The following is a 55,792-nucleotide window of genomic DNA, read 5'->3' on the forward strand; positions in this document are numbered from 1 at the left end:
GACAAGGTCGGCAAGGAAGGCGTCATCACGGTCGAGGAGAGCAACACCTTCGGCCTGGAGCTCGAGCTCACCGAGGGCATGCGCTTCGACAAGGGCATGACGTCGATGTACTTCGTGACGGACCCCGACCGCATGGAGGCCGTCCTCGAGGACCCGTACATCCTCATCGTCAACAGCAAGGTCTCCGCCAACAAGGACCTGCTGCCGCTGCTCGACAAGGTCGTGCAGGCCGGCAAGCCGCTGCTGATCATCGCCGAGGACATCGAGGGCGAGGCCCTGGCCACGCTCGTCGTCAACAAGATCCGCGGCCTGTTCAAGTCCGTCGCCGTCAAGGCTCCGGGCTTCGGTGACCGGCGCAAGGCCATGCTCGGTGACATCGCCACTCTGACCGGTGGCCAGGTCATCGCCGAGGAGGTGGGCCTGAAGCTGGAGTCGGCCACCCTGGACCTGCTGGGCCGGGCCCGTAAGGTCGTGGTGACCAAGGACGAGACCACGATCGTGGACGGCGCCGGTGACGCCGACCAGATCGCCGGCCGGGTCAACGAGATCCGTGCGGAGATCGAGCGGACCGACTCCGACTACGACCGGGAGAAGCTGCAGGAGCGGCTGGCCAAGCTGGCCGGCGGCGTGGCCGTCATCAAGGCCGGCGCGGCGACCGAGGTCGAGCTGAAGGAGCGCAAGCACCGCATCGAGGACGCCGTGCGCAACGCCAAGGCGGCCGTCGAGGAGGGCATCGTGCCCGGCGGCGGCGTGGCCCTGCTGCAGGCCGGCACCAAGGCCTTCGACAAGCTCGAGCTGTCGGGCGACGAGGCCACCGGCGCGGCCATCGTCAAGAAGGCGCTGGAGGAGCCGCTCAAGCAGATCGCGGTCAACGCCGGCCTCGAAGGCGGCGTCGTGGTCGAGCGCGTGCGCAACCTCACCCCCGGCGAGGGCCTCAACGCGGCCACCGGCGAGTACGTCAACATGTTCGAGTCGGGCATCCTCGACCCCGCCAAGGTCACCCGCTCGGCCCTGCAGAACGCCGCCTCCATCGCGGCACTCTTCCTCACCACCGAGGCCGTCATCGCCGAGAAGCCGGAGAAGACCCCGGCTGCCCCGGCTGGTGGCATGCCCGGTGGCGACATGGACTTCTAGAGTCCAGCCATCACGCGTAGAGGGCGTCTCCCAGTTCGGGGGCGCCCTTTTCGCGTACGAGGGGCAAGGCGCTCCGCGCGTTTCTCCGGTCGAGCTGAAGCTCGACCCCTGAAGGTCCTCCGCGCGCTTTCCCTTTCGAGCTCGCGCCCCCGGGGCGGCGGGCAGCCTCGGGTCTCGGATCGCGGCCCGGTCCGGGGACTCAGGTCGCGACCCGGTCCGGGATCTTGGGGCGGGACTGGGTCCGGGGTCGGATCTCGACCATGGGCTCTCACGGCCAGAGGCCAGAGGCCAGAGGCCAGAGGGCCGGGACCCAAGAACCGCGGACTTCCGTAACCCGTGACTCCGGGATGCGAGACCCAGGGACCACCCGTGGGCAGAACGCTCGTGGCCTGGGATCCTGGCGGGGTGAACGAGCCGATCAGCCAGGCACTGGTCGTCTACCTGAGCGCCGGCGCCTCCTGGCCGCGCAAGGACCCGGCCGCCCTGGCGAAGGCGCTGGGCCCGGAGCAGGCGGCCAAGCTGCTTCCCACCCTGGACGCCCTGGCCGACGAGATGCTCGACATCCCGGTGAACTGGACGGACCACACCCTCCGGTCAGGCACCGCCGAAGCGGTGGCCGAGATGCGGGTCCGCCACCCCGGCCTCACCGGCGAGGCCCTCAGGCAACTGGGCAGGTACTTCAGCTACACCTGGAAATAGGCGTCAAAGGTGCTTGACCCAGCGCCCCCACTCAGCCTGGTGGGTGTATCCGGAGGCGGTCCAGGTGTGGTGGGCGAGGATGTTGTCGTGCAGGACCATGGCGTCGGCGCGGAAGGCGCCGAAGGTGGCGAAGCGGGTCTCGGCGGCGGCGAGCAGCATGCTGCCGATGCCCCTGCGGCGGTACGACGGGTGCACGGCCAGGCGGTACAGGTGGGCGCGCCAGCCGTCCCAACCGGCGATGAGGGTGCCGACCAGCTTTCCGTCCTGTTCGGCCAGGAGCAAGGCTTCGGGGTCGCGGGTGATCAGGGCTTCGACCTTGGCGGCGGAGTCGTGGCGGTCGGTGCCTTCCGCGGCCTCCAGCCAGAAGTCCAGGACCGCCTGGACGTCGGAGAGGGTGCTGTTTCTGATTTCTGTCCTGGAATCGGGCATGGTTCAGGCGCTCAGTCCGGACAGCAGCGTGGCCGCGATGTCGTCGGCCTCCGCGCGGGCCGTGGCGGGGTCGTCGGATTGGGCTATGGCCAGGGCCAGTTCGGTGATGGCGCCGAACAGGGCGCGGCTCAGCATGTCCACCGGGCGGCGGGTCAGGTGGCCCTCGTCCATGAGCGAGGTGAGCGTGTCGCGGAGCAGGCCGCCGAAGTGGCGGACGTCGAGCTCCTGCCAGCGTTCGTGGCCCAGGGCGATCGGGGCCTGCTTGAGGACGATCTCGCGGAACTCCGGCCGCGCACAGGCGTCCAGGTACGCGGCCAGACCGGCTCGCGCGCGGGCGGCGGGGTCGTCGGCCACGGCGGTCATCGCGGTGGTGACGGCCTGGGCGGCGGCGTCCTGCAGCTCCTCGAAGACGGCCTCGAACAGGCCCTGTTTGCCGTCGAAGTGGTGGTACAGGGCGCCTCGGGTCAGGCCCGCCTGGCGTACCAGCTCCTCGGCGGAGACGGCGGTGTAGCCGCGGTCGGCGAAGAGGGGGCGGGCGGCTTCGATGAGCGCCTGGCGGGTGGTCTCCGCGTAGAGCTCGCGCCGGGTCTTGACGGCTGTCATGCATCATGGATATCACATACAACATGAATGTCAGATACAGCGTGGATGTGGCTGTCGTCGGCGCGGGCCTGGCGGGGCTGGTGGCCGCGCGGGATCTGGTGGCCGCCGGGCACGACGTGGTGGTGCTGGAGGCGCGTGAGCGGGTCGGCGGGCGTACGTTCAACGGCGAACTGCCGGGTGGCGCGCCGATCGAGCTGGGCGGGCAGTGGGTCGGGCCTGGTCAGGATCGGATGCTCGCGCTCATGGGGGAGCTTGGGCTGGGGACGTTCCCCACGTTCCAGGAAGGCCGGAGGGTGGCCGAGGTGGCAGGCCGGTGGCTGGAGTACACGGGCCGCGTTCCGCGGATCGGGACACTGGCCCTTGCCGACCTCGGGCGGTTGCGGCTGGCGCTGGATCGGGCGGCCCGCCGTATCCCGCTGGAGGCGCCCTGGACGGCGCCGGACGCCCACGAGCTGGACGGCCGGACGTTCGCGGACTGGACGCGCGCCCACACCCGCACCAGGAGCGCGCGGGCGATGGTCAGGCTGGTCACCGAGGCGATCTTCTCCGCGGAGCCGGAGGAGCTGTCGGCCCTGTGGGCGCTGTACTACTTCGGCGCGGGCGGCGGCTTCGACTCCCTGACCGAGGTCAGGGGCGGGGCGCAGCAGGACCGCGTCGAGGGCGGCTCGCAGCGCGTCGCGCTCGCCGTCGCCGCGGAACTCGGTGACCGGGTACGGCAGGCGCACCCGGTCACCGACATCACCTGGGAGGCGGACCAGGTCGTGCTCCGGACCCCGGCCGCCGAGTTCCGGGCCAGGCGGGCGGTCGTCGCGGTGCCGCCGCCGCTGGCCGCCAGGATCAGGTACAGCCCCGGCCTGCCCGGCGACCGCGACCAGCTCACGCAGCGCATGCCGATGGGCCGGGTGATCAAGGTCCACCTGGTGTACGGCGAGCCGTTCTGGCGCGCGGACGGCTACACCGGAGAGGCCAACAGCGACGTCCGCCCGCTCGGCACCGTCCTGGACAGCACCCCGGGCGACGGCGGCCCCGGCGTGCTCACGGGCTTCTTCGAGGGCGCGCACGCCGACGCGATGGCCCGCCTGAGCGTGGCCGAGCGCCGCGGCCGGGCCGTGGACGACCTGACCGCCTACTTCGGCCCCATCGCCCGCTACGCGATCGACTATCTGGAGCTCGACTGGGCCGCCGAGGAGTGGAGCCGGGGCTGCTACGGCGCCTTCGCCGCGCCGGGCACGCTGACCAGGTTCGGCCCCGCCCTGCGCACGCCCGTGGGGCCGTTGCACTGGGCGGGGACCGAGACCGCCGTGCGCTGGGCGGGCTACATGGACGGCGCCGTCGAGTCGGGCCACCGGGCCGCGGCAGAGGTCGCCAAAGCCCTGAACGGCGGCGGGACCGAGGGGTGAATCCCCAGAGGGGGCTAGATCGCCAGAGCGGCGGGCAGCGGCTTGTCGTGCAGGACGGTCAGCGAGGTGACCGCGCGGGTGAGCACGACGTAGAGGCGGGCCAGGCCCCTGGGCTCGGCGGAGACGATGTCGGCGGGCTCGACCACGATCACGTGGTCGTACTCCAGGCCCTTGGCCAGCGTGGCGGGGATGACGAGCAGCCGGTGCCCCTGGTCGGCCGCGTCGGGGTCGAGGACGGCGTGGGCCAGGCCCTCCAGCGAGGCGGACACCTGTGCCACGAGCGCGTCCGGCACGATCACGCCGATCGAGCCCTCCCTGGCCAGGGCGTCGCGGACGGCTTCGGTGAGGGCGGCGCCGGGCCGTACCGACAGGGAGCCGAGACCGGGGCGCAGCGAGCGCGGCGGGGCCAGGCCGGGGGCGACGGACGGCAGCAGGCGCGCGGCGTAGTCGAGGACCTCGCGCGGCACGCGGAAGCCCAGGGTCAGCTCGGTGACCTGGCCGGAGTCCTGGCCGAGGTGGCGGAGCACGGCCTCCCACGAGGTGGTGGACCAGGGCGTGGTGCCCTGGGCGAGATCGCCGAGCACGGTCGCGGACCCGTTGCGGCAGCGGCGGCCGAGCGCGCGTAGCTGCATCTCCGACAGGTCCTGCGCCTCGTCCACGACGAGGTGGCCGAGCGAGGGCGTGCGCTCGATGAGGTCGCCGAGCTCGTCCAGCAGCGCCGCGTCGGCCGCCGACCACTTCGCGGACTTCCATCCACGGTACGGCTTCCGCCAAAGCAGCATTTCCCGCTCGTCAGGCGAGATATCGGACTTGGCGCATGCCGTGGCCAGGAACTCCGCGTCCGACAGCAGCCGGAACAACACCTGGGCGGGCGTCACCTTGGGCCAGACGGCGTCCACGAGCTGCTTGACCGGCTTGGACCGCGCGACCGCGTCCTGCACCCGGTCGTCGGGGGAGTCGCCACGCTGCTCCATGCGTACCAGCACCTGGTGGGCCAGCCGCTGCGCGAGCGCCGCGCGGCCGGGGCCGTAGCGGGTCGTGCCGCGCAGGGAGGCGACGATCTCGCGCACCTCGTAGTCGGCCACGCGGAAGCGGTGGACGCCGCGCGTGTAGACCAGGCCCTCCTCGGGCTTGCTGATGTGCAGCCAGAGCGCGCGCTCCAGCACCGCGGCCATCCTGGCGTCGCCCTTGAGCGCTGCGACCCGCGGCTCCTCGGGGGTGTCCGCGGCGGCCAGCAGGTCGGCGACGGTGGTCTGGTCGACCTTGACCTCGCCGAGCGCGGGCAGGACGGAGGAGATGTAGGACAGGAACGCGCGGTTCGGCCCGACGATCATGACGCCCGAGCGGGCCAGCCGCTCGCGGTGGGTGAACAGCAGGTACGCGGCGCGGTGCAGGCCGACGGCGGTCTTCCCGGTGCCCGGTGCCCCCTGCACGCACACGGTCTGGGTCAGCGCGGCGCGGACGATCTCGTCCTGGTCGGGCTGGATGGTGGCCACGATGTCGCGCATGGGGCCGGTGCGCGGGCGCTCGATCTCCTCGGTGAGGATCTTCGAGGGGCCGATCTCGCCGCCCTGGTCGAGCGGTTCGTCCTCGTAGGCGGTCAGCGCGCCGCCGTGGTAGCCGAAGCGGCGGCGCCGTACGACGCCCATGGGTTGTGCGGGGCTGGCCTGGTAGAACGGGCGCGAGACCGGGGCGCGCCAGTCGATCACCAGGGCGCGGCTGGCGCCGTCGTGGACGTGCCGGCGGCCGACGTAGATGGTGCCGGGCAGGTCGTCGCCGCCCGCGCGGTCGAGGCGGCCGAAGAACAGCGGCGTGTCCGGGTGGTCGGCCAGGGCCGCGACGCGCTGGTCGAGCAGCGACTGGAGGATCTGCTGCGAGACCCAGTCTCCGGCCGCGTCGGCCGACAGCGACTGCGCGTGCTCGCGCATCGCCTGCAGGGCCTTGCGGGATTCGGCCAGGTGGGACTGCTCGGCGGACAGTACGTGCTCTGGGTCGTCGGATATGTCCGGTGCCAGCTTGTGTGCGGGCATGCGAAAGGGCCCCCTGTCGGAGTGGTAACCGGTAGCGAATCGGCCAGTCTAATCGGGGAAACGGGAGGCATCCAAAGCATTTACGCGGGGTAGGGAGAGACCGTGGCACGTGTGCGGTTCGGCGTCTCCCCGATCGTCCCCACCATCGCGAGCTTCCTGCTCGCCGCTCTGTGGGGGCTGTCCGTCTTCGCGGGCTGGGGCACGGCCGCCTTCTGCGCGAACGGCGAGCCCGCCCACTGCGGCCAGCGCCTTGACGCCGTCGCGGGCCTTTCCGGACTGTTCGCGATGCTCGCGGCCATCTGTACGGCTGCCGCCTGGATCCTGCCCGCGGCCAGAAGGGACCAGCGCACCTTCAACCTCTACATGGGTTCGGCCGTCGCCGCCTGGGTGGTCGCCGAGGGCGTGCTCTTCCTGGGTGGCCTGCTCGTTGGCTAACTAAATCGCCAAAAAATCGGGCATTTCAGGTGGGAATGGGGGATCATCGGGTATGTCGCAGCTGGCGTGAAGTAGGCGACAGCGCGCAGGTGAGGGGGGTGGTTCGATTGTCGACGGCCCGCGGAGTTTCGTGGACCTGAGGTTCTTGGCAAGGCCCGGCCGCTCGGGGCGGCCGGGCCTTCACACTTCCAGGACGTCGTCGGCGTCGATGATCTGGTACGCGTAGCCCTGCTCGGCCAGGAACCGCTGCCGGTGCGCGGCGAACTCCTGGTCGACGGTGTCCCGGCTGACCACGGTGTAGAAGCGGGCGCCGCCCCCGTCGGCCTTGGGACGCAGCACGCGGCCGAGCCGCTGCGCCTCCTCCTGCCGCGAGCCGAACGTGCCCGACACCTGGATGGCGATCGCCGCCTCCGGCAGGTCGATGGAGAAGTTGGCCACCTTCGAGACCACCAGGACCTGGATCTCCTTGTCGCGGAAGGCCTGGTAGAGCCGCTCGCGCTCCTTCACCCGCGTCTCGCCCTTGATGACCGGCGCGTTGAGGTGCTCGCCCAGCTCGTCGAGCTGGTCGATGTACTGGCCGATGACCAGCACCTGCTCGCCCAGGTGCTTCCTGACCAGCGCCTCGGTGACGGTCGTCTTGGACGGCGTGGTGGCGGCGAAGCGGTACTTCTCGTCGGACTCGGCCATCGCGTAGGCCAGCCGTTCCTCGTCGGAGAGCGTGACCCGGACCTCGACGCAGTCGGCGGGCGCGATCCAGCCCTGGTTCTCCATCTCCTTCCAGGGCGCGTCGTAGCGCTTGGGGCCGATCAGGGAGAACACGTCGCCCTCGCGGCCGTCCTCGCGCACCAGCGTCGCGGTCAGCCCCACGCGGCGGCGGGCCTGGAGGTCGGCGGTCATGCGGAAGATGGGCGCGGGCAGCAGATGGACCTCGTCGTAGACGATCAGGCCCCAGTCGCGCGCGTCGAACAGCTCCAGGTGGGCGTAGACGCCCTTCCGCTTGGTCGTCATCACCTGGTAGGTGGCGATGGTGACCGGGCGGATCTCCTTCTTGGTGCCTGAGTACTCGCCGATCTCGTTCTCGGTCAGCGACGTCCGCTTGATCAGCTCGGTCTTCCACTGGTGGGCGCTGACCGTGTTGGTGACCAGGATCAGCGTGGTCGCCTGGGCCTGGGCCATCGCGGCGGCGCCGACGATCGTCTTGCCCGCGCCGCAGGGCAGCACGACCACCCCGGAGCCGCCGTGCCAGAACGCCTCCGCCGCGTCCTTCTGGTAGGTGCGCAGCGACCAGCCGTCCTCCAGCAGCGAGATCGGGTGGGCCTCGCCGTCCACGTAGCCCGCGAGGTCCTCGGCGGGCCAGCCCAGCTTGAGCAGCGCCTGCTTGACGTTGCCGCGGTCGCTCGGGTGGACCACCACGGAGTCGGCGCCCAGGCGCTCGCCCAGCATCGGCTGGATCTTCTTGGAGCGCAGCACCTCTTCGAGCACGGCCCGGTCGTTCGAGGTCAGGACCAGGCCGTTGACCGGGTCCTTCTCCAGCCTGAGCCGGCCGTAGCGCGCCATGGTCTCGGCGATGTCGACCAGCAGGGCGTGGGGGACCGGGTAGCGGCTGTGGCTGATGAGCGCGTCGATGACCTGCTCGGCGTCGTGACCGGCGGCCCGCGCGTTCCACAGCGCCAGCGGCGTGACGCGGTAGGTGTGGACGTGCTCGGGCGCGCGCTCCAGCTCGGCGAACGGCGCGATCGCCTTGCGACAGGCGTCCGCGGCGGCGTGGTCGACCTCCAGCAGCAGCGTTTTGTCGGATTGGACGATGAGCGGGCCGTCGTTCACTGGTCCCCCTTCGATGGCTACCGCCTATCCAACACAAAGAAGCGGCGGAACAGTCCCCGAACTGGGAATCAGTCGGTGTCGTCCAGGTATCCGGCGAAGCCCAGGAACAGGAATCCGCCGATCGTCACCAGGAATCCGGTGCCGAACAGGACCCACGCCCACACCAGCTTGCTCTTGGCGTTCTCCGGCTCGGTGTCCACCTTGCTCAGGCCCATGCCGGCCATGATGGCGCCGGCGATGGCCAGGAAGTTGCAGCAGGAGACGATGGCGATGAGGTTGAGGACGAGGGCGACGATGGCGTTGGTGCGCAGGCCGTCGTTGCGTGGCGGGCGGGGCGGCGGCGGATATCCGTATCCGTAGCCGGGAGGAGGCTGCTCGCCGTACGGAGCGCCGTACGGCTGATGGGAATCGCTCATAACACCTCCAGATTTATCACGATGTCGCCATAGATCTGGGGCCTTGGCCGCATCTTGAGGGGGGAGAGATGAGGAGGGCAGGTGCATCCGGATGACCGCCGAGGCTTCACCGAGTTCGTCGCAGCACGCTCCGACAGCCTGATCCGGCTGGCCTACGTGCTCACCGGCGACCAGCACTCCGCCGAGGACCTCCTGCAGACGGCGCTGATCAAGACGGCCGGACGCTGGAAGGGCATCCGCGGCGACCCCGAGGCGTACGTCCGCCGGGTGATGTACCGCGAGCAGGCGGGCCTGTGGCGCAGCGCGCGCTGGGGGCGCGAGCGGGTGGTCGAGAGCCCGCCGGAACGCGCGAGCGGCGACGCCACCGCCGAGGTGGACGAACGGCTCGCGCTGGAGCGCGCCCTACGGCAACTGCCGCCGCGCAAGCGCATGGTCCTGGTGCTGCGCTACTTCGAGGACCTGCCCGAGTCGGAGGTCGCACGGATCATGGGCTGCTCGGTCGGCACCGTGCGCAGCCAGGCCCACCAGGCCGTCAGGCGCCTGCGGGCGCTCGTCGGCGACCGTGTCAACCAGGAGGCGTGAACGATGGCGGTGGACGAGCGCACGATCGGCGAGGGGCTGCGCCGGCTGGCGGGGCGGGCCGAGCCGGTGGACGGGGAGACGATGGCGGCCCTGGTGGTGCGGTCGGCGCGACGGCGGCGCCGTACCGGATGGGTCTTGGGGGTGGCGGGGACGGCGGCGGCGGTGGCCTTCGGCGCGGTGGCGGTGACGAACCTCCCCGGCCGGGCGGACCGGACGGTGTGGGCCGATCCGGCCTTCAGCGGCCTGACCGTGGCGCCGACGCCGCCCCTGGCCACGGCGCCGCCGATCGAGGGGCTGCCGGCCAACACGCCCGAGCAGTACCGCCAGGTGCGCGACTGCATGCCGCGCGGCGGGCCCGTGCACCCCATGGACGGCGGGCTGCGCATCCCGCGCCACGGGGTGGCCGAGGAGTTCAGGCTGCTGGCGGAGTCGCGCGACGAGCAGGGCGTGACCCGGTTGATGGGCAGCAGGAAGGGGCTGGTGCTGTGCACGCCGGGCGTGCTCGACGTCAGCTACCCCGAGCGGCCGATCTTCACCTACTGGGGACGCGAGGAGCAGAGCGGTCTGGCCTTGGACGGGCCGTTGTCGGTGGACGTGTACGACACGCAGACGCAGTCGCAGGTGAGCCCGGGCAAGGACGGCGATCCGGCGTTCATGGTGGTGGCGGGGCGGGCCGACCCGCGGGTGCGCAGGGTCGAGGTCGTCTGGGCGGGCGGGCGGGCGGACGCGAGCCTGGCCAATGGCTTCTACATCGCCAGGGCGCCACGCGGGAAGGGGCGCACCCTGCCGAAGGTGGACGTCACGGCCTACGGCGCCGACGGAAAGGCGCTCGGTGAGCGGAAGGGCCTGGAGCACCTGCCCATGGGCGCGCGGGACGCCGACGACTAGAGCCTGGTCCGCAGCTCCTTCCTGTCGATCTTGAGCACGCTGGTGACCGGGATCGAGTCGACGAAGCGCACCTCACGCGGGTACTTCACCCGGCCGACCCGGTCGCGCGCCCACGCGATGAGCTCCTCCTCGGCGAGTTCGGCCCCGGCCCGGAGCTGGACGAACGCCACGACCTCCTCGCCGTGGCGCGGGTCGGGCCGGCCGACCACGCCGGACATCACCACGTCGGGGTGCTGGTTGAGGGTGTCCTCTACGTCGCGCGGGAAGACGTTGAAGCCGCCGCGGATGATGAGGTCCTTCTTGCGGTCCACGACGTAGAGGTAGCCGTCGTCGTCGACGCAGCCGATGTCCCCGGTACGCAGCTCGCCGTCCACGATCGGGGAGCTGAGGCCGCCCCAGTAGCCGAGCATCAGGGAGCGGCCGCGGATGCAGATCTCCCCGACGTCGCCGGGCTCCACGGCCTCGCCGTCGTTGTCCCGGACGGTGATCGTGTAGCCGGGCAGCGGCAGGCCCACGCTGCCGATCCGGCGCCGGCCCGGCGGGTTGAAGGTGGTGACCGCGCTGGTCTCGGTCATGCCGTAGCCCTCCAGGATCTGCGTGCCCGGCATCCGCCGCTCGAACTCCAGCAGCGTCTCGCGGCCGAGCGGGGCCGCGCCGCAGGTGAGGAAGGCCAGGTCGGGCAGCGGGTGCTCCTCCAGGGGTTCGGCGAGCAGCATCTGGATCATCGAGGGCACGACGGTGCCGAACCGCACGCGCTGCTCGGCCGCCAGCGATAGGAAGGGCTTGGGCTCGAACCAGCGCATGAGCACGGCCTGCTGGGGTTCGTCGGCGTGCATCTCGGCCACGGTGATGATCAGGCCGTAGGCGTGGGAGAGGGGGACGGGCACGATCGCCCGGTTGAGCCCCTCCTGGTGGGACATGGCGAAGGCGTCCTTGGCGACCTGCCACAGGCCGCGGTGGCTGAGCTTGACGCCCTTGGCCCGCCCGGTGGTGCCGCCGGTGTACATGAGCGCCGCGAGATCCTCGGGGTCCACGGTGACGGGGCCGTGCTCGGGGGCCTGCTCAAGCTCGCCCGTGTCCAGAAATATCCGCACATCCTTGGGTATGGCCTGCCGTACCGTCTCCACGAGCTCGGGCGAGGTCACGACCGCCACGGCGCCGCTGTCGGCCAGGATGTGGCGCAGCTCCTCCGCGCCCACCAGGAACACCACCGGCGTCACCACCGCCCCGGCCGCCCACAGGGCCTGGTAGACGATGGCCACGTCGGGGCTGGTCGCCATCATCACGGCCACGCGGTCGCCGGGCCGTACCCCCGCGGCCACGAACCCGCCGCAGACCCGCCTGGCCCGCTCGGCGAGCGTGTGCCGCCGGTGCCACGCACCGTCGTAGAACACCGCGTCGTAGTCGCCGAAGCGCGCCCACGACTCCTCCGCCAACCTGCCCAGCGTTTGCTCGGTCACAGGATCAACCTGAATCGGTTGACGCCCGGACGTCAAGCCTTCTTCACAGGCCGGCGACTCCGGTGATGCGATGGAGGGCGAAGCGATGGACGGCGGCGCGGGTCTCGTCGTAGGCGGTCAGGTAGCCGCCCTCCATCCTGGCCGGTTCGAGGATGCGGGAGGTGGCGTTGCCCTGGGAGTCCAGGTAGCCGATCCACACGCGCACGCCCTGGCGGATGGCGTCCTGGAGCGCGGCGATCGTGGCGGTGGCGGGTCCGCGCGGCACCTGGCCGTCGGGCGCCTCCACGGGGTCGCGGCGGGCCAGGTGCGCGGCGTCTCCGGCCCGCAGCGCGCGTACGGCCGCCGCCGCCACGCCGGAGTCGAGCCCGGCGGCCGAGGACACCGAGCGGACCGGGGCGATGCCCTCGGTGCGGCGGCTGTCGAGCTGGCTGATGATCACGTCGCCGTCCAGCGACTCGGCCACCGGCGCGTACCCCATGGCGCGCAGCGAGTCGACCAGCGCCGCCCGCGACGAGCGGGAGGCGATCACGGTGGGCGCCAGCCTGCGCAGCCTGAGCTGCGCGGCCCGCCGGTCGGCGGTGATCTGGTCGAGCAAGGCCGGGTCGTCGCACCGGATGTACGCGCCCGCGGTGCCGACCCGGATGCGGCCGTGGCGCCTGGCGACGTCGGCGACCAGATAGGACAGAGCCTGCGGCACCGGCGTGGCCGAGTGGCGGGCCAGCATGGCCAGCAGTTCCTCGGCGCCGTGGCCCGCGTCGAGCGCGCGGCGGATGGAGGGCTCGCTGAAGCGGTAGACGGTGGCGCCGCCCTTGGACTCGATGTCGGCGGTCAGCGTCATCCAGCGGTTGAGCTCGCTGGTCAGCGGCCCGGGGGCGACGGCGGTCAGGTCGGCCTGCAGCAGCACGTGGTCGACGGGTTCGGGCAGCAGCGGCTCCAGCACGGCGGCGGCGTCCCGGCCGTCGAGCAGCGCCCTGGCGTGCCCGGACAGCACGCCGAGCCCGGTGACGCCGACCTGCTCGGCCTCGCGTAGCGCGAACTCCATGAGCTGCTCGCGCAGCGGGCCCCTGCGCCTCGGCTGCTCCCAGGCCAGCCGTTCCGCGACGGACTCGCGCGTCGGCGCCAGCCCCGAGGCGGCGGCCAGGACGCCCAGCGTCGCCGACCGGACCCCGGGGGCGGCCGAGCGGCGCAGGTCGGTGTGCAGCGCGTTGAGCGGCCGGTCACGCTCGTCGCGCTCGCCCACGAGCCCGGGAACCCGGTCCATCTGCAGCCAGGTCACCGCCAGCGTCACCCAGCGGTCGGCGGTCGGCTTCACCCGCCACAGGTCGTAGCCGGTGGTGGGCAGCCACTCGCCGTCCACCGCGCCGCCCGCGGCGACCAGACCGGCCGCGTGCGCCACCTCGACGACCAGCGCCGCCGCCCATTCGGGCAGGTCGAGGTCGGTGGCGGCGCGTTTGAGGTCGCGCACGCCCAGGCCGCCGGTGCGCAGCACGCCGGGCGGCTCGATGCTCCACCGCTCGCACAGCTCCTCCACCGACCGCACGAACGCGAACGCCTGCCCGGCGGCGGTCCTGTCGGCCAGCTTCTGGTCGCGCCGCGATCCCTCCAGCGCGGGCGCGCTCGCCCGAAGGTCACGGTGTACGCGGCCGTCGCGCAGGTACAGGCCGACCTCACGCGGCAGCGTCACACTCTCCTCGCCGGTGGCCGCCAGCAGGGCGCGGGCCAGCAACTGCTCGATGGGCGAGCGGGCCGACTCCAGGCGTACCTCCCGCCTGGCGTTGGGCAGCCGCCCGGTGGGCGGGCCCCAGGCGAGCTGCTCCAGCGCCGCCCGCGCCTCCTCGGAGACGTCCTCGATGAGCTTGCCCGGCTCGGCGAGGGCGGCGGCCAGGCGCTCCTTGCCGCTGCCCGCGGTGCCGGGCGCGATCTCGTCGGCCATGTCCGCCAGTTGCTCGGGCGGATGGTGACGGAACGCCTCGGCCGCGGGAGGCCCGAGGCCCGCCGGGTCGTCGAGCACCTTGCGCACGCCGGGAGCCAGGTCGAGCGCGCTGTCGGGGCCGTAGACGAGGGCGAGCTCGCGCAGCCGTTCGAGCGCCGCCGTCAGCTCGGGCTCCGGCTTGCCCTCCGCCAGCGCGCGCCCGACCACGGCGCGCAGGCGCGCCTTCGAGATCGCCTTCTCCTGTACGGCCAGCGTCTCGACGACCGCCAGCGTGAACCGGTCGAGCCGGTCGAGAACCCTGCCGATCGCCGAAGGACTGCCCGCCCGGGAGGCGAGACCCTCTAGATGGGCGGGCACCGGGGTGATCAGCTCGGGACGCGCGGAGACGAGCGCCCTGAGCTGTTCGTCGGTGCGCCCCCTGATCCACTCCGTGAACTCCATCGATGCCATGGTATGTCGCACGTGATTGAGGCAGCATGACTCCCGTGACAGAGCGGGCAGATCAGCTGATTCTCAACTACGTGAGCAAAGCGGCGGATGCCGCTCACGGCGTGCTCAGAGCGGATCAGCGGCTCGACTTCTCCCGGCGGCTGCGCGCCAGGATCGAGCAGGAGCGCCACGGCAGCCAGAGCGCCCGCGAGGTGGCGAAGGTGCTGGCCCGCTTCGGCGACCCGCGGGCGCTCGTGGACCGTGAGGCCCGCAGACTGGCCGAGGCCCGCAAGGAGCAGGAGGAGCCGGAGAGCACCGCCCGGTTCCCGCAGATCCGCGACGACCCGGGACTGCCTCCCGGCGCCGCCAGAAGCATCAGGCTCGCGCAGGACCGGCTGGCCAGGCGGCCGGGGCGGGGCATGCCGCTGGCCGGGCTGCGCAGGGCGGCGATGTCCAGCGCCAACCCCATGAGCACCGAGGGCCGCGACGCCGGGACCATCGTCAAGGAGAACCCGCGCGAGACCATCGCCATGCTCCTGCTGCTGGTGGCGGCGCTGCTGGTGCCGTTCAACCTGCCGCCGGTGGCCATCTTCGCGGTCCCGGTCGTCGTCTGGGCGATCGGCACGGTGATCGTGCTGATCAGCGAGAGCTGGACGTGGCGCGACCGGCTGCTCGGGACCAGCGCGCCCATCCTCGGCTACACGGTCGGCGGCGTGCTCGTCGGCGGCCTGCGGGTGGGGGCCTCGGCCGGGTTCGACCGGTTCTTCACCGAGTTCTTCAACGTCAGCGGGATCATGTTCATGATCGGGACGGGGCTCGGCGTGATCCTGCTGGCCTACCGGCTGTTCAACGTGAGCTGACTGGGCAGGAGGCCCACGGCCAGGCGTACCCAGGCGGCCACGAACTGCTCCTTCTCCGCGTGCCCCGGCGTCTCGCCCACCGTCTCCTGGAAGAGGCGGTAGTGGACCACCGCGCCGCCGAGCACCGCGGCGATCGCCGGCCAGTCGACCTTGGCGTCGGCATACTCGGGCTGGCTGGTGAACCAGGTGGTGATCGCGTCGAACATGGGCTGCAGCAGGCCCTCCCTGACCACCGCGACCAGCTCGGGGAACTGGCTCAGGTCGCGGAAGAAGACCCGGGTCAGCTCGCTCTCCTCGCGTACCTTGGCCAGGCCGGCGCGGCACACGTGCGACAGCCGCAGCTCCAGGTCGGCCGCCTCCATGCCGCCGAGCTCCGCCAGGCTCTCCGCCACCTGGGCCTTGGTGCGGTTGGCGTGCTCGTTGATCGCCGCGGCCAGCACCTCGTACTTCGACTTGAAGTGGCGGTAGAGGCCGCCGGCGCCCGGGGAGAGCCCGGAGGCGGCCTCGATCTCGGCCACGGACGTGGCGGAGTAGCCCCGCTCGGCGAATAGCCGAAGGGACTCGTCGATGATCCGCTCACGCGTGCTGGTGCTCGGCGATCTTGTCATGTCTTACCCGTTACCTCCGCTTACCTGCGCAAGGAGCGTAGCCGTCATGGAGCCAAGCGGCGGACAAGGCCCGCGGCCACCGAGCCGAGGACGAGCCACACCACGGCGGCCAGACCGTAGTTGACCAGGGTTTCCCAGCGGGCGTCCGCCATCGTGAAGAGGTTGGACAGGCCGAGGGACAGCCAGGAGGCGAGCGACTCGACCAGTTGGTACCACGTGTTGGCCGGGTTGGCGCGGAAGACGGTGAAGACGGCGTAAAGGACGACCACGAGCGCGGCGAGGCGCGCGGCGACCCTGATCACCCACACGGCGAACGTCACCGCCCGCTGCCACACACCGGGTCTTCTGCCTGCCGGAGGTCTGGCGGGGCGGTGGGGGCGGGTCTGCTCCAGCGGGGCCGCCACCAGCTTGTCACCCGGCTCCGGCGGCTTGGGGGTCTCCGGCATGGCCACTCCCTCGATAAGTAATTCCTTTCTGCCCACTCCACGGTCCCACAATTACCCTCGTTACGCTTCCTTTGGCATGCTGCTGGCGTGACCACTTCTGTTGGCCTCGATGTGGGCTTCGACCTGGATATGACACTTGCCGATACCCGATCGGGCATTGCCGCCGTCTATGACGAGCTGGCCAGGCGGCTTGACATCGTGATCGACAGCCAGGCCATCATCGCCAGGCTCGGGCCGCCGCTGGAGCTGGAGATGGCCAACTGGGTCCCCGCCGAGCGGGTTCCCGCGGCGGTGACGCTGTTCCGCAGCATCTATCCCGACCTCGCCGTACCCGCCACCACCGCCATGGCGGGCGCGCACGAGGCCGTGGACGCCGTCAGGACCGCGGGCGGCCGCGTCATCGTGGTCACCGGGAAGAACGTCCACGACGCCCGGCGGACCGTGAGCTGGCTCGGGCTGAAGGTCGACGAGGTGGTCGGATCGGTGTTCGGGGCGGCCAAGGGGACGGCGCTGACCTCGTTCGGCGCCGCCGCGTACGTCGGGGACCACGTGGCCGACATCGAGGCCGCCAGAGCGGGCGGCGCCTTCAGCGTGACGGTCGCGACCGGCCCCTACACCGTGGGCGAGCTGCGTGATCACGGGGCGGACGTCGCGCTGGGCGACCTGACGGAATTCGCCACATGGTTTGGCGATTGGCGACAGGTGTAATTCGGGGCCAAATACCCGGTCGCTACCGGCCTCTGCGGGGCATAACCTACATCCATCCTTTTTTCCAACGTTCGAACGAGGTCCCTCCTGTGCCGAGTGGCAAGGTCAAGTGGTACGACGCCGACAAGGGTTTCGGCTTCCTCACCCGCGACGACGGCGGTGAGGTATTCGTGCATTCCTCCGCGCTTCCCACTGGTGCGGCCCCGCTGAAGCCCGGCCAGAAGGTCGAGTTCGGCGTGGCGGAGGGCAGGCGGGGCCAGCAGGCGCTGTCGGTGCGGATCCTCGATCAGCCGCCGACGCTGGCCAAGGCCAAACCCAAGGGCAGGCGGAAGAAGCCCGACGAGATGGTCGTCATCGTCGAAGACCTGATCAAGTTGCTTGACGACCTGTCCACGTCCTACCAGCGGGGCAAGCATCCCGACGCGGCCAACGCCAAGAAGATCGCGGCGGTGCTCCGGGCCGTCGCCGACGATCTGGACGCCTAGCCGTAGGGGTTGGTGAGCGGCTTGGTCCGGTCGACCTGACCAGGCTGCTCGTCCGGTGTGGGCGGCTCCTCGTGCGCCCACGCCTGCTCCGCCGCAGGCCGCGGGACCGGCTCCGTCGGCGGCTGCCGCTGTTCGTCGATCCTGGCGTTGACCGCCTTGATGCGCCGCCTGCGCCGGATCAGCAGCCAGACCAGCCAGGCGAACAGCACCACCGACAGCGTGATGAAGCCGGGCGGGCCGTTCTCCGTCAGGGACAGCAGCAGGCCGACCAGCCCGCCGAACACCCAGGCCATCTGCAGCAGCGCCTCGACCACGCCGAACGTGGACGAGCGCACCTCCTCGCCGATCTCGCGCTGCACGATCGCGTCGAGCGCCAGCTTGCCGAGCTCCTGCGAGAAGGCGGTGACGATCGAGATCGCGATCGCCGTCCACAGGTTGAAGAAGATCGCGGTGGCGACCGTGGTGGCGACCGTCAGCCCCAGCGTGAGCAGCACGATGAGCTGCGGCGAGTGGTTACGCGCCCAGTTGGCCACGGCCGCGCCGACCAGGCCGCCCAGCCCGGCGGCCAGCGCGAGCAGGCCGATCGTCTTCGGCACGTCGAAGAAGGTGTCCTTCACCAGCAGCCACGGCGCGCCCAGGTCCTGGACCAGGAACAGCAGGAAGAACAGCAGGAAACCGGAGAACAGCCGGACGCCCACGTTGGCCAGCATCGCCTCGGTCACCGCCGGGCCCACGTTGAGCAGGCTGCGCCAGCGCTCCGCCCTGCCGCCCTCCTCCGGCGCCTCCTCCTCCAGGTCGGGGGAGTCGACGTGGCGCGGCAGCCGTACCGCGAAGACGCCGATCAGGAGGAAGGCCACCATCGCGACGCGCAGCATCACGGCGCTGCCCAGCCACGCGGTCAGCCCCGCGCCGATCGGCACCGCGATGCCCGCCGTCACCAGCGAGAACAGCGCGACCCGCGCGTTTGCCGAGACGAGCGTGATGTCGGCGGGCAGCACGCTCGGCATGATCGCCGCCCGCGAGACCGTGAACGCCTTCGACAGCACCAGCACGCCCAGCGCGCCCGCGAACAACGTCGGCAGGTCGCCCGGCCCCACCGCCGCGGCCATCGCGAAGCACAACAGCCCCCGGCCGAACAGGGTCCCGGCGATCACGTAGCGGCGGCCCGAGCGGAACTTGTCCAGGATCGGCCCGACGAACGGCGCCACCAGCGCGAACGGGATCATGGTGATCACGAGGTAGAGCGCCACGGAACCGCGCGCCTCACCGACGGGCACCCCGAAGAAGACCGTGCTGGCCAGCGCCACCGTGACGAACGCGTCGGCCGCGCTGTTGCCGATCGACAGCTCGATCAGCCGCCCGAGTCCGGTACGCCCCGCTCCGTTGGCATGAGTAAGGCGGCGCGTGGCCTGCCCCATCTTGTGCGCTCCGCGCGCGGTGGCGGCACCGGCGCGCTTGGTGCCCGTGGCGGTGGCACGCCCCGCGCGCCAGGAAGCACGGCCCGCCTGGGCCGCGCCCTTCCCGACACGCCGCGAGATCTCTCGCGCCTTGTTCCAGCCTTCCGCCACGCTTACCAGTCTTACCCGATTCGCGGTCGGTCTCGGACCCGGATTCCCCGTGAGTGCGCTGTCAGGTCCGGCCATGGGTGAGAATGAAGTGTGAGCGAACAGCACCTTTCGGCGGAGGCGGTCCGATGACCCGCACCAGGACACGCGTGGCCCCGCCTGACCAGGCCTGTGCCGCCGCGGTCGACCTGGCCCGCGAGGCCGCGCTGGAGCTCGCCCGGCCCGGTGAGCCCGGCGAGCACCTGGGCGTCGAGAGCGAGGGCGACCGGGTCGTCACCCACTACTTCGCCTGCCAGGACCGCGCGTACCGCGGCTGGCGCTGGGCCGTCACCGTCACCCGCGCCTCGCGCGCGAAGATCGTGACGGTCAGCGAGGTCGTGCTGCTGCCCGGCTCCGGCGCGCTGCTCGCCCCCGAGTGGCTGCCGTGGAGCGAGCGGCTGCGCCCCGGCGACCTCGGCGTCGGCGACCTGCTGCCCACGGCCGACGACGACGACCGCCTAGAACCCGGATTCGCCGAGACCGGCGAAGACGGCGACACCCAGATGATTTTCGAATACGGCCTGGGCCGGGCCCGTGTGCTCTCGGCCGCCGGAAGGGACCGGGCCGCCAGACGCTGGCACTCCGGCGAGCACGGGCCGCACACGCCGATCGCACACGCCGCGCCCGCTCAGTGCTCCACCTGCGGCTTCTTCTTGCCCCTGGCGGGGGTGATGCGGCTGGAGTTCGGGGTCTGCGCGAATGAGTACGCGCCGGACGACGGCAAGGTCGTCTCCGCCGACCACGGCTGCGGCGCCCACTCCGAGGCCGCGGTCATGCCGCCCCCGGTCGAGCAGGCCTCGCCCATCCTCGACGACATGGGCTTCGACCTGATCGACGACGAGGCGGGCTCGGTCGACGAGTCGGCCTCCGAGGAGCTCGGCCACTCCTGACTTCACTGTCGGTCGGGGCCGCTAATCTTCGGTGACCCCCTACCCGCATTGGAGGATCGTGGACAGCTTCGGCACCGACCGGATGCGCGCAGCGGTCCTCACGGCCTGGACGGCCTCGCCCGCCCGTTTCCGTGAGGACGCCAACGCCGAGGAAGACTTCGCCCTCGGCGGCTATCGCGATCGGCTCATCGTCGAGCTCGCGCAGAACGCGGCCGACGCCGCCCTGCGCGCCGGAGCGCCGGGAGTGCTGCGGCTCAGACTCGACGGCGACGTGCTCACCGCCGCCAACACCGGCGCGGCGCTCGACGCGACCGGCGTCGAGGGACTGTCCACGCTGCGCGTTTCCGGCAAGCGCGACGAGGCGGGCGCGGCCGGGCGGTTCGGCGTCGGGTTCGCCGCCGTCGTCTCGGTGACCGACGAGCCGTCCATCGGCTCGCGCGGGTCCGGCGCGGTGCGCTGGTCACGCGAGCAGACCGCCGCGCTGGTCGCCGACACCCCCGCCCTCGCGGGGGAGCTGTCCGGGCGTTCCGGGCACGTCCCGCTGCTGCGCCTGCCGTTCGCGGCCGAGCCGCTCGCGGTCCCCGACGGCTTCGACACTCTCGTACGGCTGCCGCTGCGCGACAAGACCGCGGTCGAGGCGGTACGCCGCATGCTGGCCGAGACCAGCCCCGCGCTCCTGCTCGGCCTGCCCGCGCTCGAAGCCATCGAGATCGACCTCGACGGCTCGACGCGCCGGGTGGACGCCGGCGGGTGGAAGCTGGTGGCCGAGTCGGGCGAGTTCACCGCCGAGCAGGTGAGCGAGCTGTTCGCCGACCGGCCCACCGAGGAGCGGGCCCGGCCGTTCTGGTCGGTGCGCTGGGCCGTACCGGTGGACGGGGGGTCCGGAGAGCCGCGGCGGCTGCCGGCGGGCGTGCCCGCGGTCGTGCACGCGCCCACGCCCAGCGACGAGGCGCTCGACCTGCCCGCGCTGCTCATCGCCTCCTTCCCGATGGCCACCGACCGGCGGCACGTGGCCAAGGGGCCGCTGACCGACTTCCTCATCGACAAGGCCGCCGAGTCCTACCTGCGGCTGCTCAAGGAGCTGCCGCGCACGCCCAAGCTGCTCGACCTGGTGCCCACGCTCATGGGCAAGGGCGAGCTCGACGCCGCCATCCGGCGGGCCATCCTGCGCCGCCTGCCCGCCACCCCGCTGCTGCCCGCGCTGTCGGCGCCGGCGCCCGCCGTGGAGACCGCGTCGTTCAGCGAGGCCGCCGTCTACGAGCCCGACGCCCAGTGGCAGGTCGAGCACCCGGCGCCCGACCGGGGCCCCGACGGCTGGATCGTGGCGGGCCGCGAGGCGGCGGTGGTGCCGGGCTCCGGCGAGCTGCTGGAGGCGGTCGCCGGGTTCGTGCCCGGCCTGCTGCCCTCCGGCTGGCCCGCGCGGCATCCGGCGATGGCCTCGCTCGGCGTACGCAGGGTCGAGCTGGCCGACGTGGTCGACCTGCTGTCCGGCGAGGCCGTAGAAGGCCGCGACCCGTCCTGGTGGCATGCCCTCTACGACGTGCTGCCCCACGACGACCCCGAGTCGCTCGGCGCGCTGCCGGTCCCGCTGGCCGACGGACGGCTGGTGCGCGGGCCGCGCGGCACGCTCATGCTGACCGGCGCCCCGCTCGACCTGGAGGCGCTCGGGCTGCGCATCGTCCACCCCGACGCGGCGCACCCGCTGCTGCTGCGCCTCGGCGCCGCGGAGGCCACGCCGCGCACGGTGCTCGAAGACACCCTCACCCGCACCGCCATCGCGCAGTCCCTCGACAGCGACGACCCCGAACCCGTCGCCAAGGCCGTGCTGTCCCTGGTCGACGCCGCCGCGCTCGCCCCCGGCGAGGCGCCCTGGCTGGCCGAGCTGGCGCTGCGCGGCGCCGATGGCGACCGCTATGCCGCCGGAGAGCTGCTGCTGCCCGGCGGGACCCTGGCCGGGCTGCTCGAAGAGGGGCCGCTGGTCGCCGACGAGCTCGTCACCGAGTACGGCTCCCGCGTCCTGGTCGCCGCCGGGGTGCTCGACGGGTTCGCGGTGGTCAACGACGCCGACGTACTCCTCGACCACGACGAGTGCGACCACGACCTCGACGGCGAGGACGCCTGGCTCGACCACGTCCACGACCTGCTGCCCGACCTCGAGGTGCCGCCGGTCGTGGCCGAGTTCACCGCCGTGCGCGACCTGGAACTGGTCGCCGACTGGCCCGCCGCCCTCGCCCTGCTCACCCGCCCGCCGCTGCGCGGGGCGCTGCACCCGCTGCGGGTCGGCGGGGTCGAGGTGCCCTCCTACACGGCGTGGTGGCTGGCCGGACACCCCGTCCTCGACGGCCACCGCCCGCGCGAACTCCGCCTGCCCGGCGCCGACCCGCTGCTCCAGGGCCTCTACGCCGACGCGCCCGCCGGGCTCGACGAGAGCGCGCTGTCCATGCTGGGGGTACGCACCACGCTGGCCGACCTCCTCGCCTCCCACGGTGGGCCGGAAGAGCTGCTCGACCTGATGGCCGATGAATCCGTCGTGGTCGACCGGGCCCAGTTGCGGGCGTTGTGGATCGCGCTGGCCGGGGTCGAACCGTCGCGGGTGGCGCCGCCGTCCCGGGTCCGCGCGGTGCTCGACGGCGAGATCGTGGTGGCCGCCGCGGACGACGCCGTGGTGGTGGAGGCTCCTGACCTGCTGCAACTGGTGGCTGAACGGCCGCTGGTGCTGGCCTCGTACGACCTGGCGGAGTCGTTGTCGGAGCTGCTTGACCTGCCGTTGGCCGGGGAGCTGGTGAGCGGGGAGGTGACGTCGGAGGGGCAGATCCGGACAGTGCCGCCGGAGGTGCGGTCGCTGCTGCCCACGGCGCCTGAGACCTATGTGGAGCACGAGAAGTTGCTGGTGGACGGAGTGCCGTGCGCTTGGCGGTACTTCGACGGCGCGATCCATTGCACGGGGGTGGACGGGTTGGCTCGGGGGTTGGCTTGGGCGGTGGGCCAGTGGTCCGACCGGCTGGCCGTGGCCGCCCTGCTCCGCGACCCGGCCGCCGTCCCCCTCCTCCTAGCCGAAGCCGACCTGTCCTAAAGGCGCGGTCCTCACGTTCGGGGGCGCTTCGCGCCTTGGGGTTCGGGCTGTGACTGCGGGGGCGAGCCCCCGCACCCCCCGGGCTAAGGGCGTGGTCCTCGCGTGGGGGCGCTTCGCGCCATAGGGCTCGGGCTGTGACAGGGGGGGCAAGCCCCCGCACCCCCGGCGAGGGGCCTTCCGGCCCCTCGCGCTCCCCGGTCGTGAGCCGGGTCCGGCTTAGTAGGGTTCATCCCTGGGACCGAGCCTTCGTGAAAGAGCGCGTTCGGCTCAAGCACGGTGCCGTGCTCCCATGGCTCGCTCGCGGTGAAGACCGGCTCGGGGTGACGTGCCCAGGGAGCCGATCTGGTACGCGCCGTACAGGCTCTCCCAGGTCGCGGAGCCGGCGTAGTAGATCCGCCCGACCACGGCGCCGTGGGCGGGTCGGCCACGGTGTCGAGGTTGCGCAGGGCCAGACCCTGCCGCTGCGACGGCCGCACAAACCGCGCGAACTGGCGGACGCGCTGCGCCTGACGCGCCCAGCGCGATCACCTCCGTCATCGATCGGACGGCGCGACTTCGCCCAGCGCACTGTTCAGGTCTTCGAGGAGCTGAACGCCCGGCCGCCGGGGTGACGAATGCGGGTGGTACGCGGAGTGCCGTCGCCGTTGACGGAAGTGGCTCCGCGCACCACCCGAGCCGAAATCGATCAGCCTGCGACAGGCAGAGTGCTCTTGGAGGTCACCGGGGGCGCCGCCTCGGGCAGCGGGCCGCGGTCGTCGACCGCGACCGGCACGGAAGCGGCACCGCCGCAGGTGGCCGAGGCCAGGTCGACGGTCCGGTACTGACCGTCGCCCACGGGCACGGCGACCGAGACGCCGGTGATCGTCATGCCGCCGTCGGCGTTGCGCTGCTGCTTGTTCAGGGTGACGGTCGCGGTGCCGTACCCCTTGAGCCTGACCGGTACGGCCGTGTTGGGCGGCGGCGCCGAACCGACCTCGGTGCCGTCCACGACGGCGCCCACCATGTTCGCCCTGCCCTGGCCGCCGGAGCACTGCACCTGTACGGCGTCGGCCGTGAACCTGCGCTCCAGGCCCTTCACCCCCACGGCCTTCGAGTCGGCCCGGTCGCCCTGCGCGTTGACCTCCAGCGCCTCGGCGTTGATCAGCTTGTTCTCCGGCTGCTCCGTCACGCTCATGCGCGCCGGCCGGCCGCCTTCGGAGCGTACGGCGGGCATCGGCGCGATCCCGAGCAGGTCGGTGGCCGCCAGCCCGAACGCGCTGGAGCCCGAAGGCTCCGTGACCGCCTGCGCGGACGGTGCGAGCACCGCCATCGCCAGGATGGCCGTCGAGACGACGAAAGCAGATTTCCTACCCATCATTCCCCCTAAATGGTTATGAGGACGAGAGTGCCGAGTGGCACCTTCGCCAGTGCGCGCAGCGCCTCTTCGGGCACCCGCACACACCCGTGACTGATCGCCTTGCCATACACGGACGGATCGGGCCAGCCGTGCAGCGCCACCGTGCCCGGGCCGCCGCCGTAGCGGTCCAAGGTGTCGGAGTGGGCCCCGGTGGGCAGCACCAGCGAGCCGTCCGCCAGCAGCGACCCCAGCACGAACGTGCGTCCCACCGGTGTCGGCGTCTCCCGCGCCCCGACGGCCACCCGCCAACCGCCGATCCTGTGCCCGTGGCGCAGGAGCGTCAGCCGGCGCTCCCCGATGTCCACCCGGACCAGGTACGTCGAGCGCGCCAGGCGCGTCCCGCGGTCGATGGCCACCCACCCTGTCGAACCGTTCGGCCGGGCGGGCAGCAGCACGCGCGCCCATCCCGGCACCCGCTCCACCACGGGAACCCACGTCGGATTCCCCAACTGACGTGCCGGCAACATCGCGACCGCCCGCCCCGCCGGCCGCTCGCGAACGACGGCCGCGCCGGCAGGATGCAGCACGACGCCGTCCGAGGCAGTGAAGGGGGCAGGGTCGGCGGGCAGGGCCGCGATGTCGGCGTGGGTCGTCGCGTACGGCAGACGCGTCGCTCCAGCCGGGGCGGCTCCCGCGGACAGGAGCAACACCGCCAGGACTATCCCGGCATTCCTCACCCGTACTGGAGACACCCGCTTGACGCTATTGGCCCTGCCACGGCGTCCCGGCGATATGACGGAGACAGGGCCCACGGTTTACCCGCAACATCCCCTCAGGGCGGCCCTGGCCACGCCCCGCGCCTCGCCCGACGGGGCCGTCGGGTCGAGCGCGGCCTGTCCGACCCGGACGGTTACGAGAGATCGAAGGGGGCGGGAAAGTGGCCTTCCCAGATCCGGCGGGAGGCCTGCTCGGGGTAGGGCAGGGTCTTCGACTCGGTGTCCAGGACGCGGGTGAGGTGCCCGCCGGGCCGGTGGGCGGGCCAGCCCGCGTCGCCGGTGGTGATGAAGCGGACCCATGTTCCCTGGAGTTCGCGGGAGAGCGCGACGGCCTCGGGCGGGGGCTCCTCGCCGATGAGCTGGGTGGCGACGGGGCTGTCCAGCGTGCCGAACGCCAGGGGCACCTCGAGGCTGTGGCAGGCGCCCAGGACGCCGCCGAGGACGGGGGCGACCCAGCACTGTTCGAACAGGTACGAGGTGCCGCCGGCCGCGGTGTTCGCCTCGGCCAGCTTCTGTGACGGCATGCGGAAGAGGGCGTCGGAGTACACCGCCTCCACCAGCTCCTCCGGGCCTGCGTGCGGGAACGCGGCACGGTAGGCCCGCGCGCCGTCCGGCTGCGGGGCGAGCAGTTCCAGGGCCGCGTGGGCGTCCTCCTCGGTGAAGGTGCCGTACCGTCCGCCCATCACGCTGAAGTACCGGAACTCGTCCCGGGCGTGGCCGACGAGCAGGTCGATCCCGTTCGCGCGCGCGCCGGTCAGCGCGGGCCAGGGCGTTTCCGGGAGGACCTCGCCGTCGACGACGGGGCACAGCGCGGTGCCGGCCTCCGTGAGGCGTCCCCAGCTCTCCCGGTAGGCGTGGAGGCCGGCGTTGAAGGCGGTGAGCTCGGCGGCCAGGCGCCATGGGTCGATGTCGCGCAGGGCCTCGGCGGTGGGGGCCGCGCCGAGCCGGTCCGCGAACGCGGCGGTGGTCTGCCGGGCCAGCGCGGGGGTGCTGTGCATCCCCGGCACCGAATGGGCGATGGCCCGCCGGAACAGGCCGCGCGCGGACTTCATCGTCAGCAGGGCGGCGACCGAGCCCGCCCCGGCCGACACTCCGGCCACGGTGACCCTGCCGGGGTCGCCGCCGAAGGCGGCGATGTTGCGCTGCACCCACTCCAGCGCCGCGATCTGGTCGAGGAACCCGCGGTTGGGCGGCACGTCGTCGAGGTACGCGAATCCCTCCGCGCCCACGCGGCAGTTGATGGTCACCACGACGACTCCCGCCTCGGCCAGCGCTGCCGGGTCGAACATCGGGTCGCTCGACGCCGCCGAGAGGTAGCCGCCCACGGGGATCCACACCAGCACCGGCAGTCCCGCCGCGCCGGGATCCGGGGTGCCGACGTTGAGCGTCAGCCAGTCGGTGCCCTGCGGGGGCACGTCGATCGGCAGGGACAGCGGGACCACGGGGCCGAACTCGACCGCCTGCCTCGTCCCCTCCCAGCGGTGCGGCGGCGCGGGCGCGGCGAAGCGGAGCGCTCCGACCGGGGGCTGGGCGTAGGGGATGCCGCGGAACACCGCGTGCCCTTGCCGCCGCCGCCCCTGCACCACGCCTTCCGTGGTCCGTACCTTCGGTTGGTCGGACATGACGATTCCTTCCCTGGAGTGGACCCCAGGATTATGGGTCACATGTATTATGTCAACTGTATTGAGACAGTTGTGAAGGAGCCGGCGATGCCGAAACAGGTGGATCACCGCGGACGCCGCGAAGTGATCGCCCGCGCGCTGTGGCGGGTGGTGGAGCAGCGCGGCGTCACACACCTGACGATGCGCGTGGTGGCGCAGGAGGCGGGCATGTCACTCGGGCAACTGCAGCACTACTTCGCCTCCCGCACCGCCATGCTCTCCTTCGCCATGGACTTCGCGTCCGAGCAGACGTCGGCGCGCGTACACCAGGGGCTCGAAAAGCTCGGGGACCGTCCGCACCCGCGTGACGTGCTGCGACTGACGCTCGCGGAGATGCTTCCCCTGCATGCCGAGGCCCGCGCGACCAGCCGGATGAGCGCCGCCTACGTCCTGGAGGCGCTGCATGACGAGACCGTGCACGAGCAGGCGCGCCGCGGGCTCGTCCAGGGGTGGGCCCTCGTCGAGCGGTTGGTCCGCCAGGCGATCGCCGACGGGCACATCGACTCCGGTCGCGACCCGGCGACCGAGACCAACCTGCTGCTCGCCCTCACCGGCTTCACCTCCCTGATCGAACTCGACGTGATCCGGCCCCGGGACGCGCTCGCCGCGATCGACGTGCACCTGGACCGGCTGTTCAGGACTACGTGACCCGTACCCGGCGCGCCGGCGCCGAGGTCACCGAACACCTCGCCCCCCGCCGCCGAACACCTCCTCGACGAGTCGCTGCGTCGCGCTCTGGAACGCCTCGCCCATGGACAGCGCGGCGTCGTCGACGTAGTTCAGAGAGGCGGTCAGGGTCCTGCCGCCGCCGGGCGTGCTGTACATCAGCGCCCCATGGCCGGCCATGCCGCCGTTGTGGGTGATGACGGTGCCGCCGTCGTCCGTGTTCACCACGAAGACGCCCAGGCCGTAACCCATGTTCGGGATGCCCGTCGGGTACGGGGTGCACATCTCGGCCAGCAGCGGGGACGGCAGGAGCCGGCCACCCGCCAGCGCGGAGATGAACGTGTGCAGGTCCTGAGTGGTCGAGATCATGTCACCGGCGCTGGAGATCCAGGAAGGGTTCTGGCGGGTGACGTCGACCGTCTTCTGCTCGCCGGCCTCCTCGTACCGGAAGTAGGCGAGGGCGTGCGGCTCGGGGATCTCCGTCTCGGTGGTCGGCGCCACCGTGCCCGTCAGCCCGAGCGGCCCCAGGATCAGCCGCCGCATCTCCTCGGAGTAGGCGCGGCCGGTGACCTTCTCGATCAGCAGCCTGGCCAGCACGTAGTTGGTGTTGGCGTAACGCCAGCCGGTGCCCGGCTCGAACCGCGCCGGCTTGGCGAGCGCCAGCCGTACCAGCTCCTGCGGCGGGTAGCTGTGGAACCGGTTGTCGACCCACTCCTTGCCCGCGGTGGTGGCGGGGATGCCCGGTACGTACGTCCCGTCGGGGTCGAAGTCGCCGGTGATGTTGAAGATCCCGCTGGTGTGCCGCAGGAGCATGCGGACCGTGATCCGCCGGTCCAGCCCGAACTCGGGCAGGTAGTCGTGCGCCGGAGTGTCCAGCCCGATCTTGCCCTCGGCCACCAACTGCAGGACCAGGGTCGCGGTGAAGGTCTTGGCGTTGCTGCCGATCCGGACGTGTCCGTCGATCGGCGGTTTGGCGCTCTCGCCCAGCTTGCGCACCCCAGCGCTGCCGACCCACTCACCCCGCTCATCGTGTACGCGCAGCGTCATCCCGGTGAAACCGGAGTCGACGATCTCCTGGATGGCCTGCTGTAGTTCGGGGCGTTCCTGTCCGGTGTTCATGGTGGGGGTTCTCCTTCAAGCCAGAACGGCACGTGCCGTGCCGTTTGGGATGTGAGCAGTCTGGACACAGCCCCTCGCACTTGTCAATACGGCACGTGCCGTGCCGATAGGGTGGCGGTATGACCACCCGCGCCGTCGCCCGTACCAGAGTGATCATGCAGGCCGCGCTCGCCCTGGCCCAGGAGGGCGGCTACGCGAAGCTGAGCATGGAAGCGGTCGCCGCGCGCGCCGGCGTCGGCAAGCACACGGTCTACCGCCGCTGGCCCTCGAAAGGGCTGCTGTTCCTCGACTCGCTGCTGACGCTGAACGAGCCGGTCCTCGACTTTCCCGACACCGGAGATGTCCTGGCCGACGTGCGGCAGCAGGCGTACGCGGCGGTGGACCTGCTGGCCCGCCCACCGTGGGGCCCGCTGTACCAGGCGCTGGTGGGCGAGGCACAGCATGATCCCGCGGTCGCCGCCGGCCTCCTCGAACGCTTCATCCGCCCCCAGACCGACAGGACCGTCGCCCGGCTCAAGGCAGCCCAAGACCAGGGGCAGGTCTCACCCGGCCTCGATCTCGACCTGGTCATGTCGATCCTGTCCGGGCCGCTGTACTACCGGCTCCTGATCACGCAGGAGCCCATGACCCATAACTACGTCGACCGCGTCTTCGAAGCCCTCTTCGCCGGCCTGAGCCCGCGGTAGTACGGCCTCTGTTCCACGGCAAGGGCAAGGGGCGCGAAGCAGGGAGGCGTTCGACGCTGTGCCGCAGGGGACCGAGGCCGCAGGAGGTCGGCAGGCCGATCTTGACGCCGCCGCGGGAGCGGCCAGACCGCGAGCGGAACTAGTGGGCTCACGGGCAGGATGTCTTCGATGCGGTCCCGACGGCCAGACCTGGACCTGGGGGCCGGAAGACGCCGGGCAACGGGTTCGGGGCAGTGCCCTCGACTTCTGCCTTCGAGTCACCCAACGCAGGCCGGCCGATCACGTGCCCGGTCTGCGGGGTGAGGCGGGCGGTCAGTGGTGGGGGATGGTTATGCCGGCGGCCCGGAGGTTGGATTCGATCAGGGCGTTCAGGCGGGCTATGGACGGCGCCTGGTCTTCTCCGTGGTGGTTGATCAGGTCGTAGCGGGTGGCGGCCTGGGGCTGGGACTTGAGTTCTGGGGGGACCGCCAAGGTTGCCCGGTCGGACAGGAGTTTGCTGGTCATCGCTGTGGCCAGGTCGTCTATGCGGGGGTCGTCGGGAGGCCAGGAGGTCGCCTCCCAGGCGCGTTTGGTGAGTTCTACCGATTCCGGGTCGTCGAGGGTGCTTTCCAGGCGGGTCAGGAGCATGTCGAAGATCTCTGGGACCAGGGCTCGGGTCAGGACCATGGCCTCTCGCTGGGTGGCCACGTAGTCGGGGTTGAAGCCCTGGTCGGCGAATCGGTCGAGGATGGCGCAGGCTCGGTCGGGGAGGAGTGCGCGGTCGCCGTGGGCCAGCCGGTCCAGGGTGTCGCGGCGGGTCGTCAGGTCTTCGATCTTCTCGGTCAGGCGGCGGTGCACGTCGCTCAGGGCCGCTGCGAACTGCTCCGGGCCGGTGTCCAGGAGGTCGCCGATCTCCGCCAGGGGAACGCCGGCCCCGGCCAGCGTTCGGGCCTGGACGAGGCGGAGCAGGTCGGCGGACCGGTAGCGGCGGTAGCCGGAACTGTCGCGTTCCGGCTCGGCGGCGATGCCCAGCCGGTGATAGTGGCGCACCGTTTTGATCGTCACGCCGACGAAGGCGGCCGCCTGGCCGATGGTGAGCCCGTCTGTCATCGGATCAGCGCGGCTTTCGGGCGTTGGCGGGCGCCGCGTCGGGCTTGGGCGGGATACGGCTGCCGCTGTACTTACCGGAGGTCACAGGGGCGAGGGTAGCGGGCGGGTTTCGCACCAGGGGGAGATGGGGTTGACCTTGACCTTAGGTCAACCCTCAGGCTTCTCGCGTAGCCGCCTCACATGGGGCGGTAGCCGTACAGGCCGGTGAGGTTGAAGGCCGGTCTGCTGTCGCGAGACGAGGGATGACACATGGGTGAGAACGGCGGCGGCTTCTCCGACGCGGGGCTGCGGAGGGTACGCGAGGTGCTGGGACGGCACGTCGAGTCCGGGCGGATTCCCGGGCTGGTGGCGCTGGCCAGCCGGGGCGGGCAGACGTACGTCGAGGCCATGGGGACCATGCGCGCGGAGGGTGGGGCGCCCATGCGGCGGGACACGCTGTTCCGGATGGCGTCCACGTCCAAGCCGGTCACGATGGCGGCGACGATGATCCTGCTCGACGAGTGCAGGCTGCGACTGGATGATCCGGTCGACGCGTGGCTGCCGGAGCTCGCCGGGCGGCGGGTGTTGCGGCGGCCGGACGGTCCGCTGGACGACACCGTGCCCGCGCGGCGGCCGATCATCGTCAGGGATCTGGTGACCTCGACGTTCGGGCTCGGCGTGGACTTCGAGCTGCTGGAGGCTCCGATCAGGGCCGCGACCTTCGAGCGGCTCGACTACGGCGTGACGTCCGGGCCCGCGCCGGATGCCGACGAGTGGATGCGGCGTCTTGGTGAGCTGCCGCTGTCGTACCAGCCGGGGGAGCGGTGGCAGTACGACCTCAGCATCGACGTCCTCGGCGTGCTGGTCGCCAGGGTCACGGGCGTCTCGCTGGAGACGTTTCTGCGCGAGCGCGTTCTCGGCCCGCTGGGGATGGACGACACCGGCTTCCACGTGCCCGACGACCAGATCGACCGGCTGCCGCCCGCGTACGGCGGCGACCCGCAGAGCGGAAAGCTCATCGTGTGGGAGGAGCCGGAAAGCGGGCGGTTCAGCCGGCCTCCGGTGTTCCAGTCCGCCAGCGGCGGGCTGGTGTCCACGGTCGACGACTACCACGCCTTCTTCCGGATGCTGCTGAACCACGGCATGCACGGCGACCGGCGGATCCTGTCGCGGCCCGCCGTCGAACTGATGACGACCAACCGCCTGACGCCCGAGCAGGAGGCGGCCAGGACCACCATGTACAGGAACCTCGTCCACCTGTCGTTCGGCCAGGGGCAGCAGGGCGGGTGGGGAGCCGGGATGGCGGTGCGTACCCATCGCATCGACTACGCGCCCGTCGGGCAGTTCGGCTGGGACGGCGGCACCGGCACCTCCGTGTACGCCGACCCGCACCACCAGCTCACCGGCATCCTGTTCACCCAGGTCGGGATGGTCACCCCGGACTCGCTGCACGCCATCCACGACTTCTGGACCACTCTCTACCAGGCGGTCTGACCCAGCGGATACGCCCCCTCCCGAGGGAGACCTCGGGGAGGGGGCGGGCAGTCAGGCGGCTGGGCAGGTGGCGTTGTTCTGGGGGAGGGTGCCGTTGAGGAAGTAGGTGTCGATGCTGCGCGTCACACAGCTGCTCCCGCTCAGATAGGCCCCGTGCCCCTCACCCTCATAGGTCACCAGCACCCCGGTCTTGAGGCTCGCGGCCAGCCGAGGCGCCCACTCGTACGGGGTGGCCGGGTCACCCTTGCCGCCCATCACGACGATGGGCGCCGACCCGGTGGCGTCCACGCGCTTGGCGTCGTCGTTGGTCCCGCGGGCCGGCCAGTGGCGGCAGATGGAGGCGAGCCCGCCGTTCTCCATCATCGGGTTCACCGCGCCTGTGGCCTTCTTCACGTCGGCGATGTCGGCGTCGGTGATGCGTTCGGTGCTGTCGACGCAGTTGATGGCCTGGACGCTGGTCATCATGGTGTTGTACGTGCCGTCGGGCCGGCGGCCGGTGTAGAGGTCGGCCATGCTCAGGAGCGCCTGCCCGTTGCCCTTCTTGGCCGCGGCCACGGCCTGTTCGAGGACGGGCCAGCTCAGCTTGGAGTAGAGGGCGGCGATGACGCCGGTCTGGGCGAGGCCGCCGGTCAGCTCGCGGTCGCCGACCTTGACGGGCTTGTCCTCCAGCGCCTTGAGGAAGGTCGCGATGTCCTTCTGGACGTCGGCGGGGCTGGCGCCGAGGTCGCAGGTCTGGGCGACGCAGTCCTTGGCGAAGGCGTCGAGGGCGTTCTTGAAGCCCTTGGCCTGGGTGACGGCCCGCTCCTTGAAGCTGACGGAGGGGTCGAGGGCGGCGTCGAGGACGAACCGGCCGACGTTCTTGGGGTGCTTGGTGGCGTAGACGGCGCCGAGCTGCGTGCCGTACGAGAGGCCGAAGTAGTTGAGCTTGTCGTCGCCCACGGCGGCGCGGATGCGGTCGAGGTCCTCGGCGGCGTTGGCGGTGCCGACGTGCGGCAGGATCTTGCCGGACTCGCGGGCGCAGGACGCGGCGAAATCCTTCATCAGGCGGTCGAAGTCGGCGGTGTTCGGCGAGGCGGAGACGAACTTGTCCAGGTCGCCGCACTTGACGCCGGAGCTGCGGTCGACGCCGCGCGGGTCGAAGCTGACCAGGTCGTAGCGGGTGCCGAGGCTGGCGAACGCCTTCGCGAGCATGGCGAGGCCGTCGACGCCGGAGCCGCCGGGCCCGCCGAAGTTGAAGACCAGGGAGCCGATCCTGTCGCCGGTGGCCTTGATCCGGATGAGCGCGAGGTCGAGCTTCTCGCCGTCCGGCTTGGCGTAGTCGAGGGGTACGGCCAGCCTGCCGCACTCCATGGACGCGTCCTTCAGGGGCTTGCCGTCGGGCCCGGTCAGGTCGGTGCAGGGGGCCCAGGCGACGGCCCCGGTTTCCTTCTTCTTCGCGACGGGCGTCGGATCCGGCTGGGCCGCGGTGCTGCATGCGGTGAGGGCCGTCGCGAGCAGAAGGGTCGTCGTCAAGGTCTTCTTCATGCCTTCAAGCATGGTCAGACCGGGTTTGCCCAAGTAGTGGGAGATGCAAGGAGTTGCGGGTGACTTATGTCAACGCCTGCGTCTGACAAACCAGAGCCCGAACAGGCCGAAGCCGACCCCGGTCAGGCAGGTCCAGATCCACCAGGTGTGCTCGGGCGCGGGGCGGAAGATCAGCAGTGCGACGAGCGCGAGCGCCCAGAGCGCGATGCCCACGGCGATGGCGGCCGGATCATTGGTCTTGATCGGTTCCGGTTCGGGGCGCCATTCGCGTGTCACATTGTCCAGGGTAGCTTCCAATACCGTCTCGATACGATCACCTACGCTTTTCATGTGTTGCGACGCCTGTCACCCTTCGCGCGTGAACAGCACTCTTGACCGTTTCTTCAGCATCACCGCACGAGGTTCGACGCTCTCCCGCGAGGTGCGCGGCGGACTCGCCACGTTCTTCACGATGGCCTACATCGTGGTACTCAACCCCTTCATCATCGCCACCAAGCCGGACGCCGACGGACAGTTCATCGGTGACGGAAGCAGCCCCAACATCGCACTGGTCGCGGCAGGGACCGCCTTCGTGGCCGGTGTCCTGACCATCCTCATGGGCGTCGTCGGCAAGGTGCCGTTCGCCATGGCCGCGGGGCTCGGACTCAACGCCTTCGTCACCTTCGGCATCGCCACCCAGATGAGCTGGGAGGAGGCGATGGGCCTGGTCTTCGTCGAGGGTGTGATCATCGGCATCCTGGTGCTGACCGGGTTCCGCGTGGCGGTGTTCAACGCGATCCCCACGCAGTTGAAGACCGCGATCAGCGTGGGCATCGGCCTGTTCATCGCGCTCATCGGCTTCGTCGACTCCGGCTTCGTGCGCGGCAACGCGGCGCCGCCGCTGACCCTCGGCATCGCCGGGGAGCTGACCTCCTGGCCGGTCCTGGTGTTCATCGTCGGCCTGCTGGGCACCGCTGCGCTCGTGGCGCGCAAGGTCAAGGGCGCGATCCTGATCGGGATCGTCGGCACGACCGTGCTGGCCGCGGTCGTCGAGCTGATCTTCCGCCCGGGGGCGTTCTCGAAGGACAACCCCGGCGGGTGGATGCTGAACGTCCCGCACATCACCTCCGACATGTTCGGGATCACGAACCCGCTGGTGCTGTTCACGGAGTTCGACCCGATCGGGGGGTTCACCCGGGTGTCGGTGCTGCTGGCCGTACTGCTGGTGTTCACGCTGCTCGTGACGGACTTCTTCGACACGATGGGAACCATCGTCGGCGTCGGCCGTCAGGCCGACCTGATCGGCCCGGACGGGCAGCTTCCCCGGACCAAGGAGATCCTGCTCGTCGACTCGATCGGCGCGGCGGCGGGCGGCGCGGGCTCGGTGTCCTCCAACACCACCTACGTCGAGTCGGCCTCCGGCGTGGCGGAGGGCGCCCGCACGGGGCTGGCCAGCGTCGTGACCGGCGCGCTCTTCCTGGTCGCGATCTTCCTGGCGCCGCTGGTCAAGGTGGTGCCGTACGAGGCGGCGGCGCCGGCGCTGGTCATCGTGGGCTTCCTGATGATGAGCGCGATCAAGGAGATCGACTTCAGCGACTACGAGGTCTCGATCCCGGCGTTCCTCACGATCGTCATCATGCCGTTCACCTATTCGGTCTCGAACGGCATCGGCGCCGGTTTCGTCAGCTACGTGCTGATCAAGGTGCTGAAGGGCAAGGGCCGCGAGGTGCATCCGCTCATGTGGGGTGTCTCCCTGCTGTTCGTTGTCTACTTCGCGCTTGGCCCCATCAGGGATCTGATCGGGCTGTAACGCTCGCGACCAGCTCGGCCACCTTCGCCCTGGAGGTCAGGCCGAGCTTGGCCAGGATGTGCTCGACGTGCGTGTCCGCGGTCCGCTTGGAGATGTGCAGCCGCTCGGCGATCTCCCGGTTGGACAGGCCCTCGCGCAGCAGCACGGCCACCTCCCGTTCCCTGCGGGTCAGCAGCTCCATCGCCGCCCCGCAGGCCATGGGCGCGCAGCCGGGCAGCCGGTCGGCGTCGGCGAGCGCGGCGTCGACCACCTTCTCCAGGGGCGTGCGGGCGCCGTGCTCGCGCTGCTCGGCGAAGCGCCTCTCGCCGAGCTCCGCCAGTGCCGCGTTCGTGGCGCTCTGGTGGAACTCCTCCATCACGACCGTGCCACTCAGCCGTAGCCCGGTCACCCGCCAGAGCCGGTCGGCCGCGCCCAGCAGCCAGGCCGCCCGCTGCGCGCGACCGCGCGCGGCGGCCAGCCAGGCGTGCGTCTCCAGGCAGTAGGCCGTGCCGATCATGTCGCCCAGCTCCGTCTTGATCCCGATCGCGGTACGGCCCGCCGCCTCGCACCCCGCGTAGTCGCCCTTGCCGAACAGGGCGGCACTGGTGATGTAGTACAGGTAACCGCGCAGCCATCGCTCGCCGGTGTCCTGGCCGAGCCGCAGCAGCCCGTGCTCGCACAGCCGCCGCGCTTCCTCCGGCTCGCCGGCCAGGTGGTGGCGGTAGCCGTCCTGGGCGTCGAGGGCGACCAGCCCGATCCGGTCGCCGACCTCCTCCATGATCTTCAGGGCGGTCCCCGCGGCGTCGGCCGCCTCGCCGAGCCGTCCGGCGAAGCACAGCGCCAGGTGCCGGTAGAGAAGGATGCGCCCGGTCAGCAGCCGTTCGCCGAGCTCCTCGACCATGGGCAGCGCCTCGTCGCAGTCGGACAGGGCCGTGTCGAGGTCGCCCTGGAAGGCGACCAGGTAGGCGCGCACGCCGAGCGCCCTGGCCCGCTGGCGGGAGGGTGCGGTGCAGCGGCGCAGCACCTGGCCCAGCCAGTAGCGGCTCTCGGTGTACAGGCAGGAGATCTGCCAGTAGCCCCAGAGCGCGTTGACCAGGTCGGCGGCCACGGTCGCGTCGGGCAGGAGCATGGCGTGCTCCATGGCCGCGCGCAGGTTGGCGTGCTCGCGCCGCAGCGCCCGGTAGCGCTCCACCTGGTCGTCGTCGATGAAGTGCTCGTCGAAGTGGGTGGCCAGGCGGTGGAAGCGGGCGATCTGCCGGCCGCGCACGGCGGCCTGCTCGCCGCTGCGGGCGAGCTGGTCGGCGCCGTACTCGCGGATGGTGTCGAGCTGGCGGTAGCGTGCGCCCGGTTCGTCGGCGCGCAGCACGAGCGACTTGTCGACCAGGCCGATGAGCGTCTCCATGACGGTCTCGACGGGCAGCCGCTCGTCGGCGCAGACCTCCTCGGCGGCCTCCAGGTCGAAGGATCCGGCGAACACCGACAGCCTGGCCCAGAGCAGCCGCTCCTGCGGGGTGCACAGGTCGTGGCTCCAGTCGATGGTGGTGCGCAGCGTCTGGTGCCGTGGCAGCGCCGTACGCCGGCCGCCCGTCAGCAGCCGGAAGCGGTCCTCCAGGCGCTCGATGAGCTGCTCCAGCGGTACGGCCCGCAGCCGCACGGTCGCCAGCTCGATCGCCAGCGGCATCCCGTCGAGGCGGCGGCACAGCGCGACGACCTGCTGGCCGTTGGTCTCGGTGAGCCGGAAGCCGGGCACGACGGTGGCGGCGCGCAGGGCGAACAGCTCGATGGCGTTCCCGCTCGCGCCGGCCCCGGTGACGGAGTCGGGCACCGGCAGCGGCGCGATCATGTAGGTGTGCTCGCCGGGCACGTCGAGCGGCTGGCGGCTCGTGGCCAGGACGCACACCCGGGGCGTCTCGCGCATGAGGATGTCGGCCAGGCCCGCGCAGGCGTCGATGAGGTGCTCGCAGGTGTCCAGGATGAGCAGGATGTCGCGGTCCTGGAGGTGGTCCAGGAGCGTGTCGAGCTGCGTCTGCCCGGCCTTCTCCGGCAGGCCGAGCGCCGTGCAGGCGGTGTGCGGGAGCAGTTCGGGGTCGCGCAGCGCGGACAGCTCGATGAGGCAGATTCCGTCGGTGAACCGTTCCTTGACGGCGTCGGCGACCCGCAGCGACAGGCGCGTCTTGCCGACGCCGCCGGGTCCGGTGACCGTCACGAGGCGTTCTGCGGTGAGGAGCGCGGCGAGTTCTGACTGCTCGGCTTGGCGCCCGATGAAGGCGGTGACGTCGCGGGGGAGCTCTCCTGGCCGTCTGCGGAACGTGCCTAGTGTCATGTTCGGATCGTATTCATTAGGTAACGATCGGTTATACGATTCCGCGCAATCCATGGAGTACGTATGCCGAGAGAGCAGGTCGGCGGGAAATCCGTAGGGGGTACCGATAGCCGGGACGCGGGCCGTACCGGCACCCTGTGGTGGTGTGACCTCCGCTCCGCGCAGGAGCCTGGATGTCCCAGCGGGCGGTGACCCGGCGTGGCCTCTGGAGGGGTGAGCCACCCCGGGTCACCGCCCCTTTTCCTCCTTGACCGACCCTGCTGTATCAATGGGTGAGATCTTCGGCTTGGAGGGAATGTGGCGGGTATCCGGATAGTTAGCAAAGGTAATGACTCATGCTAACGAACACCCAAAAGATGGACCTGCGGAGCGACGCAGGCCTGGCTTCAGCTCTGCGCGTGTCGCTGGCGCGGCTGACCAGGCGGCTACGACGACAGGCGGCGGCGCACTCGCTGACACCCACTCAGTTCGCGACGCTCGCCGCGGTGGAACGGCATTCCGCGATAACCCCCGGCGAATTGGCCGAGCTCGAGAAGGTGCAGCCCCCCTCGATGACTCGCGTGATCGCCGGGCTCGTGGAGCGAGGGTTGCTCGCGCGTACACCGCACCCGACCGACCGGCGACAGGTGACCGTGAGCGTGACCGAGCCCGCCTTGAAGCTCCTGAAGGAGGAGCGCAGGCAGAAAGAGGCTTGGCTGACGCAGCGGTTGAAGGAGCTGACGCCCGAGGAACGGGCGGTGCTCAGGCAGGCGGCCCCGATTCTGGAGAAGCTCAGCAAGATCTAGAACCTGAAGAACGCGGGACCGGGATGTTCCGGTCTCTCAGGAATCACAACTACCGGCTGTTCGCCTCCGGCAGCGCGGTGTCCAACCTCGGGGGTTGGATGCAGCGCACCGCGCAGGACTGGCTGGTGCTCGACCTCACGCACGGCAGCGCGGCGGCCCTCGGTACGGCGACCGCGCTCCAGTTCCTCCCGATGTTGCTGTTCGGCCTCTTCGGCGGCGTGCTCGCCGACCGATACCCGAAGCGGCCCATCCTGATCGTCGCGCAGACGATCATGGCGATGCTCGCGCTCGCCATCGGCATCCTGACCGTCACCGGCACCGCGCAGGTCTGGCACGTCTACGTGATGGCCTTCGCGCTCGGCCTGGTCTCCTGCGTCGAGGTGCCGACCCGGCAGACGTTCGTGGTCGAGATGGTCGGCCGCAAGGACCTGTCCAACGCCATCGCGCTCAACGCCTCGATCTTCAACCTGGCCCGCGTGGTCGGCCCGGCCGTGGCCGGTGTGCTGATCTTCGTACTGGGCGGGACGGGGCCGATCTTCCTGCTCAACGGGCTGACGTTCGCCGCGGTGATCTCCAGCCTGGTCTTCATGCGGAAGTCGGAGCTGAACCTCGCCGAGCCCGTTCCGAGGGCCAAGGGCCAGCTCCGCGAGGGGCTGCGCTACGTGATGGGCAAGCAGGAACTGCTGATGCCGATCCTGCTGATCGGGTTCGTGTCGATGTTCGCGCAGTCGTTCTCGATGTCGATCGCGCTGATGGCCCGCGGGGTCTTCGACGCGGGCGCGTCGTCGTTCGGGCTGGCCTCCAGCATGTTCGCGGTCGGCGCGCTCGGCGGCGGGCTGCTGGCCGCGCGGCGGGCCAAGCCCAGCAGGAAGGTGCTGCTCACCGGCGCGATCAGCTTCGGGCTGTTCCTGGTCGCGGTCGGCGTGGCGCCCGCCTACCCCGTCTACCTGGCGCTGCTGGTCCCGGCCGGCATCGCGCTGATCACCGTCAACACCGCCGCCAACGCCAGCGTCCAGCTCGCCACCTCGCCGGAGATGCGCGGCCGGGTCATGGGCATCTACCTGCTCGTGTTCACCGGCGGCGCGCCGCTGGGGGCGCCGCTGGTCGGGCTGCTGTCGGAGTTCGGCGGCCCGAGAGTCGGAGTCATGCTCTCAGGTGCGCTGGTACTGGCGGGCACCGGCATGGCGCTGCTGATGACACGCATGATCGGCGCGCGCCGCGGGGTGGCGCTGGCCACGGCATGATTCCGGCATGAGGTTGTTCGCGGCCCTGGTGCCGCCCGACGAGGTTCTCGACGAGATCGAGACGGCGATCGCTCCGCACGTCGGGCAGGTACCGGGCCTGCGCTGGCCCGACCGCGCCACCTGGCACGTCACGCTCGGGTTCTTCGGCGAGGTGCCCGAGCGCGTCCTGCCCGCCCTCCAGGTACGGCTGGCGCGCGCCGTGGCCCGCCACCCCGCGGTCGACCTGGCCTTCGACGGCTTCGGCGCCTTCTCCTCGGTCCGCCGGGCCAGGGTCTTCTGGGCGGGGTTGTCCGGCGGCCCGATGACCCGCCTGGCCGACTCGGTCAAGGCCGGAGCCCGCAGGGCGGGCGCGACGGAGACCGACCAGAAGCGCTTCCACCCGCACCTGACGCTCGCCCGCGCCAAGCACGAGCAGGACCTGAGCGCCCTGGTCGAGTCGCTGGCCGGCTTCTCCGGCTCGCCGTGGCGGGCCGAATCGGTCCGGCTGGTCAGCTCGACGCTGGGCGCCCAGGTGAGGTACGAGTCACTGGCCGAGTGGGCGCTCGCATCGCCGGAGCCCGACTAGGCTGCACAAGCGTGGACCGTCCCCGTTTCTGGCTCCTGCCCATCGTGCTCGTCCTGCTGCTCCTGATCGTCGTGGTCGGCGCGCTGGTCACCTGACCTACCAGGCGTACTCCTCCGGCGCCGTCCTGTGCCCGGGGAAGATCTCGTCCAGCCGCGCCAGCGCCGCCTCGTCGAGCGTGACGTCGAGAGTGGGCAGGCTGCTCTCGAACTGCTCCATCGTGCGCGGGCCGATGATCGGCGCGGCCACCGCGCGCTGCTTGAGCAGCCACGCCAGCGCCACGTGGGCGGGGTCGACCCCTAGCTCGTCGCAGAACTTCTCGTACGCCTCGATCTTCTCCCGGTGCTTGGCCAGCTCGCCGAGCATCCGCTCGGAGGACGAGCGGCCCTTGTCCATCTTGCGCAGGACGCCGCCGAGCAGGCCGCCGCCCAGCGGGCTCCACGGGATCACGCCGATGCCGTAGTCCTCGGCCGCGGGCAGCACCTCCATCTCGACCGCCCGGTTGAGCAGGTTGTAGTGGCACTGCTCGCTGACCAGGCCCACTGAGCTCCTGCGCCGGGCGGCCTCCTGGGCCTTGGCCAGGTGCCAGCCGGCGAAGTTCGACGAGCCGACGTAGACGATCTTGCCCTGCGTGCGCAGCACGTCCATCGCCTCCCAGAACTCCTCCCACGGAGTGCTCCGGTCGACGTGGTGGGCCTGGTAGATGTCGATGTAGTCCGTCCGCAGCCGCTTCAGCGAGGCGTCGCACGCCTTCCTGATGTTCAGGGCCGACAGCAGGCCGTCGTTGGGCCAGTCGGTCATGCCGCCGTAGAGCTTGGTCGCGATGACGGTCTTCTCCCGCCGGCCCCCGCCCTGGGCGAACCAGTTGCCGACGATGGTCTCGGTCGCGCCCCTGCCGGCCGACTGGCCGTAGACGTTGGCGGAGTCGAAGAAGTTCACGCCCGCCTCAAGGGCGCGATCCATGATCGCGAAGGAGTCTTCCTCGGAGGTGAACGGGCCGAAGTTCATGGTTCCGAGGCAGAGTGGGCTGACCTTGAGGCCGGAGCGTCCCAGGTTCACGTATTCCATGGCCATCAGCCTAGGTAGCTGGAGTGCACTCCAGGCTAGGATGACTTTCCGTTGTGTTGGTGCTGCTTCGGTCCGCCGTTCCCCTATTTCTGTCGATGGTCACCGGGATGGTGGGCTCGCTGGTCGTCGCCGGTGCGCTCGGCCGGCACGCGCCCGTGACGCTGGCCGCCTTCGCGGTCATGACCGCCGTCCTCAACCCCGCCGCCACCGCGGTCGTCGGCGCGCTGCGCGGCCTCATGCCGTTCGTCGCGCCGCACAAGGACGATCCGGTACGCGCGGTGCCGATCCTGCGGGACGCGCGCTGGCTCACCCTGGTCGTCGGCCTCACCGGGGCGCTGGCGGTGCTCGGGGTGCCGTGGCTGGCCGGGGCCGTGGGGGTGCCCGCCGGGATCGTGGCCGAGCTGGGGCTGGTGCCGTACCTGCTGGCGCTCGATCTGCTCGTCCTGGCCTCCAACGGCGGCGCCACCACCGTGCTCGTCGCGCTCGGACGGTCGCGGCAGGTGCTCTGGTCCAGCCTGGCCAACACCGCGACGGTGATCGTGCTGACGCTGGTGCTGGTGCCGCGCTGGGGGCTCGACGGGATGGGCGTGGCCTGGCTGGCGGCCGGGCTGGCCGGCGTGCTCGTCTCGAACCTCTGCCTGCGCCGCGCGCTCGGCCGGCCCGTCGGGCAGGCCAGGCCGCGCGTGGCGGAGATCCTCGCGCTGGCGCGGGTCAGCCTGCCGCTGGCGGGCACGGTGCTGATCAAGTTCGGGGCGCTCGGCGTGGTGACGTTCGCCGCGACGCTGACGGGCGTGCGCGCCGCCGCCGCGCACTCGGTGCTCGTGGCGCTGACCGGGTTCACGTTCGTGGCCTCAATGGCGGTGGCGCAGGCGGCGGTGCCGGAGATGGCGCGGGCCACCACCCCGGCCGGGGTGCGGCTGGTCAACCGGCGCGCTGCGCTGCTGGCGGTGAGCGCCTCCGCGGTCGGCGGGCTGGTGCTGCTGGTCTCCGGCCAGGCGCTGGCCCGCCTCTTCAGCGACGACCCCGGTGTGCGGGCGGCGGTGCTCGCGCTGGTGCCGCTGATGCTGCTGTCGTCGATGGCGGACGCCGCGCAGGCCGTGCGGGGCTTCGGGCTGTCGGCGCTCAAACGCTCCGGCGTCTCGCTCGTCTACTTCGCGATCGGGTACGGCCTGCTCGTCCTGACCGCGATACCGGTGGCGCGGGGGTGGGGGATCACCGGGTTGTGGGTGTCCATGTCGGCGGTGAACGTCCTGCTTTATGCGTTGCAGAGCTGGGGGTTCCGCAAGCACAGTGCCCAGGTGGGGATGGTCACGGCCGCGCAGCGGGCATGATGTCAGGGTGGGGGATGTCTGGATTAGGGCGATTGCCGTGACCGTACTGGCCTGCGCGCTGCCTGCTGCGCCGGCGATGGCGGCGGCCGATGAGGCGGAGGAGAAGCTGTTCACCTTCCGCGACGCGCGGATCACGGAGTCGAGCGGGCTGGCCGTCTCGCCAACGCATGACGGGATCTACTACACGCACAACGACAGCGCCGCGGCACCGCAGTTCTTCGCGGTGGACGGGGCCGGCCGTACCAAGGCGGCCTTCAGGGTGTCGGGGGCGCAGGCGCGCGACTGGGAGGCGATGGCGGCCTCCAAGGACCCCGCGACCGGGCGGGGAGTGCTGTGGTTCGCCGACATCGGGGACAACCTGGACGGCGCCTGGCCGGACATCTCCATCTACAAGGTGATGGAACCCGCCACGCTGCGCGGCGCCACGGTGCCCGCGGTGCGCTACCGGTTCCGGTACGCCGACGGGGCGCGCAACGCCGAGGGGATCATGGTGCACCCCAGGACCGGGCGGTTGTCGGTGGTGTCCAAGGAGTTCTCCGGCGCGGTGTACCAGGCGCCGCTGAAGCTGCGGACCGGGCGGGTGAACATCCTGCGCAAGGTCGCCGCCGCGCCCATGATGGCCACCGACGCGGCGTACGCGCCGGACGGGTCCTCCTATGTCGTGCGGACGTACTTCTCCGCCACGCTCTACCGGCCTTCCGGCGACGTGATCACCAAGGTCTCGATGCCGCCTTTGGACCAGGCCGAGTCGATCGCGTACACGGGGGACGGCAGGGCGTTGCTGACCGGGTCGGAGGGGGCGCGCAGCCCGCTGTACCGGGTGCCGCTGCCGGAGCGGGCGCTGGCCTCGTCCCCATCCAAGGCCACGCCTGCTCCCTCGAAGAAGGCGTCGGTGGCGGCGGCCGAGACCGCGCCGGTCGAACGTGGGCTTTCCGGGCAGGACATCCTGATCTGGCTGGCGGCCGCGGTCGGAGCCACTGCGGTGATCGCGGTGATCGCGCGCCGTAGCCGGTGATCTGAGCAGGACCACCCAGGTACGTCTGAGTACGTTCACCCAGGTGCTGGGTGGCGGTGTGGCGGCATCATTCTCACTATGCATCCTGATGGTGGGAAATTTCGGGTGATGGTGTGCCCTGACTGCGGGGCTCCGCTGCCCGGCACCCCAAGCGCCTGCCCGCGCTGCGCGCTGCCGCTGGCCGGGCCTGTGGCGGCGGAGTTGTGGCTGGTGGACTCCGCCCTCGCCGACCTCAGGATGCGGGAGGCGGACCTGCATCGGCGGCGGGGAAACCTGCTCGGGTTGCTGCGCGAGGAACGGGCTCGGCTGCGGCGGGCGTCCACGGCGGTTCCCGGTGTGCCGGTGGTCTCGGGTGCTCCCCGTTTCATGGACGGTTCGGGTGCGCCTGGTGCGCCGGGTTCACCCGGCGCTTCGGGCGTGCCGGGCGGTTCGGGTGCCGCCGGTGTTCCGGGTCGGCCTGCTGGGCCCGGGGTGGCGGGTGGCCCGGGTGCGTCGGGCTTTTCGGGTGCTCCCGGCGGTTCGGGTATGCCCGGCATGCCGGGGCGGCCTGGTGGTTCGGGCATGGAGGTTTCCCGGCGGACGGCGCAGAATCTGCTGCTGATCCTCGGTGGGCTTCTGCTGACCGTCGCGGCCGTGGTGTTCACCGTCGTGAGCTGGGGGCATCTGGGCATCGCCGGGCGGGGCGCGATTCTGGCCGTGGTGACCGGGGTGGCGCTGGCCGTACCGGCGCTGCTGCTCAGGCGTGGGCTGACGGCCACGGCCGAGACCGTCGGGGTGCTGGCGCTGGCGCTGCTGGCGCTGGACGGGTATGCGGCGCACCGGGTCGGGCTGCTCGGCGGGGTGTCTTGGGTTGACTACGGCGCGGGGGTTGTCGCCGTGGTCGCGGCGGGGGCGGCCGTCTACGGGCGGGTGTTGCCGCTGCGGGTGGCGCCGATCATCGCGATCCTGCTCGCCCAGGCGCCGCTGGTGATGTGGTTCGGTTCGACCGCTACCGGGATCGCCGCCGCGCTCACCGCCACGACCCTGCTCGATGCCGTCGTCTGGAGCCGGGCCAAGCGGAACGAGATCCGGGTGACGGCGGCGATCTGCCTGGGGATCGGTGGGTTCGGGGCGTTGTTCGTGGCGGCCGTGGAGTCGGTGGTGGGGGAGCCGGTGTGGGCTCCGGCGGGGTTGCTGGTGGTTCTGGCGGCCATCGGCGTACATGTCGGGATGCGGGTTGTGCCCCTCATGCGCTGGCTGCCGTTGGGGATGGCGGGGCTGGCCCTGATGTTCGCGCTGGGCTCGCCGGTGCGGCCGTCGCTGGGCTCCTCGTGGCAACTGCTGCCGTACCCGCTGGCGGCGATGGCCGTCATGGTCGCGGCGCTGTGGCTGCCGGTCGCGATCCGGCGGGCCGGAGTGGTCTCCGGCGCGGTGATGGTCGCGCTTGGCGCGCTGCCGTTGGTGCCGATCGTGCTGAACGCGCTGTTCATGCCGTTCCGCAACGTGTCGGCGGTCTGGGCGGGTGTGCGGTGGGAGGCCGACCAGCTCGCGCTCGCTCGGCCGGGCGTCGTGTTCCTGGCGGTGGCGGCCGTGGTGTGCGTGGTGGCGGCCCGGCGGTGGAGCGTGCTGGCGCCTAGGGTGCCGGCCTCCGACATCTCGGGGACGGTGCTCGGGTCCGGGCTCGTGCTCGGGTTGCTGGCGCTGCTGCTGGTGCCGGGGGCCTTCTGGCTCGGCCACCCGGCCTCGGCCGGGGTGCCGCTGCTGGTCGCGGTGGCGCTCAGTGCGGCCGCGACCCGCTATCCGGCCGCCGCCTGGGGTGCGGGGACGGCCGCGGTGCTCGCGCTGGCCGAGGGCCTGGCCTCCGAGGTGGCCACGTACACGGTGCTCGGTGTGCTGCTGGTGACCTGGGCGATCCTGTACCGCCGCCCGGCCGCGCTGGCCGGTGCCGCGTTGAGCGGGTCTGGGCTGGTGTGGGCGGTCCTCTACGGGCTGGGGGTGGGCGTGCTCGACGCGGGCGCGCTCGGGTTCGCCTCCGGCGCCGCACTGGCCCTGCTCGGCTGGTACGGCACGCCACACCCGATCCGAGCCACAGACACCGCTCAGCCGGGGAACACCGGAACGGCGAAGACCACGGACCAGCCCGGCGACCCCAGGGCGGCGATGGGCACGGACCGGCCGCACGACTCCAGGGAGGCGTCGGGAGACCTCAAGGCGCGGCGCGCGGTGCCGGTGGGAGGTCCCGAGGCGGCGGTCGGCGCGGAGCCGGTCGGGGAGCCCAAGGTCGTGGGTGCTGCTGGCTGGCGGTTTGGGCGGGTTTTGGCTGGGGTGCTGGCCGGGCTTGCCGTGCTGGCGGCCGGGGAGGTGGTGGTGCGTGGGGTGGCGAACTTCGCGGGGCTGGCCCATCCCTGGAGCCTCGCCCACCCCTGGAGCGGGGTGCCGTCTCTGACCGAGGCGCGGCCCTGGGCGTTGGTGGCGCTTCTCGTGGCCGGGTGTGTGCTGGTCGCGGCTACCCGGCCGGCGTTCGCGGTGGTCGTGGGCGGGGTGCTGGTGGCCGTGGTGCCGGTGACGGTACGCCTGCCGTACCAGGTGAGCTTGGGGTTGATCGTCCTGGCCACGGCGGTGGCGGCGGTGCTCGCGGCCCGGCGCGGCACGGCGGGCGGGCAGGGACCGCGGGTGGGTGATCTCGCGGTCGGCGTGGCGGTGTGGCTGGGCGTGCTGTCGGTCGCGAGCGCGGCGGCCACGCAGACCGGGACGATCATGACGCTGGCCGTCCTGGCCGCGATCGCGGCGGGCACGAGCCTGTGGGGACGCGGCGGGGTCGCCGGGGTGGTGCTGGCGAGCGTGCTGGCCGTCACCGAGGTGGCCGTGGTCGCCGCCGCCCACGGCCTGCGTACGGCCAGCCTCGTCTGCGCCGGAGCCGGGGTCGTCGCGGTGGGCGCGGCGGCGTGGAGGCGGGCGCCGGGCGTGGGGTATCTGGGGACCGGGTTCCTGCTGGCCGCCTCCTGGCTGCGGTTGTGGGCGGAGGAAGTGACGGTCGTGGAGGCTTACACGCTGCCGTTCTCGCTGGTACTGCTCGGGATCGGCCTGCTGCGGGGGCGGGAGGCGTCGTCGTGGAAGGCTTATGGGGCGGGGTTGCTGTTCACGTTCGGGCCGAGCCTGCTGGCCGAGCCGACGGCGGCGCGGTCGTTGCTGCTGGGGGCGGCGGCGCTCGCGGTCACCGTGGCCGGCGCCCGGTACCGGCTGCAGGCTCCCGCCCTGCTCGGCGCCCTCACGCTCGGCGTGGTGGCGGTACGTGAGCTGGCGCCCTGGATCGCCGGGCTGGTCACGGCGCTGCCCCGGTGGGTGCCGATCGCGGTGGGCGGCCTGCTGCTGCTGGTGGTCGGCGCCACGTATGAGGCGCGCAAGCGGGATCTCGTCCGGCTCAAGGAGGCCGTGGTCAAGCTCAAGTAGGGTCGATGTAACAGTGCTGTTGTAGCTTGGGCGGATGTTTCCTGAGATCGAGCCCTACGACCACGGACATCTCGACACCGGCGACGGCAACCTCGTGTACTGGGAGACCTGCGGCAACCCCGACGGCCGCCCCGCGCTCGTCGTCCACGGCGGTCCCGGCGGGGGATGCTCGCCCAACCAGCGGCGCGGGTTCGACCCGGAGCACTACAACATCATCCTGTTCGACCAGCGCAACTGCGGGCGCAGCCGTCCCCTCGCCGCCGACCCCGCGACGGACCTTTCCGCCAACACCACCCAGAACCTCATCGCGGACATGGAACGGCTGCGCGAGCACCTCGGCGTGGACAAGTGGCTGCTCTACGGCGGTTCCTGGGGCTCCACGCTCATCCTCGCCTACGCGCAGGCGCACCCCGAGCGGGTGTCGTCGATCGTGCTCGTCAGCGTCACCATGACCCGCCGCTACGAGATCGAGTGGCTGTACGACGGCGTCGGCCGCTTCTTCCCCGAGCAGCGGGCGCGCTTTCGCGCGGGGGCGCCGGAGGGCGCGTCGGGCACCGTCCCGGAGCTGCTGGCCGCCTATGGCCGCCGCATGGCCGACCCCGATCCCGAGGTACGGGCCCAGGCGGCGAACGACTGGATGACCTGGGAGGACTCGGTCATCTCCCTGGAGCCGAACGGCCGGCCCAACGCCTACACCAACCGGCCGTCCGAGGCGTTGCAGTCCTTTGCCCGGATCTGCGCGCACTACTTCGCCAACGGGGCGTGGCTGGAGGAGGGCGTCCTGCTCAGGGACGCGGGCAAGCTGGCCGGGATCCCCGGGGTGCTCATCCACGGCCGGTTCGACCTGGGGTCGCCGCTGGAGAACGCCTGGCAGTTGGCCCAGGTGTGGCCGGATGCCCGGGTGGTCGTGGTGGAGGACTCGGGACACACGGGCAGCCCGACCATGCAAGCCGAGGTCATGACCGCCCTCAACCCACACACCCCCTAACCACCCCACCCCAACCCCCAACCCCCAACCCCCGACGCCAACCCCAACCCCAAGTCGCGACGCGAACCCGCGACGCCAACCCCAACCCGCGACGCCAACCCCAACCCCGAGTCGCGACGCGAACCCGCGACGCCAACCCCAACCCGCGACGCCAACCCCAACCCCGAGTCGCGACGCGAACCCGCGACGCCAACCCCAAGTCGCGACGCCAACCCCCACCTCCAACCCCCAACCCCGAACCCCAGCCCCGCATCCCCAACCCCCGGTCGCGACGCCAACCCCGCGACCAACCTCATGCGCCAACCCGTGGGGGCGCCGCCGGAGCACCCGTCGCTGGGCGCCCGGGACCTGCGGAGTCCGGGTGTCCGGATGTCGGGGTGTCCAGGGTGCCTGTGGGGCCCGGGTATGCGGGTGTGACTGCGGCCCGCGAGGTCCGGGCTGTCCGAGTGTCCGGCGCCCGCGCAGCGTCCGAGGGCCCGCGAGGTCCGGGTGTCCGAGTGTCCGGCGCGCGGGGCGGCCGAGGGCCCGCGAGGTCCGGGGGCGGGGTGTTGGGGCCCGCGGGGTTGGGGCGTTCGGGTTGTCCGTGGTGTGGGGTGTTGGGGCCCTGGGGTTGGGTGGGGTTAGTGGGGGTGGCGGAGGGTGGCGGTGAAGGTTTCGCCGCGTAGTGCGCGTTCCACCGCGTCGATCGCCCGGGACAACCGGACCAGGCGTGGCCCCTCCTCGCGGTACACGTCCAGCACCGCCTCCACCGCGTGCGGCGGCAGGTGGCCCTTCAGGTCGACGGCGGCGCCACGGTAGCCGGCGCGGGCGGCCTCGATGGCCGAGTTGACGTGGTGCACCGCCATCCTGGCCAATGCGATGGGGTGGCGGCGCAGCACCTCGTGAGCCCGGTAGTCGGGCGGGACGGCGTCGAGCAACCAGGCCACGGCCGAGGTCTCCCAGTCGGGCACGCTGGGCGGTCGGACCTCGGCCGGCCACTCGGGCGGGACGTACATACGTCCATCGTACTCATGTTCGACTCGCGGTCCATGGAGGCGGGGCCTGTACGGGAAACCAAGTAAGCGCTAGCTTGCAAAGCATGCACGTCTTGGTGACCGGCGCCTCGGGGTTCGTCGGCTCGTACGCGGTCGCTGCCCTCCTGGACGAAGGCCACAAGCCCCACCTTTTCGTGAGAAATCCGGAAAAGGCGGCTCGGGGCCTCCAACGTCTCCACATCAACCCCGACCTCCCGGTCCACGTCGGGGACATCCGCGACGCCGGACAGGTCCGGGAGGCGCTGTCCGCGTGCCAGGCCGTCCTGCACGCCGCCGCCGACATGGGCGTCACCGGCCACGCCGCCGACCTCGACGGCGCCAACGTCACCGGCCTGAAGAACGTCCTGGGCCAGGCCGTCGAACTCGGCCTCGACCCGGTGGTCCACGTCTCCACGGTCGCCGTCTTCGTCCCGCCCGCCGATCCGGTCATCACCACGCGGACCCCGCTGGCCGGGCCGCGCAACGGCTACGGCCGTTCCAAGGTCACCGGCGAGCTGTATGCCAGGAGCCTCGACGGCGTCACGATCGTCTACCCGGGCGGCGTCGTCGGCCCGAACCAGCCGACCGTCGACGCGCTCAACGAGGGACTGCGCGCCGGCGTCGCGCTGGGCTGGCCGATGGTGCCCGGCGGGGTGGGCGTCCTGGACGTACGCGATCTGGCCGGCGCCCTCGCCCGCTGCATGACGCCGGGAAGAGGCGCACGCCGCTACCTGATCGGCGGAAACTTCCAGACCTGGCGGCAACTGGCCGACCTCTGCGAGCACCTCACCGGCAGGAGGGCCCGCAGGTTCCCGGTCCCGGCCGCCCTCCTGCGTACGCTCGCCGCCGCCCTCGACGCCGTCAAGCGCGTGAAGCACGTGCCGTACCCGCTCACCCGCGACGCCGCCGACTTCATGCTCACGCTGGTGCCGACCGACGACCGCGCCACGCTGGACGACCTCGGCGTCACCCTGCGCCCGGTGGAAGACACCGTTTCGGATACATTGCGCTGGCTGTCGGCCGAAGGTCACCTGAACGCCCGGAGAATCGGCAGACTAGCCCCGTGACGGAGAAGATTGGGGTCGTCGGCGCCGGCATCCTGGGCCTGGCCGTGGCCCGCGAACTGGCCCGGGTCAGGGGCGCCGAGGTCACCGTGCTCGACAAGGAGCACCAGGTGGGCGTCCACCAGACCGGGCACAACAGCGGCGTCGTGCACGCGGGCATCTACTACCCTCCTGGCTCGCTCAAGGCACGGCTCTGCCGTGAGGGCGTGGCCATGCTGCGCGCCTACTGCGTCGAGCACGGCCTGCCGTACGAGGAGGCCGGGAAGCTCGTCGTCGCGGCGGGACGGCACGAGCGGCCGGGACTCGCCGCGCTGGCGGCGCGCGCCAGGGACAACGGCGTGCCCGGCATCGCCGAGCTCGACGCGCTCGCACTGCGCGAGATCGAGCCGCACGCGGTCGGGGTGGCCGCGATCCACTCGCCGCACACCGCGATCGCCGACTTCCCCGCCGTCGCGCGCCGCCTCGTGCAGGACGTGGCCGAGCAAGGAGGTTCGGTACGGCTCGCGCACCCCGTCAAAGCCATCAGGGAACGGGCCGGAAAGGTCGAGGTCCTGGCCGCCAGGCGTATCTTCGCCTTCGACCGCCTGGTGGTGTGCGCGGGACTCGGCACCGACGCGGTGGCCGCCATGGCCGGCCGCCAGGGCGACGTCCGCATCGTCCCCTTCCGCGGCGAGTACTACTCGCTGGCCGGATCTGCCAAAGACCTGGTCAGGGGCCTGATCTACCCGGTTCCCGACCCCAGGTACCCGTTCCTCGGCGTCCACCTGACCCGGCACATCGACGGCGAGGTCCTCGTCGGCCCGAACGCCGTGCTGGCCCTGGCCTACGAGGGCTACACGTGGCGCGACGTCCGCGACGCCCGGCGCATCCTCACCTGGCCCGGCACCCTGCGCATGGCCAGAAAGCACTGGCGCACCGGCGTCAAGGAGGTCTACGGGTCGCTGGTCAAGCAGGCGTTCCTGGACGCCGCCCGCCGCTACGTGCCCGCCCTGACCGCCGCCGACCTGGAACGGGCGCACGGCGGCGTCCGCGCCCAGGCCGTGGGCAGGGACGGCGCGCTGGTGGATGACTTCGTGGTCGATGTCCATGGAAAGGTGGTTTTGGTGAGAAACGCACCGTCTCCTGCGGCCACGTCGAGTCTGGCCATTGCGCGGCATATCGCGGGAGTTGTTCCAGCACCCACCAGGTGAGTGCATCCTTAGGGGTGATGGAATCACGCCTGCTGATCGTCGAGGACGACCCCAACATCCTCGACCTCCTCGCCGCGAGCCTGAAGTTCGCGGGCTTCGACGTCCTGACCGCCAGGGGCGGGCACGAGGCGGTCGCCGCCGTGCAGCGACACCGTCCCGACCTCGTGGTGCTCGACGTCATGCTGCCCGACATGGATGGGTTCGACGTGGTGAAACGCCTGCGGAGCGGCGGCGCGGCCACCCCGGTCGTGTTCCTGACCGCCCGTGACGGCACCGAGGACAAGATCCGCGGGCTGACGCTCGGCGGCGACGACTACGTGACCAAGCCGTTCAGCCTCGAAGAGGTGATCGCGCGCATCCACGCGGTGCTCCGCCGTACCAGCGCGCAGGCGCCGCCGCCGCGGCTCACCTTCGCCGACATCGAGCTCGACGAGGAGAGCCACGAGGTGTGGCGCGGCGGACGGCTGGTGCCGCTGTCGCCGACGGAGTTCAAGCTGCTGCACTACTTCATGACCAACGCGGGACGGGTGCTGTCCAAGCCGCAGATCCTCGACCACGTCTGGGACTACGACTTCAGGGGCGAGGTCGGCATCGTGGAGTCGTACGTGTCGGTGCTCCGTCGCAAGATCGACAAGGGCAACCCGCGGCTCATCCACACCCTGCGCGGGGTCGGGTACGTCCTGCGCCTGCCGCCGGGGCCCTGATGCGCAGGCTGCCGCTGAGGATCAAGCTGATCGCCGCGATGCTCGCCCTGCTCGGGATCGGGCTGACGTTCATCGGCGTGATCAGCGTCTCGGTGCTGCACCGCTACCTCATCGACCGGGTGGACGGGCAGATCGTGCTGCTGTCCCAGCGGGTCCAGAACAAGCTGGACAAAGGCCGCAAGGGCTTGCTCATCGAGTCCGACACGATCGTCATGGTCCGGTGGCCGGACGGGCGGACGGCGCCGCCGTACACCAATGTCAGGGAAGTGGATCTCAAGGCCAAGCCGGCGCCGACGGAGGTCGTGGGCACGCCCGTCACCGTGCCAGCGGTCAGTGGCGACGGCGAGTGGCGGGTGCTGCGCACCACCAGTCCGCACGGCGAGGCGACCGTCGCCGTGGACCTGTCCGAGGTCCGCGACATCACCCGGCGGCTGGTGCTGATCGAGTCGCTCGGGGGCGGCGGCATCCTGCTGATCCTCGCCGTCGTCGGCGTCGCGCTCGTGCGCCGCAGCCTGCGCCCGCTCATCACCATCGAGCGTACGGCCGGTGCCATCGCGGCAGGCGAGCTGAGCCGCCGCGTGCCCGACGGCGACCCGCGCACCGAGGTCGGCAGGCTCGCCACCGCGATCAACGGCATGCTGGCCCAGATCGAGTCCGCCTTCACCGCCCGCTCCGCCTCCGAGGCCGCCGCCCGGCGCTCGGAGGACCGCATGCGCCAGTTCGTCGGCGACGCCTCCCACGAGCTGCGCACCCCGCTGACCTCCATCCTCGGGTACGCCGAGTACTCCAGGCAGAACCCCGGCGCCGACCCGGCCGAGATGATGCGGCGCGTGGAGAAGGCCGCGGGCCGGATGAGCCTGCTCGTCGACGACCTGCTGCTGCTGGCCCGCGTCGACCAGCAGCGGCCGCTGCAGATGCGGCCCGTGGACATGCTCGCGCTGGCCGCCGACGCCGTCCACGACGCCCGCATCCTCGCGCCCGACCGCAACGTCAAGCTCGACGTCGTCGGCGACGCCGCCCTGATCGTCTCCGGCGACGAGGTACGGCTGCGCCAGGTCGTCGCCAACCTCATGTCCAACGCCCTGCACCACACGGAACCCGGCACCCCGGTCGTCGTCAGGGCCGGGACGGGCGGGAGCAAGGTGTTCGTCGAGGTCGCCGACCAGGGGCCGGGGCTCACGCCCGAGCAGGTCGAGCGGGTCTTCGAGCGCTTCTACCGGGCCGACTCCGCCCGCTCGCGCCGCTCGGGCGAGGACCGGGGCAGCGGGCTGGGCCTGGCCATCGTCCGCGCGCTCGTGCGGGCGCACGGCGGCGACGTGGTGGTGCGCAGCACGCCCGGCGCCGGTTCGGTCTTCAGGGTGGAACTCCCACTCGACTTGGAGTGACCCTTCAGCTTTCCCTAAGGTCGCTCGGGCACCCTGTGGCTGTGAGTACCCCAGAGGCCCTGATCATGGTGGTGGACGACGAGCCCAGCATCAGGGATCTGCTCTCCGAGAGCCTGCGCTACGCCGGGTTCGAGGTGCTGACCGCCGCCGACGGCAGGGAGGCCGTCGAGATCGCCGAGCGCTCCTCGCCCGACCTCGTCGTGCTGGACGTCATGCTGCCCGACCTCGACGGGTTCGAGGTGGCGCGGCGGATCTCGGCGCCCGTGCTGTTCCTGACCGCCCGGGACGCCACCGACGACAAGATCACCGGGCTGGCCGTGGGCGACGACTACGTGACCAAGCCGTTCTCGCTGGAAGAGGTCCAGGCCAGGATCCGCGCGGTGCTGCGCCGTACCCGGGGGGAGATCACGCCGCCGAAGCGGCTGCAGGTCGGCGACCTCGAGCTCGACGAGGAGACGCGCGAGGTGTGGCGGGGCGGGCAGAGCGTGCACCTGTCGCCGACGGAGTTCAAGCTGCTGCACTACTTCATGTCCAACGCCGGGCGGGTCGTGTCCAAGGCGCAGATCCTCGACCACGTCTGGAGCTACGACTTCGGCGGTGACACCGGCGTCGTCGAGTCCTACGTGTCCTACCTGCGGCGGAAGATGGACGACACCGAGCCGCGGCTCATTCACACGCTGCGCAGCGTCGGTTACGTGCTGAGGGAGCCCTCCGCCGGTTAGCGTGTCCTCATGGAACTGGTGAGCGCGTTAGAGTCACTGCGCCACCGGCTCGACCGCGAGCTCTTCCCGCTCGCGATCGGACCGGCGGCGGCCGACCGGCTCGCGCTCCAGGAGCTGACCGGCCAGCTCGACGACTACCTGCTGCCGCGGCTGCGCTCGATCGACGCGCCGCTGCTGACCGTCGTCGGCGGCTCCACGGGCGCGGGCAAGTCCACGCTGGTCAACTCCCTGGCCGGCGCCGACGTCGCCGAGCCCGGCGTGCTGCGGCCGACCACGCTCGTGCCCACGCTCGCGGTCAGCCCCGCCGACCACGCCTGGTTCATGGGCCAGAACGTGCTGCCCGGACTCTCCCGCGCCACCGGCGACAGCCCGGGCGCGCTGCGCGTGGTCACGGTCGACACGCTGACGCCCGGTCTCGCGCTGCTCGACGCGCCCGACATCGACTCCGTGGTCACCGCCAACCGGCAGCTCGCCGCCCAGCTTCTCGCCGCCGCCGACCTCTGGCTCTTCGTCACGACCGCCGCCCGCTACGCCGACGAGGTGCCCTGGAGCTTCCTGCGCTCGGCCCGAGACAGGAGTACGGCTCTCGCCGTCGTCCTCGACCGGGTCCCGCCCGAGGCCATGGCCGCGGTCTCCGCCGACCTGACCCGCCTCCTGGAGGCCAACGGGCTCGGCGGCACCAAGCTCTTCACCGTGCGGGAATCCGTCCTGCCCGACGAGAAGGCCAGGCTGCCGCAGGAGTCGGTACGCCCCATCGTCCACTGGCTCACCGAACTGGCCGCCGACGCCGCCGAACGCTCCCGCGTCGTCCGCCAGACGCTCTCCGGCGCCCTCGACAGCCTGGCCGCCCGCGTCCCCGCCCTCGCCGACGCCGTCGAACGCCAGCAGGAGGGCTTCGCCGCCCTGCGCTCCATCGTCACCGCCGCGTACGCGGGCGGCATGTCCGACTTCGACGCCGGAATGCGGGACGGGTCGCTGCTGCGCGGCGAGGTGATGGCCCGCTGGCAGGACTTCATCGGGACCGGCGACCTCATGCGCTCGCTGGAGAGCCGCGTGGGCTGGCTGCGCGACCGGATCGTCGGCTTCTTCACCGGCAAGGCGCAGGCCACCCAGCTCCGTGACGCCCTGGAGAGCGGCGTCGAGGCGCTGATCAGGGGCGCCGCCGACGGGTCGGCGGAGCGGGCGCTCGAAGGCTGGTCCGCCGCGCCCGGCGGGCCCGGACTGCTCGACCGGGTCGGCGCGGTCGAGGCCGCGCGGCTCGGCCGGGCCTCCGCCGCGCTCGCCCCCGCCGCGGAGAAGGCGGTACGCGGATGGCAGGACTACGTCCTCGACCTGGTGCGGCAGGAGGGCGCGGCCAAGCGGACCACCGCGCGGATGGCCTCCTTCGGCGTCAACGGGGCGGGGCTGCTGGTCATGCTGGCCGTGTTCGCCTCCACCGGAGGACTGACCGGGATCGAGGTGGGCATCGCCGGAGGGACGAGCGTCCTGTCGCAGAAACTCCTGGAGGCGATCTTCGGTGACCAGGCGGTGCGTACCCTGACCACCAAGGCCCGCGACGACCTGCGCGCCCGCGTCCAGACGCTGCTCGACGCCGAGGCCGAGCGCTTCACCGCGCTCCTGGCCGACGCCGAGCCGCCGCCCGACACGGCCGCCGCGCTCAGGACCGCCGCCGCCGACATCGCCGCCCACCGCCACGACCTGCCCGCCGCCGGAGGTGAGGAGGGGTGAAGCTGCTGCGCCGCGGGCCGTCCCCGTCCCTGGACGATCGGCTGACCGCCCTGCTGGAGGCGGCCGACCTGGCCGAGGGGCGGCTGCCCGCCGACGTCGTCGCCGCCGCCCGCAAGGTCGCCGACCGGGCCGGCGTACGGCGGAGCCTGTCCGTCTCCCACACCGTGGCCGCCCTGGCCGGAGCCACGGGCAGCGGCAAGTCGTCGC

The 55,792-nt window shown here is 71.7% G+C and carries 51 protein-coding genes (1 of these 51 cut by a window edge); 31 read left to right on the forward strand and 20 right to left on the reverse strand.

All coding sequences use genetic code 11. From position 1 onward, the window contains the following. On the forward strand, positions 1–1,134 hold a 1,134-nt coding region (gene groEL, locus ACIBEJ_RS29455), incomplete at its 5' end, for a chaperonin GroEL (RefSeq protein WP_397186107.1). A gap of 369 nt (positions 1,135–1,503) precedes the next feature. Continuing rightward, positions 1,504–1,833, forward strand: coding sequence for a hypothetical protein (locus ACIBEJ_RS29460; RefSeq protein ID WP_397186108.1), 330 nt, complete (start codon positions 1,504–1,506; stop codon positions 1,831–1,833). Between the two features lie 3 nt (positions 1,834–1,836). On the opposite strand, the gene ACIBEJ_RS29465 is transcribed toward ACIBEJ_RS29460, so the two are convergent. Beyond that, positions 1,837–2,262, reverse strand: a complete 426-nt coding sequence (locus ACIBEJ_RS29465) for a GNAT family N-acetyltransferase (RefSeq protein WP_397186109.1) — start codon at positions 2,260–2,262, stop codon at positions 1,837–1,839. A 3-nt stretch (positions 2,263–2,265) separates the two neighbouring features. Beyond that, the gene (locus ACIBEJ_RS29470) at positions 2,266–2,865 is read right to left on the reverse strand and encodes a TetR family transcriptional regulator (RefSeq protein WP_397186110.1); all 600 of its coding nucleotides are present in this window, start codon (positions 2,863–2,865) and stop codon (positions 2,266–2,268) included. 23 nt (positions 2,866–2,888) lie between these two features. On the opposite strand from ACIBEJ_RS29470, the gene ACIBEJ_RS29475 reads away from it, so the two are divergent. Beyond that, entirely contained in the window at positions 2,889–4,265 is a 1,377-nt protein-coding gene (locus ACIBEJ_RS29475; RefSeq protein ID WP_397186111.1) for a flavin monoamine oxidase family protein, read from the forward strand. 14 nt (positions 4,266–4,279) lie between these two features. Here the strand turns inward: ACIBEJ_RS29475 and ACIBEJ_RS29480 are convergent, their stop codons facing one another. Further along, entirely contained in the window at positions 4,280–6,295 is a 2,016-nt protein-coding gene (locus ACIBEJ_RS29480) for a HelD family protein (protein ID WP_397186112.1), read from the reverse strand. Between the two features lie 102 nt (positions 6,296–6,397). On the opposite strand from ACIBEJ_RS29480, the gene ACIBEJ_RS29485 reads away from it, so the two are divergent. After that, positions 6,398–6,730, forward strand: coding sequence for a hypothetical protein (locus tag ACIBEJ_RS29485; RefSeq protein ID WP_397186113.1), 333 nt, complete (start codon positions 6,398–6,400; stop codon positions 6,728–6,730). A gap of 180 nt (positions 6,731–6,910) precedes the next feature. Here ACIBEJ_RS29485 and ACIBEJ_RS29490 read toward each other — a convergent pair whose 3' ends face one another. Together ACIBEJ_RS29490 and ACIBEJ_RS29495 are read right to left on the reverse strand one after the other, a co-directional pair. Continuing rightward, entirely contained in the window at positions 6,911–8,554 is a 1,644-nt protein-coding gene (locus ACIBEJ_RS29490) for a DNA repair helicase XPB (protein ID WP_397186114.1), read from the reverse strand. 68 nt (positions 8,555–8,622) lie between these two features. Continuing rightward, positions 8,623–8,970 carry a hypothetical protein gene (locus tag ACIBEJ_RS29495; RefSeq protein WP_397186115.1) on the reverse strand — a complete coding sequence of 116 codons (348 nt, stop codon included), beginning with the start codon at positions 8,968–8,970 and terminating at the stop codon, positions 8,623–8,625. A gap of 81 nt (positions 8,971–9,051) precedes the next feature. On the opposite strand from ACIBEJ_RS29495, the gene ACIBEJ_RS29500 reads away from it, so the two are divergent. After that, on the forward strand, positions 9,052–9,552 hold the full coding sequence (locus ACIBEJ_RS29500) for a SigE family RNA polymerase sigma factor (RefSeq protein ID WP_397186116.1): 501 nt from the start codon (positions 9,052–9,054) through the stop codon (positions 9,550–9,552). A 3-nt stretch (positions 9,553–9,555) separates the two neighbouring features. Next, the gene (locus ACIBEJ_RS29505) at positions 9,556–10,440 is read left to right on the forward strand and encodes a hypothetical protein (protein ID WP_397186117.1); all 885 of its coding nucleotides are present in this window, start codon (positions 9,556–9,558) and stop codon (positions 10,438–10,440) included. On the opposite strand, the gene ACIBEJ_RS29510 is transcribed toward ACIBEJ_RS29505, so the two are convergent. Continuing rightward, complete coding sequence (locus tag ACIBEJ_RS29510) at positions 10,437–11,900, reverse strand: AMP-binding protein (RefSeq protein ID WP_397186118.1); 1,464 nt, start codon at positions 11,898–11,900, stop codon at positions 10,437–10,439. The two genes, ACIBEJ_RS29505 and ACIBEJ_RS29510, sit on opposite strands and share 4 nt — an antisense overlap. A gap of 43 nt (positions 11,901–11,943) precedes the next feature. Next, entirely contained in the window at positions 11,944–14,274 is a 2,331-nt protein-coding gene (locus ACIBEJ_RS29515) for a helicase-associated domain-containing protein (RefSeq protein ID WP_397186119.1), read from the reverse strand. A gap of 80 nt (positions 14,275–14,354) precedes the next feature. Between ACIBEJ_RS29515 and ACIBEJ_RS29520 the strand changes: the two genes are divergently transcribed. Further along, the gene (locus tag ACIBEJ_RS29520) at positions 14,355–15,122 is read left to right on the forward strand and encodes a hypothetical protein (RefSeq protein ID WP_397186120.1); all 768 of its coding nucleotides are present in this window, start codon (positions 14,355–14,357) and stop codon (positions 15,120–15,122) included. Here ACIBEJ_RS29520 and ACIBEJ_RS29525 read toward each other — a convergent pair. Together ACIBEJ_RS29525 and ACIBEJ_RS29530 are read right to left on the reverse strand one after the other, a co-directional pair. Continuing rightward, a complete protein-coding gene (locus ACIBEJ_RS29525; RefSeq protein WP_397186121.1) occupies positions 15,098–15,730 on the reverse strand; it encodes a TetR/AcrR family transcriptional regulator in 633 nt (210 codons plus the stop codon). The genes ACIBEJ_RS29520 and ACIBEJ_RS29525 overlap by 25 nt on opposite strands. A 44-nt stretch (positions 15,731–15,774) precedes the next feature. Then, positions 15,775–16,176: a hypothetical protein gene (locus ACIBEJ_RS29530; protein ID WP_397186122.1), complete on the reverse strand. Its 402-nt coding sequence runs from the start codon at positions 16,174–16,176 to the stop codon at positions 15,775–15,777. Positions 16,177–16,263: 87 nt separating this feature from the next. Here ACIBEJ_RS29530 and ACIBEJ_RS29535 point away from each other — a divergent pair, with 87 nt between their 5' ends. Both ACIBEJ_RS29535 and ACIBEJ_RS29540 read left to right on the forward strand, forming a co-directional pair. Further along, positions 16,264–16,884, forward strand: coding sequence for an HAD family hydrolase (locus tag ACIBEJ_RS29535; RefSeq protein ID WP_397186123.1), 621 nt, complete (start codon positions 16,264–16,266; stop codon positions 16,882–16,884). Between the two features lie 89 nt (positions 16,885–16,973). After that, a complete protein-coding gene (locus tag ACIBEJ_RS29540) occupies positions 16,974–17,369 on the forward strand; it encodes a cold-shock protein (protein WP_397186124.1) in 396 nt (131 codons plus the stop codon). Here ACIBEJ_RS29540 and ACIBEJ_RS29545 read toward each other — a convergent pair. Further along, positions 17,366–18,937, reverse strand: coding sequence for an MFS transporter (locus ACIBEJ_RS29545; protein ID WP_397186125.1), 1,572 nt, complete (start codon positions 18,935–18,937; stop codon positions 17,366–17,368). The genes ACIBEJ_RS29540 and ACIBEJ_RS29545 overlap by 4 nt on opposite strands. Positions 18,938–19,062: 125 nt before the next feature. On the opposite strand from ACIBEJ_RS29545, the gene ACIBEJ_RS29550 reads away from it, so the two are divergent. Continuing rightward, positions 19,063–19,863 (forward strand): DUF3027 domain-containing protein, encoded by an 801-nt coding sequence (locus ACIBEJ_RS29550; RefSeq protein ID WP_397186126.1) that lies wholly within the window; start codon positions 19,063–19,065, stop codon positions 19,861–19,863. Positions 19,864–19,918: 55 nt separating this feature from the next. After that, positions 19,919–22,936, forward strand: coding sequence for a sacsin N-terminal ATP-binding-like domain-containing protein (locus ACIBEJ_RS29555; protein WP_397186722.1), 3,018 nt, complete (start codon positions 19,919–19,921; stop codon positions 22,934–22,936). Between the two features lie 685 nt (positions 22,937–23,621). On the opposite strand, the gene ACIBEJ_RS29560 is transcribed toward ACIBEJ_RS29555, so the two are convergent. The 3 genes from ACIBEJ_RS29560 to ACIBEJ_RS29570 form a co-directional block, all read right to left on the reverse strand. Beyond that, a complete protein-coding gene (locus tag ACIBEJ_RS29560) occupies positions 23,622–24,290 on the reverse strand; it encodes a choice-of-anchor P family protein (RefSeq protein ID WP_397186127.1) in 669 nt (222 codons plus the stop codon). Positions 24,291–24,298: 8 nt separating this feature from the next. Continuing rightward, positions 24,299–25,024 carry a L,D-transpeptidase gene (locus ACIBEJ_RS29565; protein ID WP_397186128.1) on the reverse strand — a complete coding sequence of 242 codons (726 nt, stop codon included), beginning with the start codon at positions 25,022–25,024 and terminating at the stop codon, positions 24,299–24,301. Positions 25,025–25,182: 158 nt separating this feature from the next. Continuing rightward, entirely contained in the window at positions 25,183–26,670 is a 1,488-nt protein-coding gene (locus ACIBEJ_RS29570; protein ID WP_397186129.1) for a carboxylesterase/lipase family protein, read from the reverse strand. Positions 26,671–26,757: 87 nt separating this feature from the next. On the opposite strand from ACIBEJ_RS29570, the gene ACIBEJ_RS29575 reads away from it, so the two are divergent. Continuing rightward, on the forward strand, positions 26,758–27,357 hold the full coding sequence (locus ACIBEJ_RS29575; RefSeq protein ID WP_397186130.1) for a TetR/AcrR family transcriptional regulator: 600 nt from the start codon (positions 26,758–26,760) through the stop codon (positions 27,355–27,357). Between the two features lie 27 nt (positions 27,358–27,384). Here ACIBEJ_RS29575 and ACIBEJ_RS29580 read toward each other — a convergent pair whose 3' ends face one another. Next, a complete protein-coding gene (locus ACIBEJ_RS29580) occupies positions 27,385–28,494 on the reverse strand; it encodes a serine hydrolase domain-containing protein (RefSeq protein ID WP_397186131.1) in 1,110 nt (369 codons plus the stop codon). Between the two features lie 119 nt (positions 28,495–28,613). On the opposite strand from ACIBEJ_RS29580, the gene ACIBEJ_RS29585 reads away from it, so the two are divergent. Both ACIBEJ_RS29585 and ACIBEJ_RS29590 read left to right on the forward strand, forming a co-directional pair. After that, positions 28,614–29,180: a TetR/AcrR family transcriptional regulator gene (locus ACIBEJ_RS29585; protein WP_397186132.1), complete on the forward strand. Its 567-nt coding sequence runs from the start codon at positions 28,614–28,616 to the stop codon at positions 29,178–29,180. A 142-nt stretch (positions 29,181–29,322) separates the two neighbouring features. Next, positions 29,323–29,604, forward strand: coding sequence for a hypothetical protein (locus ACIBEJ_RS29590; RefSeq protein WP_397186133.1), 282 nt, complete (start codon positions 29,323–29,325; stop codon positions 29,602–29,604). Here the strand turns inward: ACIBEJ_RS29590 and ACIBEJ_RS29595 are convergent. After that, entirely contained in the window at positions 29,493–30,269 is a 777-nt protein-coding gene (locus ACIBEJ_RS29595) for a MerR family transcriptional regulator (RefSeq protein WP_397186134.1), read from the reverse strand. The genes ACIBEJ_RS29590 and ACIBEJ_RS29595 overlap by 112 nt on opposite strands. Positions 30,270–30,518: 249 nt before the next feature. Between ACIBEJ_RS29595 and ACIBEJ_RS29600 the strand changes: the two genes are divergently transcribed. Next, positions 30,519–31,742, forward strand: coding sequence for a serine hydrolase domain-containing protein (locus ACIBEJ_RS29600; protein ID WP_397186135.1), 1,224 nt, complete (start codon positions 30,519–30,521; stop codon positions 31,740–31,742). Positions 31,743–31,793: 51 nt separating this feature from the next. Here the strand turns inward: ACIBEJ_RS29600 and ACIBEJ_RS29605 are convergent, their stop codons facing one another. After that, positions 31,794–33,266 (reverse strand): alpha/beta hydrolase, encoded by a 1,473-nt coding sequence (locus tag ACIBEJ_RS29605; RefSeq protein WP_397186136.1) that lies wholly within the window; start codon positions 33,264–33,266, stop codon positions 31,794–31,796. A 69-nt stretch (positions 33,267–33,335) separates the two neighbouring features. Further along, positions 33,336–33,542, reverse strand: a complete 207-nt coding sequence (locus ACIBEJ_RS29610) for a DUF2530 domain-containing protein (protein ID WP_397186137.1) — start codon at positions 33,540–33,542, stop codon at positions 33,336–33,338. Positions 33,543–33,594: 52 nt separating this feature from the next. Between ACIBEJ_RS29610 and ACIBEJ_RS29615 the strand changes: the two genes are divergently transcribed. Then, on the forward strand, positions 33,595–35,055 hold the full coding sequence (locus ACIBEJ_RS29615; RefSeq protein WP_397186138.1) for an NCS2 family permease: 1,461 nt from the start codon (positions 33,595–33,597) through the stop codon (positions 35,053–35,055). On the opposite strand, the gene ACIBEJ_RS29620 is transcribed toward ACIBEJ_RS29615, so the two are convergent. After that, positions 35,033–37,357, reverse strand: coding sequence for an ATP-binding protein (locus ACIBEJ_RS29620; RefSeq protein WP_397186139.1), 2,325 nt, complete (start codon positions 37,355–37,357; stop codon positions 35,033–35,035). The genes ACIBEJ_RS29615 and ACIBEJ_RS29620 overlap by 23 nt on opposite strands. Before the next feature lie 335 nt (positions 37,358–37,692). Between ACIBEJ_RS29620 and ACIBEJ_RS29625 the strand changes: the two genes are divergently transcribed. Genes ACIBEJ_RS29625 through ACIBEJ_RS29640 form a run of 4 tightly spaced genes read left to right on the forward strand, consistent with a single transcriptional unit; the run spans position 37,693 to position 40,046 of the window. Further along, entirely contained in the window at positions 37,693–38,142 is a 450-nt protein-coding gene (locus ACIBEJ_RS29625) for a MarR family winged helix-turn-helix transcriptional regulator (protein WP_397186140.1), read from the forward strand. A 23-nt stretch (positions 38,143–38,165) separates the two neighbouring features. Continuing rightward, on the forward strand, positions 38,166–39,386 hold the full coding sequence (locus ACIBEJ_RS29630; protein ID WP_397186141.1) for an MFS transporter: 1,221 nt from the start codon (positions 38,166–38,168) through the stop codon (positions 39,384–39,386). A 7-nt stretch (positions 39,387–39,393) separates the two neighbouring features. Continuing rightward, positions 39,394–39,951: an RNA 2',3'-cyclic phosphodiesterase gene (gene thpR / locus ACIBEJ_RS29635; protein ID WP_397186142.1), complete on the forward strand. Its 558-nt coding sequence runs from the start codon at positions 39,394–39,396 to the stop codon at positions 39,949–39,951. Further along, positions 39,921–40,046, forward strand: coding sequence for a hypothetical protein (locus ACIBEJ_RS29640; protein WP_397186143.1), 126 nt, complete (start codon positions 39,921–39,923; stop codon positions 40,044–40,046). The genes thpR and ACIBEJ_RS29640 overlap by 31 nt, the downstream gene beginning before the upstream one ends. 1 nt (position 40,047) lies before the next feature. Here the strand turns inward: ACIBEJ_RS29640 and ACIBEJ_RS29645 are convergent, their stop codons facing one another. Next, positions 40,048–41,016, reverse strand: a complete 969-nt coding sequence (locus ACIBEJ_RS29645; protein ID WP_397186144.1) for an aldo/keto reductase — start codon at positions 41,014–41,016, stop codon at positions 40,048–40,050. 95 nt (positions 41,017–41,111) lie between these two features. Here ACIBEJ_RS29645 and ACIBEJ_RS29650 point away from each other — a divergent pair, with 95 nt between their 5' ends. The 4 genes from ACIBEJ_RS29650 (at position 41,112) to pip (ending at position 47,779) form a co-directional block, all read left to right on the forward strand. After that, positions 41,112–42,347: a polysaccharide biosynthesis C-terminal domain-containing protein gene (locus tag ACIBEJ_RS29650; protein ID WP_397186145.1), complete on the forward strand. Its 1,236-nt coding sequence runs from the start codon at positions 41,112–41,114 to the stop codon at positions 42,345–42,347. Between the two features lie 37 nt (positions 42,348–42,384). Further along, a complete protein-coding gene (locus tag ACIBEJ_RS29655) occupies positions 42,385–43,362 on the forward strand; it encodes a hypothetical protein (protein ID WP_397186146.1) in 978 nt (325 codons plus the stop codon). A gap of 561 nt (positions 43,363–43,923) precedes the next feature. Continuing rightward, on the forward strand, positions 43,924–46,791 hold the full coding sequence (locus tag ACIBEJ_RS29660; RefSeq protein WP_397186147.1) for an SCO7613 C-terminal domain-containing membrane protein: 2,868 nt from the start codon (positions 43,924–43,926) through the stop codon (positions 46,789–46,791). 34 nt (positions 46,792–46,825) lie between these two features. Then, on the forward strand, positions 46,826–47,779 hold the full coding sequence (gene pip / locus ACIBEJ_RS29665) for a prolyl aminopeptidase (protein ID WP_397186148.1): 954 nt from the start codon (positions 46,826–46,828) through the stop codon (positions 47,777–47,779). A 620-nt stretch (positions 47,780–48,399) separates the two neighbouring features. On the opposite strand, the gene ACIBEJ_RS29670 is transcribed toward pip, so the two are convergent. After that, a complete protein-coding gene (locus ACIBEJ_RS29670) occupies positions 48,400–48,774 on the reverse strand; it encodes a hypothetical protein (protein ID WP_397186149.1) in 375 nt (124 codons plus the stop codon). A gap of 83 nt (positions 48,775–48,857) precedes the next feature. Here ACIBEJ_RS29670 and ACIBEJ_RS29675 point away from each other — a divergent pair, with 83 nt between their 5' ends. The 7 genes from ACIBEJ_RS29675 to ACIBEJ_RS29705 all read left to right on the forward strand — a co-directional run. Then, on the forward strand, positions 48,858–49,859 hold the full coding sequence (locus ACIBEJ_RS29675; RefSeq protein ID WP_397186150.1) for an NAD-dependent epimerase/dehydratase family protein: 1,002 nt from the start codon (positions 48,858–48,860) through the stop codon (positions 49,857–49,859). Beyond that, entirely contained in the window at positions 49,856–51,046 is a 1,191-nt protein-coding gene (gene lhgO, locus ACIBEJ_RS29680; protein WP_397186151.1) for an L-2-hydroxyglutarate oxidase, read from the forward strand. The genes ACIBEJ_RS29675 and lhgO overlap by 4 nt, the downstream gene beginning before the upstream one ends. A 17-nt stretch (positions 51,047–51,063) precedes the next feature. After that, complete coding sequence (locus tag ACIBEJ_RS29685) at positions 51,064–51,750, forward strand: response regulator transcription factor (RefSeq protein ID WP_397186152.1); 687 nt, start codon at positions 51,064–51,066, stop codon at positions 51,748–51,750. Then, positions 51,750–53,135, forward strand: coding sequence for a sensor histidine kinase (locus ACIBEJ_RS29690; RefSeq protein ID WP_397186153.1), 1,386 nt, complete (start codon positions 51,750–51,752; stop codon positions 53,133–53,135). Before ACIBEJ_RS29685 ends, ACIBEJ_RS29690 begins: the two co-directional genes overlap by 1 nt. Before the next feature lie 65 nt (positions 53,136–53,200). After that, positions 53,201–53,857 (forward strand): response regulator transcription factor, encoded by a 657-nt coding sequence (locus tag ACIBEJ_RS29695; protein ID WP_397186723.1) that lies wholly within the window; start codon positions 53,201–53,203, stop codon positions 53,855–53,857. Positions 53,858–53,866: 9 nt separating this feature from the next. Next, positions 53,867–55,585 (forward strand): ABC transporter, encoded by a 1,719-nt coding sequence (locus ACIBEJ_RS29700; protein WP_397186154.1) that lies wholly within the window; start codon positions 53,867–53,869, stop codon positions 55,583–55,585. Beyond that, positions 55,582–55,792, forward strand: the 5' portion of a protein-coding gene (locus ACIBEJ_RS29705) for a GTPase (protein WP_397186155.1). Its footprint extends 1,406 nt past the window's final position; the window shows 211 of its 1,617 coding nt (coding positions 1–211); it begins with the start codon at positions 55,582–55,584; the stop codon falls past the right edge of the window. Before ACIBEJ_RS29700 ends, ACIBEJ_RS29705 begins: the two co-directional genes overlap by 4 nt.

The sequence above is a fragment of the Nonomuraea sp. NPDC050790 genome (assembly GCF_044456745.1).
In the GTDB taxonomy this organism is placed as follows: Bacteria; Actinomycetota; Actinomycetes; order Streptosporangiales; family Streptosporangiaceae; genus Nonomuraea.

Bases quoted from the DNA above. Each gene is read 5' to 3' on its own strand.
- ACIBEJ_RS29675 (WP_397186150.1), top strand. From the start codon at position 48,858: ATGCACGTCTTGGTGACCGGCGCCTCGGGGTTCGTCGGCTCGTACGCG.
- ACIBEJ_RS29525 (WP_397186121.1), bottom strand. From the start codon at position 15,730: ATGACAAGATCGCCGAGCACCAGCACGCGTGAGCGGATCATCGACGAG.
- ACIBEJ_RS29585 (WP_397186132.1), top strand. From the start codon at position 28,614: ATGACCACCCGCGCCGTCGCCCGTACCAGAGTGATCATGCAGGCCGCG.
- ACIBEJ_RS29650 (WP_397186145.1), top strand. From the start codon at position 41,112: ATGGTCACCGGGATGGTGGGCTCGCTGGTCGTCGCCGGTGCGCTCGGC.
- ACIBEJ_RS29700 (WP_397186154.1), top strand. From the start codon at position 53,867: ATGGAACTGGTGAGCGCGTTAGAGTCACTGCGCCACCGGCTCGACCGC.
- ACIBEJ_RS29560 (WP_397186127.1), bottom strand. From the start codon at position 24,290: ATGGGTAGGAAATCTGCTTTCGTCGTCTCGACGGCCATCCTGGCGATG.
- ACIBEJ_RS29595 (WP_397186134.1), bottom strand. From the start codon at position 30,269: ATGACAGACGGGCTCACCATCGGCCAGGCGGCCGCCTTCGTCGGCGTG.
- thpR (WP_397186142.1), top strand. From the start codon at position 39,394: ATGAGGTTGTTCGCGGCCCTGGTGCCGCCCGACGAGGTTCTCGACGAG.
- ACIBEJ_RS29615 (WP_397186138.1), top strand. From the start codon at position 33,595: ATGTGTTGCGACGCCTGTCACCCTTCGCGCGTGAACAGCACTCTTGAC.
- ACIBEJ_RS29515 (WP_397186119.1), bottom strand. From the start codon at position 14,274: ATGGAGTTCACGGAGTGGATCAGGGGGCGCACCGACGAACAGCTCAGG.
- ACIBEJ_RS29475 (WP_397186111.1), top strand. From the start codon at position 2,889: ATGAATGTCAGATACAGCGTGGATGTGGCTGTCGTCGGCGCGGGCCTG.
- ACIBEJ_RS29505 (WP_397186117.1), top strand. From the start codon at position 9,556: ATGGCGGTGGACGAGCGCACGATCGGCGAGGGGCTGCGCCGGCTGGCG.
- ACIBEJ_RS29625 (WP_397186140.1), top strand. From the start codon at position 37,693: ATGCTAACGAACACCCAAAAGATGGACCTGCGGAGCGACGCAGGCCTG.
- ACIBEJ_RS29470 (WP_397186110.1), bottom strand. From the start codon at position 2,865: ATGACAGCCGTCAAGACCCGGCGCGAGCTCTACGCGGAGACCACCCGC.
- ACIBEJ_RS29580 (WP_397186131.1), bottom strand. From the start codon at position 28,494: ATGAACACCGGACAGGAACGCCCCGAACTACAGCAGGCCATCCAGGAG.
- ACIBEJ_RS29690 (WP_397186153.1), top strand. From the start codon at position 51,750: ATGCGCAGGCTGCCGCTGAGGATCAAGCTGATCGCCGCGATGCTCGCC.
- ACIBEJ_RS29480 (WP_397186112.1), bottom strand. From the start codon at position 6,295: ATGCCCGCACACAAGCTGGCACCGGACATATCCGACGACCCAGAGCAC.
- ACIBEJ_RS29695 (WP_397186723.1), top strand. From the start codon at position 53,201: ATGGTGGTGGACGACGAGCCCAGCATCAGGGATCTGCTCTCCGAGAGC.
- ACIBEJ_RS29670 (WP_397186149.1), bottom strand. From the start codon at position 48,774: ATGTACGTCCCGCCCGAGTGGCCGGCCGAGGTCCGACCGCCCAGCGTG.
- pip (WP_397186148.1), top strand. From the start codon at position 46,826: ATGTTTCCTGAGATCGAGCCCTACGACCACGGACATCTCGACACCGGC.
- ACIBEJ_RS29645 (WP_397186144.1), bottom strand. From the start codon at position 41,016: ATGGAATACGTGAACCTGGGACGCTCCGGCCTCAAGGTCAGCCCACTC.
- ACIBEJ_RS29570 (WP_397186129.1), bottom strand. From the start codon at position 26,670: ATGTCCGACCAACCGAAGGTACGGACCACGGAAGGCGTGGTGCAGGGG.
- ACIBEJ_RS29495 (WP_397186115.1), bottom strand. From the start codon at position 8,970: ATGAGCGATTCCCATCAGCCGTACGGCGCTCCGTACGGCGAGCAGCCT.
- ACIBEJ_RS29600 (WP_397186135.1), top strand. From the start codon at position 30,519: ATGGGTGAGAACGGCGGCGGCTTCTCCGACGCGGGGCTGCGGAGGGTA.
- ACIBEJ_RS29465 (WP_397186109.1), bottom strand. From the start codon at position 2,262: ATGCCCGATTCCAGGACAGAAATCAGAAACAGCACCCTCTCCGACGTC.
- ACIBEJ_RS29685 (WP_397186152.1), top strand. From the start codon at position 51,064: ATGGAATCACGCCTGCTGATCGTCGAGGACGACCCCAACATCCTCGAC.
- ACIBEJ_RS29605 (WP_397186136.1), bottom strand. From the start codon at position 33,266: ATGAAGAAGACCTTGACGACGACCCTTCTGCTCGCGACGGCCCTCACC.
- ACIBEJ_RS29620 (WP_397186139.1), bottom strand. From the start codon at position 37,357: ATGACACTAGGCACGTTCCGCAGACGGCCAGGAGAGCTCCCCCGCGAC.
- ACIBEJ_RS29660 (WP_397186147.1), top strand. From the start codon at position 43,924: ATGGAGGTTTCCCGGCGGACGGCGCAGAATCTGCTGCTGATCCTCGGT.
- ACIBEJ_RS29630 (WP_397186141.1), top strand. From the start codon at position 38,166: ATGTTCCGGTCTCTCAGGAATCACAACTACCGGCTGTTCGCCTCCGGC.
- ACIBEJ_RS29575 (WP_397186130.1), top strand. From the start codon at position 26,758: ATGCCGAAACAGGTGGATCACCGCGGACGCCGCGAAGTGATCGCCCGC.
- ACIBEJ_RS29550 (WP_397186126.1), top strand. From the start codon at position 19,063: ATGACCCGCACCAGGACACGCGTGGCCCCGCCTGACCAGGCCTGTGCC.
- ACIBEJ_RS29530 (WP_397186122.1), bottom strand. From the start codon at position 16,176: ATGCCGGAGACCCCCAAGCCGCCGGAGCCGGGTGACAAGCTGGTGGCG.